The organism is Amycolatopsis sp. NBC_00348, from assembly GCF_036114655.1.
Lineage (GTDB): Bacteria > Actinomycetota > Actinomycetes > Mycobacteriales > Pseudonocardiaceae > Amycolatopsis.
Genome location: NZ_CP107994.1, coordinates 6,410,434 through 6,468,104, shown reverse-complemented (window position 1 = coordinate 6,468,104; position 57,671 = coordinate 6,410,434). Strand labels below are relative to the sequence as shown.

At 71.2% G+C, this 57,671-nt stretch carries 48 protein-coding genes (2 of these 48 only partly in view); 27 read left to right on the top strand and 21 right to left on the bottom strand.

The window, feature by feature from the left end:
• Together OHS58_RS27920 and OHS58_RS27915 are read left to right on the top strand one after the other, a co-directional pair.
• On the top strand, positions 1-185 hold the end of the coding sequence (locus OHS58_RS27920) for a carbohydrate ABC transporter permease (protein WP_326958463.1). 700 nt of this gene lie to the left of the window's left edge; only the last 185 of its 885 coding nucleotides appear in the window; its start codon lies beyond the left edge, outside the window; its stop codon occupies positions 183-185.
• Positions 175-1,002, top strand: a complete 828-nt coding sequence (locus OHS58_RS27915; RefSeq protein WP_326958465.1) for a carbohydrate ABC transporter permease — start codon at positions 175-177, stop codon at positions 1,000-1,002. The genes OHS58_RS27920 and OHS58_RS27915 overlap by 11 nt, the downstream gene beginning before the upstream one ends.
• Here the strand turns inward: OHS58_RS27915 and OHS58_RS27910 are convergent.
• Together OHS58_RS27910 and OHS58_RS27905 are read right to left on the bottom strand one after the other, a co-directional pair.
• Positions 992-2,758, bottom strand: coding sequence for a sensor histidine kinase (locus OHS58_RS27910; RefSeq protein ID WP_326958467.1), 1,767 nt, complete (start codon positions 2,756-2,758; stop codon positions 992-994). The genes OHS58_RS27915 and OHS58_RS27910 overlap by 11 nt on opposite strands.
• On the bottom strand, positions 2,748-3,443 hold the full coding sequence (locus OHS58_RS27905; RefSeq protein WP_326958469.1) for a response regulator transcription factor: 696 nt from the start codon (positions 3,441-3,443) through the stop codon (positions 2,748-2,750). The genes OHS58_RS27910 and OHS58_RS27905 overlap by 11 nt, the downstream gene beginning before the upstream one ends.
• Before the next feature lie 167 nt (positions 3,444-3,610).
• Here OHS58_RS27905 and OHS58_RS27900 point away from each other — a divergent pair, with 167 nt between their 5' ends.
• Positions 3,611-6,763 carry a GH92 family glycosyl hydrolase gene (locus OHS58_RS27900; RefSeq protein WP_328644535.1) on the top strand — a complete coding sequence of 1,051 codons (3,153 nt, stop codon included), beginning with the start codon at positions 3,611-3,613 and terminating at the stop codon, positions 6,761-6,763.
• Between the two features lie 43 nt (positions 6,764-6,806).
• Here OHS58_RS27900 and OHS58_RS27895 read toward each other — a convergent pair whose 3' ends face one another.
• Together OHS58_RS27895 and OHS58_RS27890 are read right to left on the bottom strand one after the other, a co-directional pair.
• Positions 6,807-8,540, bottom strand: coding sequence for an AMP-binding protein (locus OHS58_RS27895; RefSeq protein ID WP_328644534.1), 1,734 nt, complete (start codon positions 8,538-8,540; stop codon positions 6,807-6,809).
• Positions 8,537-9,397, bottom strand: a complete 861-nt coding sequence (locus tag OHS58_RS27890) for an esterase/lipase family protein (protein ID WP_326943971.1) — start codon at positions 9,395-9,397, stop codon at positions 8,537-8,539. The genes OHS58_RS27895 and OHS58_RS27890 overlap by 4 nt, the downstream gene beginning before the upstream one ends.
• 116 nt (positions 9,398-9,513) lie before the next feature.
• On the opposite strand from OHS58_RS27890, the gene OHS58_RS27885 reads away from it, so the two are divergent.
• The 3 genes from OHS58_RS27885 (at position 9,514) to OHS58_RS27875 (ending at position 11,659) form a co-directional block, all read left to right on the top strand.
• Positions 9,514-10,626, top strand: coding sequence for a PucR family transcriptional regulator (locus OHS58_RS27885; RefSeq protein ID WP_328644533.1), 1,113 nt, complete (start codon positions 9,514-9,516; stop codon positions 10,624-10,626).
• A gap of 101 nt (positions 10,627-10,727) precedes the next feature.
• On the top strand, positions 10,728-11,210 hold the full coding sequence (locus tag OHS58_RS27880) for a hypothetical protein (RefSeq protein ID WP_328644532.1): 483 nt from the start codon (positions 10,728-10,730) through the stop codon (positions 11,208-11,210).
• A gap of 26 nt (positions 11,211-11,236) precedes the next feature.
• Entirely contained in the window at positions 11,237-11,659 is a 423-nt protein-coding gene (locus OHS58_RS27875; RefSeq protein ID WP_326943968.1) for a hypothetical protein, read from the top strand.
• Here OHS58_RS27875 and OHS58_RS27870 read toward each other — a convergent pair whose 3' ends face one another.
• Together OHS58_RS27870 and OHS58_RS27865 are read right to left on the bottom strand one after the other, a co-directional pair.
• The gene (locus OHS58_RS27870) at positions 11,660-13,264 is read right to left on the bottom strand and encodes a DUF885 domain-containing protein (protein ID WP_328644531.1); all 1,605 of its coding nucleotides are present in this window, start codon (positions 13,262-13,264) and stop codon (positions 11,660-11,662) included.
• A 64-nt stretch (positions 13,265-13,328) separates the two neighbouring features.
• A complete protein-coding gene (locus tag OHS58_RS27865; protein ID WP_326951639.1) occupies positions 13,329-15,923 on the bottom strand; it encodes a glycoside hydrolase family 3 protein in 2,595 nt (864 codons plus the stop codon).
• 279 nt (positions 15,924-16,202) lie between these two features.
• Between OHS58_RS27865 and OHS58_RS27860 the strand changes: the two genes are divergently transcribed.
• Complete coding sequence (locus OHS58_RS27860; protein ID WP_328644530.1) at positions 16,203-16,613, top strand: GNAT family N-acetyltransferase; 411 nt, start codon at positions 16,203-16,205, stop codon at positions 16,611-16,613.
• A 186-nt stretch (positions 16,614-16,799) separates the two neighbouring features.
• Here OHS58_RS27860 and OHS58_RS27855 read toward each other — a convergent pair whose 3' ends face one another.
• Positions 16,800-17,333 (bottom strand): Lrp/AsnC family transcriptional regulator, encoded by a 534-nt coding sequence (locus tag OHS58_RS27855; RefSeq protein WP_326943965.1) that lies wholly within the window; start codon positions 17,331-17,333, stop codon positions 16,800-16,802.
• A 77-nt stretch (positions 17,334-17,410) separates the two neighbouring features.
• Between OHS58_RS27855 and pdhA the strand changes: the two genes are divergently transcribed.
• The 5 genes from pdhA to OHS58_RS27830 are packed head-to-tail and all read left to right on the top strand — an operon-like array spanning position 17,411 to position 22,296.
• Positions 17,411-18,487 carry a pyruvate dehydrogenase (acetyl-transferring) E1 component subunit alpha gene (gene pdhA, locus OHS58_RS27850; RefSeq protein ID WP_328644529.1) on the top strand — a complete coding sequence of 359 codons (1,077 nt, stop codon included), beginning with the start codon at positions 17,411-17,413 and terminating at the stop codon, positions 18,485-18,487.
• Entirely contained in the window at positions 18,487-19,482 is a 996-nt protein-coding gene (locus OHS58_RS27845) for an alpha-ketoacid dehydrogenase subunit beta (protein WP_328644528.1), read from the top strand. The genes pdhA and OHS58_RS27845 overlap by 1 nt, the downstream gene beginning before the upstream one ends.
• A complete protein-coding gene (locus OHS58_RS27840; RefSeq protein WP_328644527.1) occupies positions 19,475-20,677 on the top strand; it encodes a dihydrolipoamide acetyltransferase family protein in 1,203 nt (400 codons plus the stop codon). Before OHS58_RS27845 ends, OHS58_RS27840 begins: the two co-directional genes overlap by 8 nt.
• 54 nt (positions 20,678-20,731) lie before the next feature.
• Positions 20,732-21,301 carry a hypothetical protein gene (locus OHS58_RS27835; protein WP_328644526.1) on the top strand — a complete coding sequence of 190 codons (570 nt, stop codon included), beginning with the start codon at positions 20,732-20,734 and terminating at the stop codon, positions 21,299-21,301.
• Positions 21,298-22,296 (top strand): hypothetical protein, encoded by a 999-nt coding sequence (locus tag OHS58_RS27830; RefSeq protein ID WP_328644525.1) that lies wholly within the window; start codon positions 21,298-21,300, stop codon positions 22,294-22,296. The genes OHS58_RS27835 and OHS58_RS27830 overlap by 4 nt, the downstream gene beginning before the upstream one ends.
• Here the strand turns inward: OHS58_RS27830 and OHS58_RS27825 are convergent.
• Positions 22,293-22,511: a hypothetical protein gene (locus tag OHS58_RS27825; RefSeq protein ID WP_326943959.1), complete on the bottom strand. Its 219-nt coding sequence runs from the start codon at positions 22,509-22,511 to the stop codon at positions 22,293-22,295. The genes OHS58_RS27830 and OHS58_RS27825 overlap by 4 nt on opposite strands.
• Positions 22,512-22,619: 108 nt before the next feature.
• Here OHS58_RS27825 and OHS58_RS27820 point away from each other — a divergent pair, with 108 nt between their 5' ends.
• Complete coding sequence (locus tag OHS58_RS27820) at positions 22,620-23,591, top strand: response regulator transcription factor (protein WP_328644524.1); 972 nt, start codon at positions 22,620-22,622, stop codon at positions 23,589-23,591.
• On the opposite strand, the gene OHS58_RS27815 is transcribed toward OHS58_RS27820, so the two are convergent.
• From OHS58_RS27815 to OHS58_RS27795, 5 genes are all read right to left on the bottom strand, one after another.
• Complete coding sequence (locus tag OHS58_RS27815) at positions 23,545-24,690, bottom strand: NAD(P)/FAD-dependent oxidoreductase (RefSeq protein ID WP_328644523.1); 1,146 nt, start codon at positions 24,688-24,690, stop codon at positions 23,545-23,547. The two genes, OHS58_RS27820 and OHS58_RS27815, sit on opposite strands and share 47 nt — an antisense overlap.
• Positions 24,687-25,007 carry a bifunctional 3-phenylpropionate/cinnamic acid dioxygenase ferredoxin subunit gene (locus OHS58_RS27810; RefSeq protein ID WP_328644522.1) on the bottom strand — a complete coding sequence of 107 codons (321 nt, stop codon included), beginning with the start codon at positions 25,005-25,007 and terminating at the stop codon, positions 24,687-24,689. The genes OHS58_RS27815 and OHS58_RS27810 overlap by 4 nt, the downstream gene beginning before the upstream one ends.
• A 184-nt stretch (positions 25,008-25,191) precedes the next feature.
• Positions 25,192-26,859: a choline dehydrogenase gene (gene betA / locus OHS58_RS27805; RefSeq protein ID WP_328644521.1), complete on the bottom strand. Its 1,668-nt coding sequence runs from the start codon at positions 26,857-26,859 to the stop codon at positions 25,192-25,194.
• Between the two features lie 9 nt (positions 26,860-26,868).
• Positions 26,869-28,437, bottom strand: coding sequence for an amino acid permease (locus OHS58_RS27800; protein WP_326943954.1), 1,569 nt, complete (start codon positions 28,435-28,437; stop codon positions 26,869-26,871).
• A gap of 33 nt (positions 28,438-28,470) precedes the next feature.
• Positions 28,471-29,937 (bottom strand): aldehyde dehydrogenase family protein, encoded by a 1,467-nt coding sequence (locus OHS58_RS27795; RefSeq protein WP_326958500.1) that lies wholly within the window; start codon positions 29,935-29,937, stop codon positions 28,471-28,473.
• Between the two features lie 159 nt (positions 29,938-30,096).
• Here OHS58_RS27795 and OHS58_RS27790 point away from each other — a divergent pair, with 159 nt between their 5' ends.
• Positions 30,097-30,687, top strand: coding sequence for a TetR/AcrR family transcriptional regulator (locus OHS58_RS27790; protein ID WP_326943952.1), 591 nt, complete (start codon positions 30,097-30,099; stop codon positions 30,685-30,687).
• A 252-nt stretch (positions 30,688-30,939) separates the two neighbouring features.
• Positions 30,940-32,058, top strand: a complete 1,119-nt coding sequence (locus tag OHS58_RS27785) for an aromatic ring-hydroxylating oxygenase subunit alpha (RefSeq protein ID WP_328644520.1) — start codon at positions 30,940-30,942, stop codon at positions 32,056-32,058.
• Positions 32,059-32,100: 42 nt separating this feature from the next.
• Here the strand turns inward: OHS58_RS27785 and OHS58_RS27780 are convergent, their stop codons facing one another.
• Complete coding sequence (locus tag OHS58_RS27780; protein WP_326943950.1) at positions 32,101-32,748, bottom strand: GntR family transcriptional regulator; 648 nt, start codon at positions 32,746-32,748, stop codon at positions 32,101-32,103.
• A 55-nt stretch (positions 32,749-32,803) separates the two neighbouring features.
• Between OHS58_RS27780 and OHS58_RS27775 the strand changes: the two genes are divergently transcribed.
• Genes OHS58_RS27775 through OHS58_RS27750 form a run of 6 tightly spaced genes read left to right on the top strand, consistent with a single transcriptional unit; the run spans position 32,804 to position 40,643 of the window.
• On the top strand, positions 32,804-34,033 hold the full coding sequence (locus OHS58_RS27775; protein ID WP_328644519.1) for a sarcosine oxidase subunit beta family protein: 1,230 nt from the start codon (positions 32,804-32,806) through the stop codon (positions 34,031-34,033).
• A 10-nt stretch (positions 34,034-34,043) separates the two neighbouring features.
• Positions 34,044-34,322: a sarcosine oxidase subunit delta gene (locus OHS58_RS27770; RefSeq protein WP_328644518.1), complete on the top strand. Its 279-nt coding sequence runs from the start codon at positions 34,044-34,046 to the stop codon at positions 34,320-34,322.
• Complete coding sequence (locus tag OHS58_RS27765; RefSeq protein ID WP_328644517.1) at positions 34,319-36,856, top strand: 2Fe-2S iron-sulfur cluster-binding protein; 2,538 nt, start codon at positions 34,319-34,321, stop codon at positions 36,854-36,856. Before OHS58_RS27770 ends, OHS58_RS27765 begins: the two co-directional genes overlap by 4 nt.
• Positions 36,846-37,325, top strand: coding sequence for a sarcosine oxidase subunit gamma (locus OHS58_RS27760; protein ID WP_328644516.1), 480 nt, complete (start codon positions 36,846-36,848; stop codon positions 37,323-37,325). The genes OHS58_RS27765 and OHS58_RS27760 overlap by 11 nt, the downstream gene beginning before the upstream one ends.
• Complete coding sequence (purU, locus tag OHS58_RS27755) at positions 37,322-38,164, top strand: formyltetrahydrofolate deformylase (protein WP_328644515.1); 843 nt, start codon at positions 37,322-37,324, stop codon at positions 38,162-38,164. The genes OHS58_RS27760 and purU overlap by 4 nt, the downstream gene beginning before the upstream one ends.
• Positions 38,165-38,177: 13 nt before the next feature.
• Entirely contained in the window at positions 38,178-40,643 is a 2,466-nt protein-coding gene (locus OHS58_RS27750; RefSeq protein ID WP_328644514.1) for a GcvT family protein, read from the top strand.
• 12 nt (positions 40,644-40,655) lie between these two features.
• On the opposite strand, the gene OHS58_RS27745 is transcribed toward OHS58_RS27750, so the two are convergent.
• Positions 40,656-41,051: a hypothetical protein gene (locus OHS58_RS27745; protein ID WP_328644513.1), complete on the bottom strand. Its 396-nt coding sequence runs from the start codon at positions 41,049-41,051 to the stop codon at positions 40,656-40,658.
• 150 nt (positions 41,052-41,201) lie between these two features.
• Between OHS58_RS27745 and OHS58_RS27740 the strand changes: the two genes are divergently transcribed.
• A complete protein-coding gene (locus OHS58_RS27740; protein WP_328644512.1) occupies positions 41,202-42,707 on the top strand; it encodes a S1C family serine protease in 1,506 nt (501 codons plus the stop codon).
• Between the two features lie 3 nt (positions 42,708-42,710).
• Here the strand turns inward: OHS58_RS27740 and OHS58_RS27735 are convergent, their stop codons facing one another.
• Positions 42,711-43,124, bottom strand: coding sequence for a MarR family winged helix-turn-helix transcriptional regulator (locus tag OHS58_RS27735; RefSeq protein ID WP_442875471.1), 414 nt, complete (start codon positions 43,122-43,124; stop codon positions 42,711-42,713).
• A 77-nt stretch (positions 43,125-43,201) separates the two neighbouring features.
• On the opposite strand from OHS58_RS27735, the gene OHS58_RS27730 reads away from it, so the two are divergent.
• Positions 43,202-44,659, top strand: coding sequence for an MFS transporter (locus OHS58_RS27730; RefSeq protein ID WP_328644510.1), 1,458 nt, complete (start codon positions 43,202-43,204; stop codon positions 44,657-44,659).
• Positions 44,660-44,718: 59 nt separating this feature from the next.
• Here OHS58_RS27730 and OHS58_RS27725 read toward each other — a convergent pair whose 3' ends face one another.
• A complete protein-coding gene (locus OHS58_RS27725) occupies positions 44,719-45,168 on the bottom strand; it encodes a carboxymuconolactone decarboxylase family protein (protein WP_328644509.1) in 450 nt (149 codons plus the stop codon).
• 47 nt (positions 45,169-45,215) lie between these two features.
• Between OHS58_RS27725 and pdxR the strand changes: the two genes are divergently transcribed.
• The gene (gene pdxR, locus OHS58_RS27720; protein ID WP_328644508.1) at positions 45,216-46,622 is read left to right on the top strand and encodes a MocR-like pyridoxine biosynthesis transcription factor PdxR; all 1,407 of its coding nucleotides are present in this window, start codon (positions 45,216-45,218) and stop codon (positions 46,620-46,622) included.
• 17 nt (positions 46,623-46,639) lie between these two features.
• Here the strand turns inward: pdxR and OHS58_RS27715 are convergent, their stop codons facing one another.
• A complete protein-coding gene (locus OHS58_RS27715) occupies positions 46,640-47,440 on the bottom strand; it encodes a hypothetical protein (protein ID WP_326943937.1) in 801 nt (266 codons plus the stop codon).
• Between the two features lie 259 nt (positions 47,441-47,699).
• Here OHS58_RS27715 and OHS58_RS27710 point away from each other — a divergent pair, with 259 nt between their 5' ends.
• Complete coding sequence (locus OHS58_RS27710) at positions 47,700-49,280, top strand: substrate-binding and VWA domain-containing protein (RefSeq protein ID WP_328644507.1); 1,581 nt, start codon at positions 47,700-47,702, stop codon at positions 49,278-49,280.
• A gap of 7 nt (positions 49,281-49,287) precedes the next feature.
• Positions 49,288-51,045 carry a hypothetical protein gene (locus OHS58_RS27705; protein ID WP_328644506.1) on the top strand — a complete coding sequence of 586 codons (1,758 nt, stop codon included), beginning with the start codon at positions 49,288-49,290 and terminating at the stop codon, positions 51,043-51,045.
• Positions 51,046-51,080: 35 nt separating this feature from the next.
• Here the strand turns inward: OHS58_RS27705 and OHS58_RS27700 are convergent, their stop codons facing one another.
• The gene (locus OHS58_RS27700; protein WP_328644505.1) at positions 51,081-51,755 is read right to left on the bottom strand and encodes a class I SAM-dependent methyltransferase; all 675 of its coding nucleotides are present in this window, start codon (positions 51,753-51,755) and stop codon (positions 51,081-51,083) included.
• Positions 51,756-51,874: 119 nt separating this feature from the next.
• On the opposite strand from OHS58_RS27700, the gene OHS58_RS27695 reads away from it, so the two are divergent.
• Positions 51,875-55,900: an alpha-(1->3)-arabinofuranosyltransferase gene (locus OHS58_RS27695; protein ID WP_328644504.1), complete on the top strand. Its 4,026-nt coding sequence runs from the start codon at positions 51,875-51,877 to the stop codon at positions 55,898-55,900.
• Between the two features lie 128 nt (positions 55,901-56,028).
• On the opposite strand, the gene OHS58_RS27690 is transcribed toward OHS58_RS27695, so the two are convergent.
• Both OHS58_RS27690 and OHS58_RS27685 read right to left on the bottom strand, forming a co-directional pair.
• The gene (locus OHS58_RS27690; RefSeq protein WP_328644503.1) at positions 56,029-56,592 is read right to left on the bottom strand and encodes a hypothetical protein; all 564 of its coding nucleotides are present in this window, start codon (positions 56,590-56,592) and stop codon (positions 56,029-56,031) included.
• A 245-nt stretch (positions 56,593-56,837) separates the two neighbouring features.
• Positions 56,838-57,671 carry the 3' portion of a lipopolysaccharide biosynthesis protein gene (locus tag OHS58_RS27685; protein WP_328644502.1) on the bottom strand. Its footprint extends 369 nt past the window's final position, so 834 of the gene's 1,203 nt are visible here — the last part of the coding sequence; its start codon lies off the right edge, out of view; its stop codon occupies positions 56,838-56,840.

The following is a 57,671-nucleotide window of genomic DNA, read 5'->3' as shown; positions in this document are numbered from 1 at the left end:
TGCTGACCCTCGGCGGGCCCGCGGACAGCACCAACGTCCTCGTCTTCTACTTCTACCAGCAGGCCTTCGCCAACCACGACCTCGGCTACGGCGCCGCGCTCGCCGTCGTGCTGTTCCTGGTGATCCTGGTGCTGACGCTGCTGCAGTGGCGGATGCGGAGGCGGTGGGTGTTCCATGAGTCGTAGGGCGAAGATCACCTGCTACGTGGTGATGGTCGTGCTGGCGGTGCCGTTCGTCTTCCCCACCTGGTGGATGATCACGGCGTCGCTGCTGCCGGCCAACGAAGTGCTCGCGTACCCGCCGAAGCTCTTCCCGAAGCAGCCGCAGTGGGAGAACTACAAGGCCGCGTTCACCGACTTCCCGTTGGCGCAGCAGTACTTCAACAGCCTGTACATCGCGGTGCTGGTCACGCTGGGCACGATGTTCTTCTCCTCGCTGGCCGGCTACGCGTTCGCGCGCATCCGGTTCCGCGGTGAGAAGTTCTTCGGGCTGATCCTCGTCGGGCTGATGGTGCCGAGCGAGGTCACGATCATCCCGCTGTTCCGGCTGGTCGACGACCTCGGGCTGACGAACACGCACTGGCCGCTGATCATCGTGCCGATCTTCGGTGCGCCCAGCGTGCTCGCGACGTTCGTGATGCGGCAGTTCTTCATCACGATCCCGGGCGAGCTGGAGGAGGCGGGCCGGCTCGACGGCCTATCGCGCTTCGGGCTCTACCGGCGTGTCGCCATGCCGATCGCGAAGCCCGCGCTGGCGGCCGTCGCGATCTTCACGTTCCTCAACACGTGGAACTTCTTCCTGGAACCGCTGGTCTACCTGACCGACAAGGACATGTACACGCTGCCGGTGGCGCTGACGCAGTACGTCGACGTCTACGGCGGGCACCTCTGGAACGTCCAGCTCGCCGCCGCGACCACGACGGTCGTGCCGGTGCTGCTCGTGTTCATCGTCGCGCAGCGTCAGTTCGTCGAAGGCCTCGCCCAGAGCGGCCTCAAGGGTTAGCTTTCGGCAGCCGGACGGTGAACGTCGACCCGGCGTCCACTTCGGACTCGACGTCGATGGTGCCGTCGTGGGCCTGCACGAGGTGGCGCACGATGGCGAGGCCGAGCCCGCTGCCGCCGGTCTGGCGGCTGCGGGACTTCTCGGCCCGCCAGAACCGGTCGAACACGTGCGGCCGGTCCTCGGCGGCGATGCCGGTGCCGGTGTCCGCGACCGCGAGCACCACTTCGTCCACAGTGGACGAGACGTGGATCGTGACGCGGCCGCCGGGCGGGGTGTGCCGGATGGCGTTGGTCACCAGGTTGCCGGCGACCTGGCGCAGGCGCACCGGGTCGGCCGTCAGCCGGGCTTCGCCGGCGGCCTCGACGCTCAGCGTGACGCCGGCCGCGGCGGCCCGGTCGGCGTGCGCGGCCGCGACCTGAGCGGCCAGCTCGGCCGCGTCCACGGCCTCCGGGAACAGCCGCAGGTGCCCGGCGTCGGCCGCGGCCAGGTCCTGCAGGTCCTCGACGATGTGCTGCAGCAGCACGGTTTCCTCGAGCAGCGACGCGGACAGCGCGTGGTCGAACGGCAGGTGCCCGTCTTCGGCGGCCTCCAGCCGGCCGCGGATGACGTTCAGCGGGTTGCGCAGCTCGTGCGCGATGTCGCTGACCATCGCCTTGCGCTGCTCCTCGATGCGCTCGCGGCGTGCGGTGAGGTCGTTGAACGCGGTCGCGAGGTAGCCCACCTCGTCGCGGGACTTCACCGGCGCCGGCCGGTCCTGCTCCGCCGCCTCGGTCAGCGCCCGCAGCGGCCGGGACAGCCGCGTCGAGACCAGCACGGTGACCGCCACGGCCAGCGCCAGCACCCCGCCGGTCACCGCGAGGATCCGCGTCAGGTTCTCCCGCGACAGCGTGAACGTCGGCAGCGGCGAGTCGCCGGGCCCGAGCGTGAACAGCAGCGCGGGCGGCGCGACGTACGGGGCGAGCTGCGCCCGCCGGGCCGTGTCGACGCAGGTCTGGGTGGGGCCCTGGTCGGGGGCGCCGAGCGCCTCGAAGTCGAGGCTGAGCTTCACCTGTTCCCCGCCTTGGTGGGCGAGGCAGGCGTTCACGGCGTCGTCGAGACTGCCGAGCGCGGCCTGCTCGGTCGGCGTGGGCGCCGTGAGCTCGTAGATCCCGCACTTGGCCGCGAAGTAGCGGACGGTGACGGCGTCGGGTGAGCTGATCTGCGGCCGGCCGCTCGGCGACTGCCGCACGTCGCTGCGCAGGCCCATGTCGCCCAGGCAGGCGACGACCTTCTCGGCCATGGCGGCGACGTCGTCCCGTTCGCGGGGCGGCAGCCGGAACGGCCCGACCGCGCGCGGGTCGATGCCGCTGGTCCCGGCGCCCGGCAGCAGCACCGGGTCGACGTGCAGCGGGTCCACCGACGCGCTCGCCTTCACCGGCAGCGTGACCGGCGCGCCGCCGGAGTCGGCGAGCACCCGCCGGTCGATCGTGGTCACGACGATCCGGCGGCCGGTCTCCCCGGCCAGCGCCCGCAGTTTCGGGGCGGCCTGGTCCCAGGTGTGGTTCGCCGCGGCGAAACCGAGCAGCTCGGTGTAGATCGTCGCGTCGTCGGAGAGGGCCTGGCCCTGCTCCTGCTGGATCGCGCGGGTGGTGGTCTGCACGGCGAGCCACGCCGTCGCGGCGATCGAGCCGAGCGCGATGAGCAGCGAGACGGCCGACAGCCGCAGGACCAGGCTGCGGCGCCGCGGGAAGCGGCGCCGGCGACCTTCAGTCGCCATTCTCGGCGGCCAGCTTGTAACCGACGCCGAACACCGTCAGCAGGTACTGCGGCTTCGCCGGGTCCGGCTCGAGCTTCTTGCGCAGGTTGAGCACGTGGACGTCGATGATCCGGGTGCTGACGAACCGGTCGTCGCCGCGGGTCAGCTCCAGCAGCTGCCGCCGGGTGAACACCCGGCCCGGCTGCTTGATCAGCGTCTCCAGCAGCAGGAACTCACCCGGCGTCGTCTCCACCGGCCGGCCGGCGACCGACACCTCGTGCCGCACCGGGTCGAGCCGCAGCCCGCCCGCGCGCAACGTCGTGTCGGGCGGTTCGCGCCGGGCGGCGGTCCGCCGCAGCAGCGTGCGGACGCGCGCCATCAGCTCGCGCGGGCTGTACGGCTTGGTCAGGTAATCGTCGGCGCCGAGGTCCAGGCCGAGCAGCAGGTCGTCCTCGGTGGCCCGGGCGGTGAGCATCAGCACGGCGACGTCGGACTCGCCGCGCAGGATCCGGCAGACGTCCAGGCCGTCGACCTTGGGCATCATCACGTCGAGGACGAGCAGGTCGGGACGGTCGCGGCGGGCCTCGTCGAGAGCGGCCCGGCCGTCCGGGGCCAGCACGACGGTGTGGCCTTCGCTCTCGAGGTAGAGCCGGAGGACTTCGGCCTGCTTCTCGTCGTCCTCGGCGACCAGTACACGTGCGCACACGGCGTAGACAGTAGGCGTCCTGACACGGTGAGGACCCGATCCTGACCGGATCTTCATACCTCGGGGGAACGGGTCAAGTCTTTGTCAAAGTGTTGACCGCGCCCCCGGCGGCACGCAAAGGTCGGATGTCCAGGGCAGTTTTGTCTGAGCGGCCGCGGGAGGCATCGGTGCGAGTCAGATTCATGGCGGCGATCGTCGCGACGGCGGTGATCGGGATTCCGGCTGTCGCTTCGGCGACGCCGACAACGATGTCACCAGGAACTCCGCTGGTCAGCGACCCGTCGGTGTACGTCGACCCGCTGATCGGGACGGGTAGCGGCGGCAGTTCGGTGGGGGAGATCAACAACTTCCCCGGCCCGGCGACGCCGTTCGGGATGATGCAGTTCTCGCCGGACACCCAAGGCGCGTACGCCGGCTACCAGTACCACAGTGATCAGATCCGAGGTTTCAGCCTCGACCACGCCTCGGTCGGCTGCAACGCGTTCGGCGACGTGCCGATCCTGCCGATCACCGGCGACGTCGGCAGCGCGCCCTGGGACCGCACGGAGCACTTCACCCACGACGACGAGAAGGCCGAGCCGGGCTACTACGCCGTGACGCTCGCCGACTCGAAGGTCCGGGCCGAGCTGACCGCGACCACGCGCACCGGGCTCGCCGCGTTCACCTTCCCGGCCGGCGCGAACGCGCAGGTGCTCGTCAAGGGCGGCGCCAGCCTCGCCGGGAACTCGCACGCCGACCTGAAGATCACCGGCGACCGCGAGGTCAGCGGCTCGGCCACCACCGGCAACTTCTGCGGCAAGCCGAACAAGTACACGGTCTACTACGACATCACCTTCGACCAGCCGTTCACCGCGCACGGCACCTGGGACGGCTCGAGCGTCAAGCCGGACACCGACAGCGTCGACTCGCCGAAGGCGGGCGCGTACCTGACCTTCGGTGCCCAGAGTCTGGTGCACGCCAAGGTGTCGATGTCCTACGTGGGCGTCGACGGCGCGAAGGCCAACGCGGCCGCGGAAGTCCCGGGCTTCGACTTCGCCGCCGTCCGCAAGGCCACGAGGGACAAGTGGACGCAGGCGCTGGGCAAGATCCGGGTGGCGGGTCGCGATGCGGCTCAGCTCAAGACGTTCTACACCTTCCTGTACCACTCGCTGATGCACCCGAACACGTTCGACGACGCCGACGGGCGCTACATCGGCTTCGACGACCAGATCCGGACGTTGCCGAAGGGGCGGCACCAGTACGCGAACTTCTCCGACTGGGACACCTACCGCTCGCTCGCGCCGCTGCAGGCGATGCTGTTCCCGAAGGAAGCCAGCGACATGGCGCAGTCGCTGACCAACGACGCCGTGCAGGGCGGCTGGTGGCCGCGCTGGCCGATGGCGAACGACTACACCGGCCAGATGACCGGCGACAGCTCGGTCGCGCTGATCTCCAACCTCTACGCGTTCGGCGCGCGGGACTTCGACGTCAAGACGGCGCTGAAGTACCTGGTCAAGGGCGCGACGTCGGTCGACGACACGCCTGGCGCGTACCAGGAACGCAAGGGCATCGCGGACTACGTCGCCCGCGGGTACATGCCGAACAACGACGCCTCGCGCGGCGACCACGCCCGCGTCGGCGCGTCGATCACCCTGGAGTGGGCGATCGACGACTTCGCCATCGCGCAGTTCGCGCAGGGCATCGGCGACCGGGACGTCGCGCGCGAGTTCACCCAGCGCGGCCAGAACTGGCAGAACATCTTCAACCCGCTCACCGGCTACCTGCAGCCGCGCGGTCAGGACGGCCGGTTCCCGGACGGCCCGGCCTACGTCCCGCCGCCGCCCGGCAAGTTCGGCCAGGACGGCTTCGACGAGGGCAACGCCGCGCAGTACACCTGGCTGGTGCCGCAGGACCCGGCCGGCCTGGTGACGGCGATGGGCGGGCCGGCCGCGGTATCAACGCGGCTGGACACATTCTTCCAGAAGCTGAACGTCGGCCCGAACGAGCCGAACATGTGGGCCGGCAACGAACCCGACTTCGGCGTGCCGTGGCTGTACAACCACGTCGGGCAGCCGTGGAAGACGCAGCAGGTGGTCCGCGAGATCGCCACGACGCTGTTCAGCGCGACGCCGGACGGCGAGCCGGGCAACGACGACCTCGGCGCGCAGTCGTCGTGGTACGTCTGGGCCGCGCTCGGCATCTACCCGGCCACGCCGGGCACGCCGGACCTGGTCGTGCACAGCCCGCTGTTCGAGCGCGCGGTGCTGTCCCTCCCGAATGGACGGACGATCGACATCCGCGCCCCGAAGGCGTCTTCGGGCACCCCGTACGTCCACGACCTGTCGTTGAACGGCCGCGACTGGGACCGCACGTACCTGCCCGCGAACACCGTGCGCGACGGCGCCCGGCTGGACTTCTCCCTGCAGTCCACTCCGGACAAGCGGTGGGCGGCGAACTCGGCGCCACCGTCCTACCAGGACAACGAGAAGCCGTTCCTGGCGTCGGCGACCAACCAGGTCGTCGTCGAACCGGGCAGCACGGGCGAGGCCACGGTCAGCGCGCAACGGCTCGGCGGGCACGACCGCACGCTGGACGTCACGACGAAGGCGCCGGCCGGCCTGAAGGTCACGGGGCCGCGGCAGGTCCGGCTCGACGACCGGACCGGCGGCGGCACCGCGAAGCTGACGGTTTCGGTGGCCGCCGGGACACCCGAGGGCTACTACCAGGTCCCGGTGACCGTCCGGGGCGGCTCGACGTCGGTGCCCGGCTCGGTGATCGTGCTGGTCGCGCCGAAGGGCGGGCTCACGGCGGCGTATTCGAACGTCGGCATCTCGGACGACGGCGACGTCGGCTCGGCGGACATCGACGGCGCCGGGAACAGCCTTTCCCGGGAGGCGCTGGCCGCGGCGGGCCTGGTCGGCGGCAAGACGTCGCAGGCCGTGGGCACGTCGTTCGTGTGGCCGGCCGCACCGGCCGGACGTCCGGACAACGTCGTCCCGGCCGGGCAGACGGTCCGGCTGTCGGGGACGCGGCTGTCGTTCATCGGCACGGCGTCGAACGGCGACCACCAGGCCAAGGCCACGGTCACCTTCACCGACGGCACCACCGGGCAGGCCGACCTGTCCTTCGGTGACTGGGTGTTCCCGGGCGGCGGCACCGATCCGGTGTTCGGCAACACGCTCGTCGCGCGTGCCGACCACCGCAACCAGCCGGGCGGCCCGGGCGGCGGCGCGTCGGTCTACGCGACGGCGCCGTTCGACGCCCCGGCGGGCAAGCAGATCGCCTCGGTCACGCTGCCGACCGACCCGAACCTGCACGTTTTCGCCATCGGCCTCGGCTAAGGACGTCGTGAGTGTTTAGGGCGGTTAGAACCGCCCTAAACACTCACGACCCCCAGCGCCAGCGGAAGGCGTAGGCGTCCAGGGCCGTGGCGAGCGGCGCCGAGGGTGGCGCGGCGATGACCACCACGGGCTCGTCGCGGTCCAGCTCGACTGTCACCTTGGAGTCGAGGTCCAGGGCGGCGATCTCGGCCTCGGCCACCCGGCGCAGGGTGTCTTGGCGCAGCGCCGGTTTGTACTGCTTGCCCACTGCCGTCAGCGGGATCTCCGGGACGACGTGGACAGCCTTCGGGACGGCCGCGCGCTCGGGGACCCGCGTGGCCGCCCACTCCAGCAACTCGGCGGAGGGTGTCGGGGCGTGCAGGGTTACGTAGACCACCGGGACCTCGCCCGAGTGCCGGTCGGGGCGTCCGATGGCGGCCGCGGCCGACACCGCCGGGTGCGTCAGCAGCGCCTCCTCGATCGTCGCGGGGTCGATGTTGTGGCCGCCGCGGATGATCAGGTCCTTCGCGCGGCCGGCCAGCCGGATGAACCCCTCGGCGTCGACGCTGCCCAGGTCACCCGTGTCGAGCCAGCCGTCGACGACCTTGCCCGCCGGGTCCGGCTCGCCGTCGCGCAGGTAGCCGGGGAAGACGTTCGGGCCGCGGATCACGAGCACGCCCGTCTCGCCGGGGAGCAGGTCGGTCCAGCCGTCGCCGTCGATCCGGACGGCCTTGACCTCCTGGTACGGCATCCGCTGCCCGACCGTGCCGGGCCGCACGACGCCCAAGAAACCGCGGGCGGACGCGCAGGTGCCCTCGGTCAGGCCGTAGCCCTCGACCAACTCGACGCCGGTGCGCTCGCGCCACTGCCGTCGTACCGCCGCGGGCAAGGGCGCCGCGCCGACGATCGGGAACGTGAGACTGGAGATGTCCGCGTCGACCGGCAGGTGCGCGAGCACGGCGTAGACCGTCGGCACCGCGGACATCGCGCCGATCCGGTAGCGCTCGACGATCCGCCAGAACACCGGGTAGAGCGCCGGGTCGCGGTAACCGAGCGGGCCCGCCCAGACGACGTGCTGGCCCTTGAACAGCGGCGCCAGCCCGGTCACGAGCAGCGCGTTGACGTGGAACAGGGGGAGCGCGGCGAGCAGCACGAGGTCGTCGTCGCCGGTGGACGCGGCGAGCGTCCAGGCCATGGCGACCTCGCCGGCCTGGGTGTGCACGGCGATCTTCGGGGTGCCGGTGGAGCCGCCGGTGTGGAAGTAGCCCGCGAAGTCCGTACCCCGAGGCGGCTCGGCGTGCAGCCGGACCGGATCGGCGGCGTCGGCGCGTGCCGCCAGCTCCGCGAGCGAGAGGACCGGGCGGCCGATGTCCAGGTCCGGGTCGGCCGCGATGACCAGACGCGCGCCGGACGTCTCGAGCAGCTCCCGCACCTGGTGCGGTGCGAGGCCGGGGTTGACCGGCGCGGCGATGCCGACGGCCTGGGCCGCCAGCGTCGCCGCGAAGACGTCGCCGCTGTTGGGCGCGAGCAGCGCGACCGCGTCCCGCCGGGTGACGCCCAGGTCGGCGAGCACGTTCGCGATCCGGTGGACGCGGGCGAGCAGGTCGCCGTACGTCCAGGTCTCCGCGTGCTCCCACGCCTCACCCGAAGGCAGGAGCGTCAGCGCGGGGCGATCGGCGAACCGGCTCCCGGCCCGCCGGAGCAGCTCGTACGTGCTCTCCGGCAGGCCGCGGTCCGCCAGCGGGACGGCCTCGATCGCCGCGAGGTCCTCGGGGCCGTCGTAGCGGGGCCAGGTCATCCGGGCGAGCCCACCGCGCAGATCCGGATCGGCGCGGCGTGCGCCGGGTCGAGCGCGTTGCGGACCAGGTGCCAGACGTTGAGGTCGTAGGCCTCGCCGATGTGCCCGACCGGGTCGAACGGGCAGGAGTCCTGGACGTAGCGGTTGTGCACGCCGGGCTCGCGGATGAACGACGTCTCGGTCGGGGTGACCAGCTCGTCGTAGCGCGAGGTGATGATCGTGTAGTCGATGCCGGGCTGGGCGACCGGCCCGGTGTTGAGCGCGACGATCGCGGCGCCGCCGTCCAGCTCGTCGGCGAAGATCGGCAGGCCGATCGTCTTGACGACGTTGTCCCACGTGCTCTTGCCGAGCAGCGTGTAGGCCAGCGTCAGCAGCCCGGACGCGTTGGCGCCGTGGGTCGGCGGCGCGATCGCGACGACCTTGCCGATCTCGCTCTGGATGCCCTGCATCTTGGCCAGGTAGATCGACTGGAGGCCGCCTTCGGAGTGCCCGACGACGTCGACCTTGGCCGCGCCGGTGGCCGCGCGGACCTTCTCGACGTAGTTCTTGATCTCTGCCGACGACTCCGCGACCGGCTTGAGGCCGCCCACGAACGGGAACTGCGGGTAGGCGCCGTAGGTCAGCGAGAACGTGCAGTAGCCGCGGGCGGCCAGGTCGGCCTGCAGGAAGTTGAGGTCCTCGTAGTAGGTGGCGAAGGTGCCGTGGAGCAGCACGACCGGGTTCGGGTGCGCGGCGCTCGGGCGGCAGCCGAAGTCGTTGTTGCCGCCGCTCGCGGCCTGGGCCGGTGCCGCCAAGCCCAGTGCGAGCAGGCTCGCGATCCCGAGCCCGGCCAGCCATCGTTTTGTTCCCCGCGCCATTGCGAAGTCCCTTCAGTCTGGTTGCTCTGCACAGAATGCGGCACAAGATCAGGGCTGTCTGCTGGCAGAACGCGCAGAAAGTTGCCGTGGCCGTTTGTGCATGGTGACAATGTGGCATGGATTCCGTGGCCGAGCTGTTCCCTCGATCGGGTGAGATCGCCAGCGCGATGATCACTCGCTGCGCGGCCGAGATCCCCGAATACCGCCTGCTGCCCGCGAGCGTGCTGGCGGGTGACCTGGTCGCCAACGCGACCGCGGTGTTCGAGCTGTTCCTGACCACCGTCGCCGAAGGCCGGCGCCCGACCGACGACGAGCTGGCCCTGCCGATCGCCTGGGGCGCGGAGCGGGCTCGCGACGGCCTGCCGCTCGAAGCCGTCCTGAAGATCTACCCGCTCGCTGCGAGCGTCGCGTGGGAACGGCTGACCGGCGACCGGGCGCTGCTCGGCGCGCGGATGCTCGATTTCCTCGGCGAGGTGATGCCGCGCGTCGCCGAGGCGTACCTGCGCGAGCGCGAAGACCTCGACTGGGAACAGCGCGAGGACCGGCAGAACCTCGCGTCGAGCCTGCTCGCCGGCCGTCCGGTGCGCCACCGCGAGCTGCCGCCGGGCTACGACGTCGTCGTGTTCCACCTGCCCGCGCTGCCCGCTTCGGCCGGTTCCCGGGCGGCGACGGACCTCTTCCGCGCGGTCCGGTCCGATGTGGACAGTGCGGTCCTGGTGACCTTCAAGGGTGACGGCGGGGTGCTGCTCGTGCCGGACGGCGTCGCGGTGGACGCCGTCGCCGCGCGGGTCGACCGGATCTGCGGCCGGCCCTGCACCGCCGCCGCGGCGCGGGCGGAGACCCACGCCGGCATCCCGGCCGCGCACGCCGAAGCCGTGGAAGTGCTGGCCCTGGCGGAAAACCTGCGCCGGCCCGCGCGGCTCTACCGGCTGGCCGACCTCGCCATCGAGTACCAGCTCGCCCGCCCGGGCCCGGCGCGCGACGCCCTCGCGCGGGTGCTGGACCCGCTCGAAGACCACCCGCACCTGATCGACGCCCTGCGCGCGTTCGTCGTCTCGGGGTACAACCGAGGCGAAGCGGCGAGTGCGTTGAGCATCCACCGCAACACCCTCACCTACCGCCTCGGCCGGATCCAGCTGATCACCGGGTTCGACGCGACGCGGGCCGCCGACGCGCGGCACCTGGCCGCCGCGATGACGGCCTACGACATCACGCGGCAGAACGTCTGAATCCAACGGGATAACGCTTGGGTCGCGTTCTCCGGAAACTGTTGCAGAATTCCGCGGGCGGCCGATTCCTGGGGTGGCGAACACGGAAGAAGCTGATTTCCATGAAACCCACCGGAATTCTCGTCGGCGCCCTGCTCCTGGTCGGTGCCGCGGCCTGCGGCGTGCCCGTGGCGGGCGTGCCGGTCCCGGTCGCGGTGACCCCGCAGGCGGCGACGACCAGCGTCATTGCTGTGCCCGCACCGCAAACGGTCTACGTCCAGCAGCCGCCGGTCTACGTCGCGCCGGTGGACCCGTCGGCGGCCCAGACGGTGATCTCCTACTACGACGCGCTGAACCGCCGTGATTTCACCACGGCGTGGTCGCTCGGTGGCAGCCGCATCGCCGGGAGTGGCGGGTACACCAAGTACGTCAACGGTTTCTCGACGACGTCGTGGGACACGCTGACCGTCACCGACGTCCGCGGGAACACCGTGTACGTCGTGCTTTCCGCGATTCAGACCGACGGCAGCACCCGCGTATTTTCCGGTTCCTACACCGTTTCCGGCGGCGTTCTCACCGGCAGCCACATGACCCGGACGAAATGAGCAGGACCATGCGTATTCTCCGCGCCGTGACGGCGCTTTCCGCGGTGCTCGCCCTGGCCGCGTGCGGGCTTCCCGGGCGCACGCTCGCCGGCAGCCCGGCCCAGGCCCCGGCCGTGACGGCGACCGTCACGGCCCCCAGCACCCCGACCGTCACCGCGCCCGTGCCCCAGACGGTCGTCGTGCCGGCGCCGCAGACCGTCTACGTCCAGCCGAAGAGCCCGGGCGTCGCGGTGACGAGCCAGTGGTACGCCCAGCCGAGCTGGTACAACGCCCAGCCGTGGATCTCCATCACCAACTCGGGCAGCCAGACGCCGTGCCAGTGGCTGTATTCCCGCGGCTACACCTACGCCCAGGCCTACGCGGCGTGGGCGCAGAACGGCTACCCGGCGAGCTGGTCGGCCACCGGCGACGGCTACCCGTGCCAGAAGTCCTACGGCGCGCAGCACTGATCAGGCGGAGGCGACCCAGGCGCGGACGACGTCGTCCAGCACCTTCAGCGGCACCGGCCCGCTGCCGAGCACGACCCCGTGGAACTCCTTGATGTCGAAGGCGTCCCCGAGCGTCTCCTCGGCGAACCGGCGCAGGCGGACGATCTCCAGCCGGCCGGTCATGTAGGCCAGCGCCTGCCCGGGGCACTCGATGTACCGGTCGGTCTCGGACTGCACCTCGACCTCGCTGAGCACCGTGTGCGTGCGGAGGAAGTCAACGCACTGCTCGCGTGTCCAGCGCAGCGCGTGCAGGCCGGTGTCGACCACCAGCCGCGCGGCGCGGACGGAGTCCTCGGCCACCATGCCGAGGCGCATGACGTCGCCGGAGAACAAGCCCATCTCGTCGGCCAGCCGCTCGGTGTAGAGCCCCCAGCCCTCGCTGTAGGCGGTCACCGGCGCGATCCGGCGCAGCTGCGGGAGCCCGGTCAGCTCCTGCGCCAGCGAGACCTCGAAGTGGTGCCCCGGCACGGCTTCGTGAAACGCGACGGTCTCGGCGATGAACCGGTCCCGCGTGCGCACCTCGTGGGTGTTGGTGAAGTAGGCGCCGGGCCGCGAGCCGTCGGGCGCGCCCGGCAGGTAGTACGCGGGGGCGGCGACGGGCGCGTCCGCGTCCGGGACGGCGCGCACGACGCACTCGGCGGCCGGCATCCGCGGGAACCAGCCCGGCGCCGCGGCGGTCGCGCGGGCGACGGCGGCGCGGGCGGTGTCGAGCATCTCCTCGGCGTCGCGCCAGCGGAGGCTCTCGTCGGTCCGCAGCCGGCGGCGCACCTCGGCCGGCTCGGTCAGCCCGAAGACGCGCTCGCCGAGCTCGGCGTACTCGGCATCGAGCCCCGCCAGGACGTCCAGGCCGAGCTGGTGCAGCTCCGCGGGCGTGTGGTCGGTGGTCGTGTGCATCCGGGCCAGGGCCGCGTACGTCGCTTCGCCGTCTTCGAGCCAGCAGAGCCCGGGCCGCTCGTCGGGCCGGCCGTGCCCGGCGATCTCGGTCGTGAGCACCGCGCGGTAGCGCGTCAGCGCGGGCCGCACGACGTCGGCGACCAGCTGCTCGTGGCCCGGGAACGGCGTCTCCTGCGCGAGGAAGCGGTCGAGGAACGCGACGGCGTTGCCGACCATCCGCTCGACCGGCGTCCGGCCGGCCTCCAGGCCGTCGCGGTGCCGCTGGGCAAGGGCCTCGTAGAGCGCGGGCAGGGCGGCCAGCCGGGCCCGGAAGCCGGTCGCGTCCTGCTCGCCGGACGGCGCGAGCTGGGGCAGGAAGGCGAGGTGGCTGATCCCGACGGCGAACATCGGAGCGGCCAGGGTGAACTCCACGACCCGCGCGTCGAGCTGGGTGAGAATGGCCTCGGCCTGCTGGACGACGACGCCCAGCGTGACGCGATCGTCGTCTTCTGAGGCTCGCGCCCGGGCCAGGACGTCCGCGGCCCGTGCTCGCAGCCGTGCGTGGGCGGCTTCGCCGGGATCGGTCAGCTCGGCGTCGTGGCCTTCGATGCCGACGAAGGTCGCTTCGAGCGGCATGTAGGTGCCCAGGACGTCGAGGAGTTCGTCGGCGAGCGCGATCGCGTCGGTGGTCATCACTTCATCGTGGCGGAAAACGGGCCGGGCCGGGAGCGGATTCCGCTCCCGGCCCGGCCGGTGCTCAGGTCAAGCTCGAACAAGGTCTCGCATCGGGATCCTTTGCCCCGTTGGGGACCCACCGCACGTTCGCGAACGACGCCTGGAACGCGGCGTCGGTGTAGACCAGGAACGGGGTGTTGATGTGCTCGAAGTCGAGCCCGTTGTTGAAGCAGGACAACGGGATCTTGACCGTCGTCTTCGCGCCGCCCGCCAGGTCGGTGAACAGCTTCGTCGCGTTCACCTCGGAGAAGCACGGGTAGACGCAGTGCATGCTGATCACCGTCCGGTTGACCGGTGCCTGCTGCACGACGGTGTCGAACTCCAGCGCCCCGTCCGCGTTCAGGTAGCTGCGCAGGTCGTCCGTGCCCGCCGGGTTCTGGAGGTAGAGCTGGGCGGCACCCGTGCCGGTCCAGGTCGTCTTCAGGCCGTCGCCCTGCACGTTGACGTCCGTCGGGACGGTGTTGATCTCGCTGTGCGCGGCGGTGCCGTCCGGGCCGATCTCGGTGCCGCCCCAGTTCTCCGCCGAGCCGATGAAGCTCTTGTACGGGGCGACGTCGGTCCGGTCGAAGATCGACAGGTCCTCGGTCGCCGTCCCGCCGCCGCCGGTGGACCCGCAGGTCGCCGGGCCGGGGGTCTCGTCCAGCTGGCCGATGGTGACGCGCTGGCCGGTCTTCAGGCCGTAACCCAGCTTGAACAGCGGGTCGTAGTCCGGGGACCACGGGTTGAGCGGCGACTGGCACGCGCTCTTCGGCCACGAGTAGGACAGCGTGCCCTGGTAGCCGGTGCCGTCCTTGCCCTTGACGAGCATGTCGGCGACGCCGCCGCCCTCGGTGCCGGGCAGCCAGGCCGCGACGAACGCGTCCGAGCGGTTGATCTCGTGGTTCATGTAGAGCGGACGGCCGCCGACGTAGACGGTGACGACCGGGGTGCCTTTGCCGCTGACCTTGTCCAGCACGGCCGCGTCCTCGGGGTAGAGCTTCGAGGCCTCGAGGGTCTTGCGGGTCAGGTCGCCGACGCCCTCGGCGTACGGCGTCTCACCGATCACGGCGATGACGGCGTCGTAGCCCTTCGGGTCCACCGTGCCGGTGGCGTCGAAGGTGACGTTGGCGTCGCCGAGGTCCTGCTTGATGCCGGTGAGGATCGAGGTGGCGTTGGGGAAGTCGGCGTTGGTGTTGCCGGTGCCCTGCCAGCTCAGCGTCCAGCCGCCGGTCTGGTTCGAGATGTTGTCGGCGCTCTTGCCGACCACCAGGACCTTGGACTTCGGCTTGAGGGGCAGCACGTTGCCGTTGTTCTTCAGCAGCGTCTGCGACTCGCGGGCCGCGTCGCGGGCCAGCCAGTTGTCCTTCAGCGCCTCGTCCGAGTTGGCGTAGGAGCGGTCGGACGGCTTCTGCGACTCGAAGATGCCGTCGCGGATCTTGACGCGCAGGATGCGGGTCACGGCGTCGTCGATGCGCGACATCGGGATCTGGCCGCTCTGCACCTGGGCGACGGTGTTGGTGATGAACGCCTTCCAGTCCGCGGGCACCATCACGACGTCGATGCCGGCGTTGATGGCCTGCGGGCAGGAGGAGTTCGTGCAGCCGGGGACCTGGCCGATGGCGTTCCAGTCGGACACGACCAGGCCGTCGAAGCCGATCTTGCCCTTCAGGATCTCGTTCATCGCCTTGCTGCTGCCGGTCAGCTTGCCCTCGTTGATGCCGAGGTCCGGGTTGGTCCAGCTGTTGAACGACACCATCACGGTCTGGGAGCCGGCGGCGAGCGCGCCGTAGTAGCCCTGGCCGTGGAGGTTGATCATGTCGGCCTCGGACGACGGGTTGACGCCCTGGTCCTGGCCCTTGGCCGTGCCGCCGTCACCGATGAAGTGCTTGGCGGTGGCGATCACGCCGTTGTAGCCGATGCGGCTGGTGGCGCCGTCCTGGAGGCCGTTGATGTCCTCGTAGCCGTAGGAGCGCGTGATCCGCGGGTCCTCGGAGAAGCCCTCGTAGGTGCGGCCCCAGCGGTCGTCCTGGACGACGGCCAGCGTCGGCGAGAACGCCCAGTCCTGGCCGGTCGAGCGGACCTGGCGGGCGGTCGCGCCGGCGACGTCGCGGACGAGGCACGGGTCGTGCGCCGCGCCGAGGCCGATGTTGTGCGGGAAGACGGTGGCGCCGTAGACGTTGTTGTTGCCGTGCACGGCGTCGATGCCCCAGATGACGGGGATCTTCGTGCGGCTGGTCTTGGAGGCGTTCCAGTAGGAGTCGGCGAGGTTCAGCCAGTCCTGCTGGGTGGCGTGCTTGTTGGCGCCGGGCCACGCGCCGCCGCCGTTGAGGACGGTGCCGATGGCGTACTGGCGGACCTCGTCGGGGGTGATCGAGGTGATCTCGGGCTGCGTCATCTGCCCGACCTTCTCCTCGAGGGTCATCCCCGAGAGGATCTGGGCGATGCGGGCCTCGTCGCCGGCCTTCCCCTTGAGCTGGCTGTCGACCTTGGGCCAGTCCGCGAGGGTCGGCAGGGTCTTCTCGATCTTGGCGCAGCCGTCCTTGTCGAGGGCGGGCTTGCCGATGACGGGCTGTGCCGGTGCGGCCTGGGCCTGCAGCGGTGCCGCCTGCGCGACCCCGCCGAGCAGGCTCAGGCTCATCAGCGTGACGAGCGAACTTCGACGCGCACGCGACCACGCGCGTGATCTTCCGGCCATGGTCTGGTCCATTCTGCGAGGGCGGCGGACCGGCCGATCCTCACCGGGCAAAGGGGACGGCGTCAATAGTTTCCGGCCGGTACGCTCTTCGTTAATTCTCGCCATAAAATAAGAGTCGTCCGGTGGGCGGCACCCCATTACCGCGCAGGTCGGGCCGGGTCAAGGGTGCGCGGGGGCAGCCGTTCTGCCCGCGGAGGCTCAGCTGTTTGCCAGGATGGCCGGATGGACATCCGCCGCATCACGACGTCCGCACCGGCGCTGGCCGCCGCCGACCTCTTCGACGACCCGCCGGTTTCGGCGGCCCTTGAGCGATTCCTCGCGTCGGAGGGTCACCACCTGCTGATCGCGTACGTCGACGACGTCCCGGCGGGCATGGTGACCGGCGTCGAGATGACGCACCCGGACAAGGGGACGGAGATGTTCCTGTACGAGCTGGGCGTCTCCCCGTCGTTCCAGGGTCGCAGCCTCGGCTCGGCCTTGGTGACGGAGCTGGCCGCACTGGCCCGTTCGCGGGGGTGTTACGACATGTGGGTGGTGACGGAGGAGGACAACGCCGCGGCCCAGGCGACGTACCGCCGCGCCGGTGGAGCGGGGACGGGCCGCCAGGTGGTCCTGGAGTGGGACTTCACGTAACCGACCCTCCAGGTACGCGAGCCGACTGTCCGGGTGCGCGAGCCGACCCTCCGGGTACGCGGAGTGCGCCCCGGATCGCGTGTCTGGATCCGGATCTCGTGTGACTGGAGGCGGATCTCGCGTGATTGGGCGCGTGACTCGCGTGATTGGGGAGACGACACGCGTGATTGGGGGGACGACACGGGGTCAGGCCAGGACTGAGCCGGGGAGTTCCTCGAAGATCAGCCACGTCCTTGTCGAGCGGACGCCGTCCAGGGCCTGGAGACGCTCCAGGACCACGTCGCGCAACGTCGTGTTGTCCGGGGTTCGGACCAGCAGCAGGATGTCGAAGTCGCCGCCTACCAGGGTGACGTGGTCGACGTACGGGATCTCGTGGAGGTCCGTGGCCATCGTGCGCCAGGACGTCTGCTCCACCGTCACCATGATGTACGCCGACGTGCCCAGGCCCGCGCGGCGCGGGTCGATGCGGGCGCCGAAGCCCGTGATGACGCCCTCCGCCATGAGGCGCTCCAGCCGCGCGTACGCGTTCGTGCGCGAGATGTGCAGGCGTTCCGCCAGCGCCCGGACCGCCAGGCGGCCGTCGGCCGACAGCTCCGCCAGCATCGCGCGGTCGATGTCGTCCAGCGGCGCGACCGTCCGTCCCGGGTGAGCGCCCTGCGCCGGATCCGGAAAAGACGTTTGGTCACCGTAGGCGCCCAGAAAAGACTGTTTGTCGCTCATTTCGCGCAACCCTTGTACACAACACCGCCGAGAACCACCATCTGAGCATCATATGTCTGCGAGAGGTGGTGTGCGTCATGGCGACGGAAACCCTGCTGCCGTCCGCGTCGCCGGTGCGGTTCGTCGCCGAGGACGGGACGCGCGTCGATCAGCACGGCCCCTACGGGGAGCCGGCCGAAGCGCGGCTCAAGGAGGCCTACCGGCTGATGGTCCTGGGCCGCCGGTTCGACGTCCAGGCGACCGCGCTCACCAAGCAGGGCCGCCTCGCCGTCTACCCCTCCAGCGCCGGCCAGGAGGCCTGCCAGGTCGCCGCCGCGCTCACCCTGAGCAAGCAGGACTGGCTCTTCCCGACCTACCGCGACTCCGTCGCCCTCATCGCGCGCGGCCTGAAGCCCGACGAAGTACTGACGCTGCTTCGCGGCGACGCGCACTGCGGCTACAACCCCGCCGAGACGCGCGTCGCGCCCCAGTGCACTCCGCTCGCGACGCAGACCCTGCACGCCACCGGCCTCGCGCACGCGATGCGGCGACGCGGTGAGGACGGCGTCGCGCTCGCGCTCATCGGCGACGGCGCCACCAGTGAAGGCGACTTCCACGAGGCGCTCAACTTCGCCGCCGTCTTCAAGGCGCCCGTGGTGTTCTTCGTGCAGAACAACCGCTACGCGATCTCCGTGCCGTTCGAGAAGCAGAGCGCCGCGCCCGCGCTGGCGTACAAGGGGATCGGCTACGGCATGCGCTCGGAGCAGGTCGACGGCAACGACGCCGTCGCGGTGCTGAGCGTCCTCGACGACGCCGTCCGGCACGCCCGCGAAGGCCGCGGCCCGGTCCTCGTCGAGGCCCACACCTACCGCATCGACGCCCACACCAACGCCGACGACGCCACCCGCTACCGCGACGCCGCCGAAGTCGCGAAGTGGCGCGAAGCCGACCCGGTCACCAGGCTCGAGACCTACCTCAAGGCGCGGAACGCCCTGCAGGACAACGAGATCGAGCAGATCCGCACGGACGCCGAGGACTTCGCCCAGACCGTCCGAGACACGCTCAACGCCGAGCCCGAGCTGGACCCGCTGTCGCTGTTCGACCACGTCTACGCCGAGCCGACCCGCCACCTCGAGATGCAGCGGGCTGCCCTCAAAGCCGAGCTGGAGGCCTGATGACGACCACGATGGCGCAGGCGCTCAACGCCGCCCTGCGGGACGCGCTCAAGGACGACGACAACGTGGTCGTGTTCGGCGAGGACGTCGGCGCGCTCGGCGGCGTCTTCCGGGTCACCGACGGCATCACCGCCGACTTCGGCGAGGAGCGCTGCTTCGACACCCCGCTCGCCGAGGCCGGCATCGTCGGCTTCGCCGTCGGGATGGCCATGGGCGGCTTCCGCCCGGTCGTCGAGATGCAGTTCGACGCCTTCGCCTACCCCGCGTTCGAGCAGATCACCTCGCACGTCGCGAAGCTGCGCAACCGCACCCGCGGCGCGCTCTCGCTGCCGATGGTCATCCGCATCCCCTACGCCGGCGGGATCGGCGGCGTCGAGCACCACTGCGACTCCAGCGAGGCCTACTACACGCACACGCCGGGCCTGCGCGTCGTCACGCCGGGCACCGCGCAGGACGCCTACGACCTGCTCCGCGACGCCATCGACTCGCCGGACCCGGTCGTCTTCCTCGAGCCGAAGTGCCGCTACTGGTCGAGCGAAGAGGTGAGCTTCACGCGCAGCGGTCCCGGCATGGACAAGGCCGTGGTCCGCCGGAGCGGTAAGGACGTCACGCTCATCGCGTACGGCCCGATGGTCGCCACCGCGCTGGAGACCGCCGAAGCCGCGAAGGACGAGGGCTGGGACGTCGAGGTCGTCGACCTGCGGTCGCTGAGCCCGTTCGACGACGAGACCGTGACGGCTTCGGTGCGCCGCACCGGCCGCGCCGTCGTGGTGCACGAAGCCGCGGGCTTCGGCGGTTACGGCGCCGAGGTCGTCGCTCGCGTCACGGAGCAGTGCTTCCACCAGCTGCACGCGCCGGTGCTGCGCGTGACCGGCCTCGACATCCCGTTCCCGGCGCCGAAGCTGGAGCGTCACCAGCTGCCGGACGTCGACCGGATCCTCGACACGATCGCCCGGCTGCAGTGGGCCGACACGCCGGTGGTGGCCGGTGCCTGACTTCCTGCTGCCGGACCTCGGCGAGGGGCTGACCGAGGCGGCGATCCTGAACTGGCACGTCAAGATCGGGGACACGGTCAAGATCGACCAGATCGTCGTCGAGGTCGAGACGGCGAAGGCGGCGGTCGAGGTGCCCGTGCCGTTCGCCGGCGTGGTGTCCGCGCTGCACGGCGAACCCGGCCAGCTGCTGCCGGTCGGCGCGCCGCTGCTGAGCGTCGGCGGCTTCGCCGAGCCCGGCGTCACAGTGTCGACCACGTCATCGGGCAGCGGCAACGTCCTCATCGGCTACGGCACCGCGCCGACGACCCGCCGCAAGCGCGCCCGACGTGTGGAAGCGCCCGTCGTGAAGGCCGTCGTGAAAGCCAAGGCGCCCGGCGTGATCTCGCCGTTCGTCCGGAAGATGGCCGCGGACAACGGGATCGACCTCGCGAAAGTCACCGCCACCGGGCCGGACGGGATCATCCGCCGCGCCGACGTCGAAGCGCTGCTGGCCGAGCCGAAGCAGACCGATGGCGAGCGCCGGATCCCGCTCACCGGCGTCCGCAAGGTCGTCGCCGACAAGCTCACGGCGTCGCGGCGCGAGATCCCCGAGGCCACGGTCTGGGTGGACGTCGACGCGACCGAGCTGGTCGCCGCGCGGGTGGCCCTGAACGCCAAGACGGACCGTCCCGTCAGCCTGCTCGGGCTGATCGCGCGGTTCGCCGTGGCGGGCCTGAAGAAGTACCCGGAGCTGAACTCGCGCGTCGAGGGCGACGAGATCGTGCTGCTGCGCGGCATCCACCTCGGGTTCGCCGCGCAGACCGGGCGCGGGCTCATGGTGCCGGTCGTGCGCGACGCCGGTGAGCTGTCGACGCGGGACCTGTCGGCGGCGATCGGCGACCGCGCCCGCACCGCGCGCGACGGCAAGCTCGCGCCGGCCGACCTGACCGGCGGCACGTTCACGGTCAACAACTACGGCGTTTTCGGCGTCGACGGCTCGGCGGCGATCATCAACCACCCCGAGGCCGCGATCCTCGGCATCGGCCGGATCATCGACCGGCCGTGGGTGGTCGGCGGCGAGCTGGCCGTGCGGAAGGTCTGCGAGCTGACGCTGGCGTTCGACCACCGCGTCTGCGACGGCGGCACGGCGGGCGGGTTCCTGCGGTTCGTCGCGGACTGCGTCGAGTCGCCGGTCACGGCCCTGGGCGACCTGTGAGACTCACCGGCCGCATTGGCCGGATGTGACGGTGGTGGCACTTAAAGTGTTCGCGTGACGACTCCAGCCCAGCACGACCGGGACCAGGCGGCGGCGCGCGTGGGCCGGCTCAAGCAGGACCTGGCGGGCCGGCTCGACACGGCGCCGGAGCCCGGTGCCGAGGACGCCGAGCCGATGGACCGGCTCGTGGCGGCGGCCGTCCGGCTGCTGGACGCCGAGGCGGACCACGACGAGGCCGTCCACCGGCTGGTGGCGGCGGAACTCGGCGCCCGCCACGCGGCGACGCAGCGCGCGGTCGTGTTCTTCGCGGCCGGCCCGGTGCTCGCCGGGCTGGTCTCGGCCGCGCTCGTGCTGTTCGGCGTGCTGTCGCCCGGGTGGCTGCCGTTGCTGGTCCCGCTGTTCGCGGCCGGGATGTGGGTCGGGTTCGCGCCCGTCCGGGAGGTGCCGGCGGTGCTGCGCGAGCGGACGCGGGCGGCCTGGGCGGGCACGCTGGCCGCGGTGTTCCTGGTGGTGGCGTTGCTGCCGTGGCCGTCGAGCACGGCGAACGTCGTGAGCACGATCCTGGCGGCGCTCGGGACGGCGGGCGCGATCGCGGGCCTGGTCCGGGAAAGCCGGATCCCGTGACGCGCGGCTACGCCACCTACGGCGACGACCCCGACTTCGAGGCGGAGTACGCCGACTACGCCGAGCCGGCCGACGACACGCGCCGCGACCTCGACGAGCTGTTCGCGGCCGTCGACGGGCTGCGCACCGCCGTCCGGGACGTCGACGCCCGCGACGCCGGGCTGCGCCAGGAGTTCGCGGACCTGGCCGACCGCGTCGGTCCCGGAGCGCCCCAGGAGCACCGGATCGACCAGCTCGGCCGGCAGCTCGAACGGCTGCAGCAGCAGGTGCAGGCGCTGGAGCGCGCGGTGCGCGTGTCCGACGGCGTGCCGCAGGCGAACCTCGACGACGTCGGCGCGGAGACGCGCGCGCTGGCGGCGCAGGCCGCGCGCTGGGACGACCTGCACAAGGAACTGGTGACGAAGGAGCAGCGCGCCCGCCACGAGCAGGAGATCGCGCGGCTGGGGGACGTGCGCGAAGCGGGTGCGCGCTGCGACGCCGACTTGCTGGACGTCATCCGCCGCCTCGCCACGACGGACCGCGGGTCCCGCGCTCGCGGGGACGCCGAGTCGTCGCTGCGCGCGTTGAGCACCCGGCGCCGCACGCTGCTGGACGAGGAGATCCCCGCGGCCTTCGACGCCGCGGAGCAGGCCCGGCTCGCGTTGCGGGAGGCCGACGCGGTCGACGCGCGCGTGGTCCCGCAGCTGGAACGGGCCGAACGCGCGTGGCAGGACCTGCAGGTCCGCCTGCGGACCCGGATCACCGACGCGCTCGGCTCCAACGCCCTGCTCCCGATGTGGTTCAGCCACGCTCTCGGCGTCGCCCCGCCGTCGGGAACTTCGGGTGACGCCTGGATCCGCACGGCGGCTTCGGTGCTCGCGTACCGGGTGACGTTCGGGATCAAGGACCCGGCCCTGCCGCTGGGCCCGCCGTCGACCGACGGCGCCGACACGACCGAGCGCCGCTGGACCTGGCGAGCCCGGCTGGAGTCCGATCTGGACGAACTGTCCCGCTAAGGCGGCGCGGTGTTCCGGCGGTGTCCGCGCGGGGCGTGGTGGGTGATGTAGTCGGACAGGACCGCGTCGCTCGCCCGCGGTTTCGCCCGGCGCAGCAGCATGCGCAGGCCGATCAGGAAGACCACCCGGTCGGCGATCCGCGCGACGCCGTAGATCAGCACGGGCAGGCCGGAACCACCGGCGATCGCGGCCACGGCGGCGGGGTCCAAACTCATCACCTCCGGACGGCGGGTCTTGCCATCATCGCCGATCGGCCGTAATAATTACCATACCTTCTGACAAATTCGGACGGTTTCGGTCCGACGCAGGCGAGGAGGTGACCCGTGGCCGTCATCGGCAGGCCGGACGTCCCCGAAGGGCCGCACCGGCGGCTCGTCGACGCACTCCACGAGGTGTACCTGCGCGCCGGAGCGCCGGGCGTGCGGACGATCGCGCAGCGCGGCGGCGTCAGCCGGGACACCGCGCACCGCGTGCTGACGAATCCGGCCCTGCCGACCTGGCCGGCGCTGGAAGCCGTAGTGGCCGCGCTCGGCGGGGACATCGGACGGTTCCGTGCGCTCTGGGTCGCCGCGCGACAGCCGGACGCGGCGCCGGTCGCCGAGCCGCCCGCCGAGTCCGGCGCCGCGGCGGGACCTTCGGTGCGGGTGCTGGTCGTCGAAGACCATCCGCTCTACCGGCACGCGTTGGTACAGGCCATGGACGCGTTCGGGCACGTGGTCGTGGGCACGGCCGCGAACGGGGAAGACGCGGTGTCACTCGCCCTGGAGACCCGGCCCGAGGTGATCCTGATGGACCACTTCCTGCCCGGGCTGCTGGGCATCGACGCGACGGCGCGGATCCGGTCGGCGGATCCGGCCATCCGGGTGCTGATCATCAGCGCCGGCGCGACCGGGGAGCTGACGTTGGCCGCGTTGCGCTCGGGGGCGCACGGCGTGCTGAGCAAGGACGTCGAAGCCGACGGGATCGACCGCGCGATCCGGGCCGTGGCGCGCGGGGAGGTCCACGTGCCCGCCGGGTCCGCCGCGCCGCCCGAAGTCGCCGAGCCGCGCGAAGCCGGCGAACAGGAATTGAAGCCGCGTGAGCGTCGGGTCCTCCAGCTGGTGGCGGAGGGGTACACGGACGTGCAGATCGCCGAGCGGCTCGCGGTCTCGGTCCGCACGGTGCGGAGCTACCTCGACCGCGTCCGCGACAAGACCGGTGAGCGGCGCCGTGCGGGACTGGTGCGCGTCGCGCTCGAGAGCGGTTTGGTCAGACCGCGGCCGGGCGGCGCAACGCCTGACGCCTCAAGCGGTTGAACAGCTTCGGATTGTTCAGCGCGAACACCCCGACCGTCACGCCGTCACGCTGGTAGGTCGCCACGAACGACTCGTCCGCCGGGCCGCCCTCGACGAAGGTGAGCGCGTCGTCCGGGCGTGGGTGCCCGGCCAGCTGCAGCGTGCCCGCGTATTGGTCCGACCAGACGTACCCGCTCGGCGTGTACGTGCGTTCGGTCCGTCCGGCCAGGAGGTTGCCCACCGCGACCGGGGCCTGCTCGGACGCGTTCGTCCAGTGCTCGTGGCGCCGTCCGACGCCGTCGGCGTGGTAGCGGGCGACGTCGCCGATCGCCACCACCTGCGGCAGGTCCGTCACCAGGCCCGCGTCCGTGTGGACGCCGTTGCCGGTCGTCAGGCCGGAGCCCGCCAGCCAGTCCGTGGCCGGGGTCATGCCGACGCCCACCACGACCACGTCCGCCGGTACCAGGGAACCGTCGGCCAGGTGGACGCCGGATTCGGACAGGCTCGCGACCGCGACGCCGCAGCGCAGGTCCGTGCCGTGGTCGGCGTGCAGCCGCGCGCAGACCGCCGCCAGCTCCGGGCCCAGCACCGGGGCCAAAGGCGCGTTCAGAGCTTCCAAGACGACCACGTCGAGGCCCAGCGAACGGCACGTCGAGGCCACCTCGGCGCCGATGAAACCCGCCCCGACGATCGCCACGCGCACCCCGGGGACCAGTGTGGCTCGCAGTGCCAGCGCGTCGTCGATCGTCCGCAGCGTGTGGGCGCGCTCGAAGCCCGGCAGCGTGCGCGCGCGGCCGCCGGTGGCGATGACGACGCCGTCCGCGTGCACCGAGCTGCCGTCCGAGAGGTGCACCCGGCGGGCGGCCGGGTCCAGGGACGTTGCGCGGACGCCGAGGCGGAAGTCCAGGGCCAGCGACGCGAGGTCGCCGGCGTCGAGCAGCTCCAGCGCGGCGCGGGAGGTCGTCCCGGCCAGGAAACCCTTGGACAGCGGCGGCCGGTCGTACGGCAGGTGCGCTTCCTCGCCGATCAGCACCACGCCGCCGTCGTAGCCCTGCGCGCGCAGCTCCTGCGCGGCGCGGACCCCGGCCAGCGAAGCGCCGACGACCGCGACGCGCTTCACGCGGCGTCCTCGCGGGCCACGCCCTGGACGTGGATGACGCCGTCGTCGACCAGCACGGTGTACGTCCGCACCGGGACCTTCGCCGGCAGGCAGCTCGGCACACCCGTGCGCAGGTCGAACAGCGCCGCGTGCAGCGGGCACTCGACGAAGCAGCCTTCGAGCCAGCCGTCGGCCAGCGAGGCGTCCTGGTGGGTGCACGTGTCGTCGATGGCGTACAGCTCGCCGTCCTCGGTGTGGAACACCGCGATGGCGGGAGACCCCGGGATCCGGACGGACTCACCCGGGGGCAGCTCGTCGACGGTGCATGCGCGAATCATGACGCCTCCGCTAACTGTTGCGCATTGAGGAACATCGACTGTGATCCGCAACAAGTGTGAATTCGCCGGAGGGCGTCGTCAAGGGGGTACGCCCCGGTAGTTTCCGTTACCCGGTAACGGAGAACCCGGGCAGCACGACGCGCCCGTACCGGGGATGGCGGTACGGGCGCGTCGACGTCCGGCGCTAGTGCGCCGCGGCCTCGCCGTGGCGGTAGAACGGCTGCTTCAGCGGGGCCAGCGGGGTGTTGCCGAGGATCAGGTCCGCGGCCTTCTCCGCGGTCATCATCACCGGCGCGTAGATGTTGCCGTTGGGGATGTAGGGCATGACCGACGCGTCGACCACGCGCAGGCCCTCGGTGCCGTGCACCCGCATCGTCTGCGGGTCGACGACGGCCCCTTCGTCGACGCCCATCTTGGCCGTGCACGACGGGTGCAGCGCCGTCTCGGCGTCCTTCGCGACCCAGTCCAGGATCTCGTCGTCGGTCTCCACCGACGGTCCCGGCGAGATCTCCCCGCCGTTGTACCGGCCCATCGCGGACTGGTTGAGGATCTTCCGCGCCACCCGCACGGCTTCGATCCACTCCTTGCGGTCGTTCTCGGTCGACAGGTAGTTGAACTTGATCGCCGGGTGCTGCCGCGGGTCGGTCGAGGTGAGCTTCACCGAGCCGCGGGTGTCGGCGTACATCGGGCCGACGTGCACCTGGTAGCCGTGGCCTTCCGTGGGCGCCGACCCGTCGTAGCGGATCGCCACCGGCAGGAAGTGGAACATCAGGTTCGGGTACTTCACCTCGTCGTTCGACCGGACGAACCCGCCGCCCTCGAAGTGGTTCGTCGCGGCCGGGCCGTTCCGCAGGAACAGCCACTGCGCGCCGATGTAGGGCCGCTTCCACTTGGCCAGCGACGGCTGCATCGACACCGGTTCCTTGCAGGCGTACTGGATGTACACCTCCAGGTGATCCTGCAGGTTCTCGCCGACGCCCGGCAGGTCCTTCACGACGTCGATGCCGAGCTTCTCCAGGTCGGCCGCGTGGCCGACGCCGGAGAGCTGCAGCAGCTGCGGGCTGTTGATCGCGCCGCCGCAGAGGATGATCTCCTTGCCGTACACCTCGGCCGGCACGCCCCGGCCTTCGCTGTACTCGACGCCGATCGCGCGGGTGCCGTCGAAGAGGATCTGCGAGACGAACGCGTGCGTCTTCACCGTGAGGTTGGCCCGGTGCTCGACCGGGTGCAGGTAGGCGCCGGCCGCGGAGAGCCGTCGTCCTTTCCGGACGTTGCGGTCGAACGCCGCGAAGCCCTCCTGCCGGTAGCCGTTGACGTCGTCGGTGCGCGGGTAACCCGCTTCCTCGGCGGCGTCGAAGAAGGCCTGGAACAACGGGTTGGTCGCCGGGCCGCGTTCGAGTTCGAGCGGCCCGTCGTGGCCGCGCCACTGCCCGTCCGGCGCGTCGGCGAGGCAGTTCTCCATGCGCTGGAAGTACGGCAGGCAGTGCGCGTAGTCCCATGTGGACATGCCCGGGTCGCCGGCCCAGCGCTCGTAGTCCAGCGGGTTGCCGCGCTGGAAGATCATCCCGTTGATGCTCGACGAGCCGCCGAGCACCTTGCCGCGGGCGTGGTAGATGCGGCGCCGGTTCATGTGCGGCTCGGGCTCGCTGCGGTAGCCCCAGTCGTAGAACTTCGACCCGATCGGGAACGTCAGCGCGGCCGGCATGTGGATGAAGACGTCCCACTTGTAGTCGGTCCGGCCGGCTTCCAGGACGAGGACCTTGTTCGACGGGTTCGCCGACAGCCGGTTCGCCAGCGCGCAGCCCGCCGAGCCACCGCCGACGATGACGAAGTCGTAGGTATCGGAACTCATGGGGCCTCCTCAGCCGGGTAGCGTGTCCGGGGCATTGTCGGGCATGTGCTCGGGGCTCGTGTGCGACGAACCCCAGGTACCGCGCCGGATGTAGAGCATGATCGCACCGACGAGGACGATCAGCCCGGTGACGATCACCGCGCCCCACTGGAAGTACCAGTGGTCGTCGCCGTAGACCTCGGCGCGCGGCCAGATCAGGTTGACCGTCATCGCGGCGCCGTAGACGACCGCGACCAGGTTCACCAGCGTGCCCCAGCGGCCGAGCTTGAAGTACGGCCCGTGGCCCGGGCGCGGCCAGCCACCGCGCAGGCGGCGGATCAGCATCGGGCCGGTGACCATCAGGTAGGGGATGTAGAACAGGATGATCGCCGTCGAGGTCAGGATGAAGAACGCCCGCTGGTTGCCCAGGTTGATCAGCAGCACCACGATCGTGAGGCCGCCGGTGAGCAGCGCGGGCACGACCGGCGTCTTCGAGCGCGGCGACACCTTGGCCATCGCCTTGCTGAACGGCAGCCGGCCGTCGCGGGACATCGCCCACGTCATCCGGATCGCCGCGGTCTGCACGGCCAGGCAGCACACCGTGATCGCGATCGCCGAGCAGATCAGGAAGGCGTCGCCGAGGCCCTCGCCGAGGGTGCTCTTCAGCAGGTACGGCATGCCGGACGTGCTCAGCTCCTTGGCGTTGAGGTCGCCGACGGCCATCATGCCCACGAGCATCATCAGCCCGCCGACGATGAACGCGGCGGTGATCGCCCGCAGGATCGCGCGGGGTGCGTGCCGCCGCGGCTGCGTCGTCTCCTCGGCCAGCGAACCGGCGGTGTCGAAGCCGTAGAAGACGTACGCGCTCATGAGCGACGCGACCAGGAAGGCGCCGAGGTACCCGAACGTGTGACCCTCACCGGTGCCGTGGGTGTCGAAGACGATGCCCGGGCCGCGCTTGATGTGGATGGCGAGCGCGATCACGAGCAGCACGCTCGCGCCGAGCTCCACCGCGACGCCGAAGTTGTTGATCTTCGCCATCAGCCTGACGCCGATGAGGTTCACGACCGTGGCGAACACGACCAGGATGAGCGCCAGGATGATGGCGTTCTGCGCACCACCCGGTGTCGACGTCAGGCCGGCGTCGTCGTCGCTGCCGACGATCTGGAACGCGGTCGACACCTGCGGCAGGATGATCTGGTAGGCCACCGCGACGGCCGCGGCCGTGACGATCGCGCCGATGATCATGATCCAGCCGGCCAGCCAGGACGTCGCGGGCTTCGCGATCTGCTTCGCCCACTGGTACACCGAGCCGGCGAGCGGGAACTGCCCGGCCAGCTCGGCGAAGCAGAGGGCGACGGCGGCCTGGCCGATGAAGACCAGCGGCCACGTCCAGATGAAGGCCGGTCCGCCCGAGCCGAAGCCGAAGAAGAACAGCTGGAACACGCCGGTCAGGATGGAGATGTAGCTGAACCCGGCGGCGAAGCTGGAGAACGAGCCGAGCGAGCGCTCGAGTTCCTGGCGGTAGCCGAACTTCTCGAGCTCGGAGCTGTCGTCCGGGGCAGGCCCCCCGCCCGCCTTCTGCGAATCGATGGTCATCGTCGGTCCTCACGTGGTGGGGTGGGGGAGTGATCAGCCCTTGAACCAGTGCTGCGGAACGGGATCGATGTTCTGGTAGACGTGCTTGCTCTCCTGGTACTCCGCCAGCCCGGACGGTCCGAGCTCGCGGCCGATGCCGGACCGGCCGAACCCGCCCCACTCCGCCTGCGGCAGGTAGGGGTGGTAGTCGTTGATCCACACGGTGCCGTGGCGCAGGGCCCCGGCGACCCGCTGGGCGCGGGACGCGTCCGACGTCCACACGGCTCCGGCGAGCCCGTACTCGGTGTCGTTGGCCAGCGCGATCGCGTCGGCCTCTTCTCGGAAGCGTTCGACGGTGACGACCGGGCCGAAGACCTCTTCCCGGACCACCGCCATGTCCCTGGTGCAGCCGGAGAACACCGTCGGGCGCAGGAAGAAACCGCTTTCGTACTGGGCGCCTTCGGGTCGCTTGCCGCCGGCTCGCAGTGTCGCGCCTTCCCGGAGAGCGCTTTCGATGTAGCCCTCGACCTTGGCGCGGTGCTGCGCCGAGACGAGCGGGCCCGTCTCGGTGGCGGGATCGAGGCCGTCGCCGACCCGGATCGCGTCGGCGCGCGCGGCGAGGTCCGCCACGAACCGGTCATGGATGCCATCCTGGACGATCAAGCGCGCGCCCGCCGAGCACACCTGTCCCGAATGGACGAACGCGGCCATCAGCGCGTAGTCGAGGGCGGTGTCGTACGCGGCGTCGTCGAACACCACGTTCGGGTTCTTGCCGCCGAGCTCCAGGGCGACCCGGCGGACGCCCTTCGCGGCGGCCGTCATGATCTTCTCGCCGGTCGCGTAGCCGCCGGTGAACGAGACGAGGTCCACGGCCGGGTGCTCGACCATCGCGGCGCCGACGGGACCGGGGCCGAGCAGGAGGTTGACGACGCCCGGCGGGACGCCGGCCTCGTCGAGCAGCGCGACCAGCTTGATCGTGGTCAGCGGCGTCACCTCGCTCGGCTTGAGCACCATCGTGTTGCCCGCGGCCAGCGCCGGGGCGACCTTCCAGGACATCTGCAGCAGCGGGTAGTTCCACGGCGCGATCAGCGCGCAGACGCCGACGGGCTCGTGCACGATCCGGCTGACGACGGTCGCGCTGCCGGCGTCGACCATCCGGCCGGCGTCCTTGCCGGCGAGGTCGGCGTAGTAGCGGAAGACGTTCGTCACGTCGTCGATGTCGATCCCGCCCTCGCCCAGCGTCTTGCCGGTGTCGAGGCTCTCGGTGCGGGCCAGGTCCTCGCGGTCGCGGACCAGCAGGCCGGCGACGCGGCGGAGGAGTTCACCGCGCTCGGTGGCGGTGGTCGTGCGCCACGGACCGGCGTCGAAGGCCCGCCGCGCGGCTTCGACGGCGGCGTCGACCTCCGCGGGCCCGGCCTCGGCGACCTTCTCGATCACCTGGCCGGTGGCGGGGTTGAGCACGTCGGAGGCGGTGCCGCCGGCGGCGTCCGTCCAACCTCCGTCGATGTACAGGTCCTTCATGCGGCCCCTTCCGATTCGGTAGTGGCTGCCTGGTCGCGCTTGAGTGCGTACATTTGTACGCGAGACGTGTACAGATGTCCACAAGTAGGGTCCGTCAGGTCGGCGTGCGACGATCTGTCCGTCGCGCCGGAGACGCACGAAGGGGGCTGCTCGACACCGATGTCGAAGACCGAATCCACCACGGCGTCCACGGCCGGCCGGCGGCGCGGCCCCAACGACCCCGACCGGCGCGCGCGGATCGCCAAGGCGGCGATCGAGGTCGTCGCCCAGCGGGGCATCGACGGCCTCACCCACCGCGCGGTCGCCGCCGCCGCGGGCGTGCCGCTGGGCTCGACGACCTACCACTTCGCGACCCTGGACGACCTGCTCGAGGTGGCGCTGCACGAGGCCGCCGAGAAGAACGTCCACGCGCTGAAGGAGTGGGAAGCGGCGCTGCCGCCGGACGCCGACTTCGCCGCGGCGCTGGCCGACCTGGTCATGGGCTACATCAACGAGCAGTACCGCGACACCGTCGTCGAGTACGACCTGTACGTCGCGGCCCTGCACCGCCCCCGCCTCCGCGCGGCGAGCGCGGCCTGGGACGACGCCCTCACCGAGCTGTACGGCATCCGCACCGACCCGCTCACCGGCCGGCTCCTGGCCGGCCTGTTCTGCGGCCTCCTCATGCAGGCCGCCCTGGCCGACCCCCGCCCGACCCGCGAGGAGATCGAAACCCTCTTCCGCCGGGCCATCCACGGCCCGGCCCTGTGATCAGAACGCCGGCACGCGTGATTGAGGGGTCGACACGGCGGGCTGGGGTGCGTTGGGCCGTGTTGACCCTCCAATCACGCGAGTTGACCCTGTAATCACGCGTGTCGACTGAAACGTGCCGGAAATCTTGGGCGGGCGTTGAAAACTCGGGTTGACAGCGGTCGTCGGCGGCAGTCACTCTGTTCCGGAGTGAGCAACAAGACGCGTTCTGCGCAACTACTCCCGTACTGACCGCGGAGAGGACCCCCGACGGTGACCACTACCGATCTCCCGCCGAGCCTGCTCGCCACGCTGCCCGGCTCCTACTACACCGATCCGGCGATCTTCGCGCTGGAGCAGGCGAAGATCTTCGAGGCCGACTGGTTCTGCGCCGTGCGCAGCGCGGACCTCGCCGGGCCCGGGGCGTTCGAGACGGTCCGGATCGGCAAGGAGAGCGTCCTGGTCTCGCGGGGGCGCGACGGGAAGCTGAACGCGTTCCTCAACGTCTGCCGCCACCGCGGCGCGCGGCTGTGCACCGCCGAGTCCGGCACCGTGAAGCGCGCGTTCCAGTGCCCGTACCACGCCTGGACGTACGGCCTCGACGGCAAGCTGATCGCCGCGCCGAACCTCACCGGCATGCCGGACGTCGACCGCACGACGTTCGGGCTCACCCGCGTCCACCTGCGCGAATGGCTCGGCTACGCGTGGGTCTGCCTGGCCGCCGAGCCGCCGCCGTTCGAGGGCAGCGTGGTCGCCGCGGTCACCGAACGGCTCGGCGGCGAGCGCGCGATCGAGGCGTACGGCGTCGACGGCCTCGCGCTCGGCAAGCGCATCGAGTACGACGTGAAGGCGAACTGGAAACAGATCATCGAGAACTTCATGGAGTGCTACCACTGCGCGACGATCCACCCGGAGCTCACCGAGGTGCTGCCGGAGTTCGCCGACGGCTACGCGGCGCAGTACTACGTCGGCCACGGCGCGGAGTTCGGCGGCGAGGTCCAGGGCTTCACCGTCGACGGCAGCGCGGGCGTCGAGCGGCTGCCCGGCGTCACCGAGGACCAGGACCGCAAGTACTACGCCGTCACCATCCGGCCGCAGGTGTTCGTCAACCTGGTGCCCGACCACGTGATCCTGCACCGGATGTTCCCGCTGGCCCCGGACCGCACGCTGGTGCGCTGCGACTGGCTCTACCTGCCCGGCGTCGTCGAGTCCGGGCGTGACCTGACGCGCTCGGTCGAGCTGTTCCACCGCGTCAACCTGCAGGACTTCGAGGCGTGCGAACGCTGCCAGGTCGCGATGGACTCGCGCGCCTACGCCGGCGGCGGGGTGCTCGTGCCCAGCGAGCACCACATCGGCGAGTTCCACGACTGGGTCCGTGGTCGCCTCTCGTGAGTGTTTAGGGCGGTTCTAACCGCCCTAAACACTCACGAGGCTTCAGATGAGCGCGCGGATGGCGGCCTCGAAGCCGGCGACGTGCTCCAGCGTGAGTGCGGCGGCCTTCTCGGCGTCGCCTTCGATGATCGCGGTGAGGAGCGGGACGTGTTCGTCGACGTGGCCGGCCATCCCGGGCAGCCGGGGGACGAACACGCACCAGATCCGCGTCGCGAGGTTGTCGTACCGGATGAGCGTGTCCTCGAGGAACGGGTTGTGCACGCACCGGTAGATCGCCCGGTGCAGTGCGAGGTCGGTGCGCAGCAGCTCGGCGTTGTCCCCGGCCGGGACGCCGGCGTCGAGCCGCCCGCGCAGCTCGGTGAGCGTGGCCCGGTCGGCCTCGGTCGCGCGCCCGGCCGCGGCGGCGGTGGCCATCGGCTCCAGCGTGCGCCGGACCTCGGAGATGTGCGCGAGGTCGGAGATGTTGACGTCGGTGGCGAACGTGCCCCGCCGCGGGTAGGCGACGACCAGCCGCTCGGACTCGAGGCGTTTGAGCGCCTCGCGGATCGGCGTGCGGCCCATGCCGAGGGTGGTGCCGAGCCACTCCTCGTTGATCGGGTCGCCCGGCCGGATGTCGAGCATGACCAGGCGATCACGGACGAAGAGGTACGCCTGCTCCGCCAGCGATGGGGGATTGACCTGTGGGTTCACGCCGCTTAGCCTACATCGACAATTGATATATCAGAAGTCGACCAGGAGGATACGGATGCCTCGCACCCCCGGCGCGGACCTGCCGGACCACCCTGACTTCCTCTGGAACGACCCCGACCCGAAGCCGGCCTACGACGTCGTCGTGGTGGGCGGCGGCGGGCACGGCCTCGCCACCGCCTACTACCTGGCGAAGGTGCACGGCATCACGAACGTCGCCGTGCTGGAGAAGGGCTGGCTCGCGGGCGGCAACATGGCCCGCAACACCACGATCATCCGCTCCAACTACCTCTGGGACGAGAGTTCCGGCATCTACGAGCACTCCCTCAAGCTGTGGGAAGGCCTCGAAGAGGACCTCGGTTACCCGATCCTGTTCAGCCAGCGCGGGGTGCTCAACCTCGCGCACAGCCTGCAGGACGTCCGTGACAGCGTCCGCCGCGTCGAAGCCAACAAGCTCAACGGCATCGACGCCGAGTGGGTGGACGCCGGCGGCGTCAAAGAGCTGTGCCCGATCGTCAACACCTCGCCGGACGTCCGCTACCCGGTGCTCGGCGCGACCTACCAGCCGCGCGCGGGCATCGCGAAGCACGACTACGTGGCCTGGGGCTTCGCCCGCGCGGCGCACGCGATGGGTGTCGACCTCATCCAGAACTGCGAGGTCACCGGCATCTCCACGGTGAACGGCCGGGTCACCGCGGTCGAGACGTCGCGGGGCCGGATTGCCGCGGGGAAGGTCGCGCTGTGCGCCGCCGGGCACTCGTCGGTGCTGGCGAAGATGGTCGGCCTCGACCTGCCGCTGGTGTCGCACCCGTTGCAGGCCCTGGTGTCCGAGCTGCTGGAGCCGATCCACCCGACGGTCGTCATGTCGAACGCCGTGCACGTCTACGTTTCCCAGGCGCACAAGGGCGAACTCGTCATGGGTGCCGGCATCGACAGCTACAACGGCTACGGCCAGCGCGGCTCGTTCCACGTCATCGAGCAGCAGATGGCCGCCGCGCTGGAGCTGTTCCCGGTGTTCGCGCGGGCGCACCTGCTGCGAACGTGGGCGGGCATCGTCGACGTCAGCCCGGACGCGTCGCCGATCGTCGGGCTCACGCCGGTCGAGAACCTGTTCCTCAACTGCGGCTGGGGCACCGGCGGTTTCAAGGCCACGCCGGGCGTCGGCGACGTCTTCGCGGCGACCATCGCGCGCGGCAAGCCGCACGAGTACGCCGAACCGTTCACCTTGGACCGGTTCACCACCGGTGCCCTCGTCGACGAGCACGGCGCCGCCGCCGTCGCGCATTAGGAGTCTTTTGATGCAGCTCATTCCCTGCCCGTGGTGCGGGCCACGCGAGGAAGCCGAGTTCCACTACGGCGGCCAGGCCCACGTCGCCTACCCCGAGGACCCGGCCGCACTGTCCGATGAGGACTGGGCGAAGTTCGTGTTCTTCCGCGCCAACCCGAGCGGCCCGTTCGCCGAGCGCTGGAGCCACTCCGCGGGCTGCCGCCGGTGGTTCAACGCCGTCCGCGACACCCGCACCCACGACCTCCTGGCGGTCTACCGCCTCGACGAGACCAAGCCGGTGATCTCATGACCCGGCTGTCCGGCGTCCCGCTGAAGTTCACCTTCGACGGCCGCGAGCTGACCGGTTTCCTCGGCGACACCTTGGCTTCCGCGTTGCTGGCCAACGGTATCCACCAGGTCGCGACGAGCATCAAGTACGGCCGGCCGCGCGGCATCGTCGCGGCGGGTGTCGAGGACTCGAACGCCCTGGTGCAGATCGAAGCGCCGTTCCCGGAGCCGATGCTGTCGGCCACCACCGTCGAGTTGTACGACGGCCTGGTCGCGCGCGGCCTGTCCGGGCAAGGTCGCCTGGCCGCCGAGCCCGACCCGGCCCGGTACGACGCCAAGCACGTCCACTGTGACGTCCTGGTCGTCGGCGCCGGAACCGCCGGCCTCGCCGCCGCGGCTGAAGCCGAAGGCCGGGTGCTGCTGGTCGACGACCAGCCCGACGGCGAAGCTCCCGAGGGAGTCCAGTTCCTCTCGCGCACCACGGCGTTCGGCATCTACGACGACGGGTTCGTGCTGGCTCTGGAACGCCGAGGCGAGCCCGCCGCGCCCGAACGGATCTCGCGGCAGCGAGTGTGGCGGATCCGGGCGAAGCGGATCGTCATCGCCACCGGTGCCCACGAGCGGCCGGTCGTGTTCCCGGACAACGACCGCCCGGGCATCATGCTCGCCGGCGCCGCGCGCACCTACCTGAACCGCTACGGCGTCCTGGCCGGGCAGCGCATAGTTGTGTTCACCACCAACGATTCCGCGTACGACGCCGCCTCCGAACTGGCGGAGGCCGGGGCCGAGATCGTGCGGATCGTCGACGCTCGCGAGGGCTACGGCGTCATCGGCACCGACGGCGACGCCCACATCACCGCCGCCCACGTGGCGAAACTGGGCGAGATGCGGGGGGAGCGGGTCGAGTGCGACCTGCTGCTCGTGTCCGGCGGCTGGAACCCGGCCGTGCACCTCTACAGCCAGGCCCGCGGTGCCCTGCGCTACGACCCCCGGCTGGGCGCGTACGTCCCGGCCGGCGACCTCCCGAACGTGAGCGTCGTGGGTGCCGCGGCGGGAGAAGGGCTGCCGGAGGCCATGACGCTCTGGCAGGTGCCGGCGCCGGAGTCCGAAGTGGACACCCGGTTCGTGGACCAGCAGCGGGACGCGACCGTCTCGGACGTCCTGCGCGCCACCGGCGCCGGGCTCCGCTCGCTGGAGCACATCAAGCGCTACACCACCATCGGCACCGCGCACGACCAGGGCAAGACGTCCGGCCTGCTCGCCGCGGGCATCACGGCGGAAGCGCTCGGTGTCGACCTGTCGACGCAGCGGCCGACGACGTTCCGGCCGCCGTACACGCCCGTGTCGTTCGCCGCGCTGGCCGGCCGGTACCGCGGTGACCTGCACGATCCCGTGCGCGTCACCATGATCCACCCGTGGCACGTCGAGCACGGCGCCGAGTTCGAGAACGTCGGCCAGTGGAAACGGCCGTGGTACTACCCGCGACCCGGCGAGACGATGCACGACGCCGTCCAGCGCGAATGCCGCGCGGCGCGCACCGACGTCGCCGTCATGGACGGGTCCACCCTGGGCAAGATCGACGTCCAGGGCCCGGACGCCGCCGCGTTCCTCGACCTGCTTTACACGAACATGATGAGCAACCTGCGCGTCGGCCGCATCCGCTACGGCGTGATGTGCGGCGTCGACGGCATGGTCATCGACGACGGCACGGTCATCCGCGTCGCCGAGGACCGGTTCCTCGTCACCACCACGACCGGCAACGCGGCCATGGTCCTCGAATGGATGGAGGAGTGGCTGCAGACGGAATGGCCGCACCTCAACGTCTTCGCGACGTCCGTCACCGAACATTGGGCCACGCTCCCACTGGTCGGCCCCCGCTCCCGGGAAGTGCTGGGCCGGTTGGCGCCGGACCTCGACGTCTCCAACGACGCCTTCGGGTTCATGACCTGGCAGGACGCCGAGGTCGCCGGGCTCAAGGCGCGGGTCTGCCGGATCAGCTTCTCCGGCGAACTGGCCTACGAGATCAACGTCCCGTCCTGGTACGGCCGCGCGCTGTGGGAGTCCATAGTGGACGAAGGCGCCACGTCGTACGGCACCGAGACCATGCACGTCCTGCGCGCCGAGAAGGGTTACCCGATCATCGGCCAGGACACCGACGGCACGGTCACCCCGCAGGACCTCGGCATGGCCTGGGCGGTCTCCAAGAAGAAGGTCGACTTCCTCGGCAGGCGTTCGTTCGCCCGCGCGGAGAACAACCGACCCGATCGCAAGCAACTCGTCGGGCTGCTGCCCGTCGATCCGTCGGTGCTGCTGCCGGAGGGTTCGCAGATCATCGAAAGCGAAGTCGTCCCGCAACCACCGGTGCGGATGCTCGGTCACGTCACCTCCAGCTACCACAGCGCCGCGCTCGAACGGACCTTCGCGCTGGCCCTGGTGCGCTCCGGGCGCGAGCGCGTCGGCGAAACGCTGTACGTCCCGGTCGGCGACCAGGTGGTGCCGGTGACCGTGACCGAGTCCGTGCTCTTCGACAAGGAAGGAGCCCGCCGTGACGGCTGAAGCGGTCGAAGAACCGTTCCGCACGCAGCTCACCGTGCGCCTGCGGGACGGACACACCCTGCTCGGCGTCGACCTGCCCGGGCCGTGCACCTTCACCAGCGGCAACGGCGTCGACGTCCTCTGGATGGGCCCCGACGAGTACCTCGTGCTCGCCGAACCCGGCCGCCAGGCCGAGCTGGAAGCGGCACTTTCACGTGAAAGTGCCGTCTTGGCGGTGGTCGACGTTTCCGCGCAGCGCGTGACCGTGCGGCTCACCGGGGCGCACGCGCGGGACGTGCTCGCCCACGGCTGCTCGATCGACCTCGATCCGTCCGTGTCGCCGCCGGGGACCTGCGTGCAGACGTTGTTGGCGCGCACCGGGATCGTGCTCATGGTCCGGGAAGACGGCTTCACGATCCTCGTGCGGCAGTCGTTCGCGAACTACTTCACGACCTGGCTGGCCGACGCGAGTCCGGAGTACGTCTCGTGACCTTCATCTTGACCCTCAACTGCCCCGAACGGTCGGGCATCGTGCACGCCGTCACGACGTTCCTCGTCGGGCAGGGCTGCGACATCGTCGAGCACCAGCAGTTCGACGACGACGTCCGCGGCTCGCTGTTCCTGCGCACGTCGTTCACCGCACCCGAGCCGACCACAGTGGACGATCTGCGACGCGACTTCGCCGTGGTGGCCGGGGACTTCGGAATGGAGTTCGGCCTCTCCGACGGGACACCGCCGCGAATCCTGGTGATGGTGTCGAAGTTCGGGCACTGCCTCAACGACCTGCTGTTCCGCTGGCGTGCCGGCGCCCTCGGCGCGGACATCGCCGTGGTCGTGTCCAACCACGAGGACCTGCGGCCGATGGCCGAGGCGGCCGGCGTGCCGTTCGAGCACGTGCCGGTGACGCCGGAGACCAAACCCGAGGCCGAGCAGCGGCTGCTCGACCTGGTCGGCGAGTACCAGGCCGATCTCGTCGTGCTCGCGAGGTACATGCAGGTGCTGTCCAACGACCTGTGCCTCAAACTCGAGGGCCGCGCGATCAACATCCACCACTCGTTCCTGCCCGGGTTCAAGGGCGCCAAGCCCTACCACCAGGCCTACGACCGCGGCGTCAAGTACGTCGGCGCGACCGCGCACTACGTCACGCCCGACCTCGACGAAGGCCCGATCATCGAGCAGGAGGTCGCGCGCGTCGACCACACCTACTCGCCGCGCGAGCTGGTGACCGTCGGGCGCGACGCCGAAGCGCTCGCCCTGTCCCGCGCGGTGCGTTGGCACTGCGAACGCCGCGTCCTGCTCAACGGCAACAGCACCGTCGTCTTCCGCTAGAAGGAGTTCCGCCATGACCGCACCGAAAGTCGTGATCATCGGCGCCGGCATCGTCGGCGCGAACCTGGCCGACGAGCTGACCGCCCGCGGCTGGGCCGACATCACCGTGCTCGACCAAGGTCCGCTGCCGCGCACCGGCGGGTCGACGTCGCACGCGCCCGGCCTGGTGTTCCAGACCAACGCGTCCAAGACGATGACGGAGTTCGCGAAGTACACCGTCTCGAAGTTCCTGGAGCTGGACTGTTTCCTCCAGGTCGGCGGCATGGAGGTCGCGACCACCCCGGCGCGCTGGGAGGACCTCAAGCGCAAGCACGGCTGGGCGACGTCGTGGGGCGTGTCGGGCTCTCTCATCGACGCCGACGAGTGCGTCCGCCGCTGGCCGCTGCTGGACGGCTCGCAGATCTTCGGCGCGCTGTACGTGCCGACCGACGGGCTGGCGCGGGCCGCGAAAGCCGTGGAAGTCCTCGCCGAGCGGGCCACCGCGGGGGGCGCCCGGTTCATCGGCTCGACGCGCGTCACCGATGTCCTGCAGGAAGGCGGACGCGTCACCGGCGTCCGGACCGACCAGGGCGACTTCCCGGCGGACGTCGTCGTGTCGTGCGCCGGATTCTGGGGCCGCGAGGTCGGCGCGATGGTCGGGATGGACGTCCCGCTGCTGCCGCTGGCGCACCAGTACGTCAAGACCGGCCGCATCGACGAGTTGGTCGGGCGCAACAGTGCTGATGCGTTCTCGGCGGGAAAGAGTGCCTCGAACGGCGAAGAGGTCGAAGCGAGCATGCCGATCCTGCGTCACCAGGACCAGGACCTGTACTTCCGCGAGCACGTCGACCGCATCGGCATCGGCTCCTACGCGCACCGCCCGATGCCGGTCGAGGAGTCCACATTGGACCCGTCGGTGACCGACAGCGCCATGCCGTCGATGCTGCCCTTCACCGAGGACGACTTCGCGCCGTCGTGGGAGCAGAGCCAATTGCTGCTGCCCGCGCTGCGGCAGGCGAAGGTCGAGGAGGGCTTCAACGGCATCTTCTCCTTCACCCCGGACGGCCAGTCGCTGGTCGGCGAATCGGCGGGCGTCCGCGGCTTCTGGCTCGCCGAAGCCGTCTGGGTGACGCACTCCGCGGGCATCGCCAAAGCCGTCGCGGAGCTGCTGGTCGACGGCCGCTCGGAGACCGACCTGCACGAGGTCGACGTCCACCGCTTCGAGGAGGTGCAGCTCGCGCCGTCGTACGTGCACGAGACGGCGCAGCAGAACTTCGTCGAGGTCTACGACATCCTGCACCCGTTGCAGCCCAAGCTGTCCCCGCGCGACCTGCGCGTGACGCCGTTCCACGTGCGGCAGCGCGAGCTGGGCGCGGTGTTCCTGGAAGCGGGCGGCTGGGAGCGGCCGCACTGGTTCGAGGCCAACGCGCCGCTGCTGAAGAAGCTGCCGCACGACGCGTTGCCGCCCGCGCGTGACGGCTGGTCCGCGCAGTTCCACTCACCGATCGCGGCGGCCGAAGCCTGGCAGACGCGCAACGCCGTGGCGATGTACGACATGACGCCGTTGAAGCGCGTCGAGATCAGCGGGCCCGGCGCGCTGCAGTTCCTGCAGTCGCTGACGACCAACCAGCTCGACAAGTCCGTCGGCTCGGTCACCTACACGCTGATGCTGGACGAAGCGGGTGGCGTGCGCAGTGACGTCACGGTCGCGCGGCTCGGACCCGAGGAGTTCCAGGCCGGGATCAACGGCAACATCGACGTCGACCACTTCGTCAAGCACAAGCCGGCCGGTGTGCAGGTCCGCGACACCACCGGCGGCACGTGCTGCATCGGCGTCTGGGGTCCGCTCGCCCGCGACCTCGTGCAGCCGCTGAGCCCGGACGACTTCTCGCACGCCGGGCTGAAGTACTTCCGGGCGCGCAAAGCCCGGATCGCCGGGGTGCCGGTCGTCGCGATGCGGCTGTCCTACGTGGGTGAACTCGGCTGGGAGATCTACACGAGCGCGGACAACGGCCTGCGGCTGTGGGACGCGCTGTGGGCGGCCGGACAGCCCCTGGGCGTCATCGCCGGCGGGCGGGCCGCGTTCAACAGCCTGCGGCTGGAGAAGGGCTACCGGCTGTGGGGCACCGACATGACCACCGAACACGACCCGTACGAGGCCGGCGTCGGCTTCGCGGTGCGCCCGGCCAAAGGTGAGTTCCTCGGGCGTGCCGCCCTCGAGAACCGGACGCCGTCACGGCGGCTGCGGTGCCTGACGATCGACGACGGCCGGACTGTCGTGCTGGGCAAGGAACCGGTGTTCGTCGACGGCGTCCCGGCGGGGTACGTCACGAGCGCCGCCTACGGCTACACGATCGGGAAGCCGATCGCCTACGCGTGGCTGCCGGAATCGGCGGACGTCGGGAGCGGCGTGGAGATCGAGTACTTCGGCCGCCGCGTGCCGGCGACGGTGGCGGCGGAACCCCTGTTCGACCCCGCGATGGAGCGGATCCGGCGGTGACCCGCGCGGCGCTCAGTCGCTGAAGTCGCCGTTCATCGACTGGGTGCCGGCGCCGTCCCCGCCACCGCTGCTGCTGGTCTGGAGCAGGCCGTCGACCTTCGCCGTCGCGTTCACCGAGCCGTCCGCGTACTGCATGACGACCTGGTACTCGTGCTTGCCGGTGTGCGGCGGGAAGCTGAACGTGCGGCTCCAGGGCAGCTTCACGTTCTTCTCTTCCGTCGGCTTGCCGTCGATCGTGCAGGTCAGGGTGGTGACGACGGCCGAGCCCGAGACGTCGAACACCAGCCGGTGCGGCTCGCCGGCCGCGGCGGAGGTCCCCTGCGGCGCGGGTGACGGTGTCCCGGCGGTCGTGCCGCTGCATCCGGCGAGCAGGAAGGCGGCCGCGAGCAGGACGGCGGTGCGCTTCATACCCGGAAGGGTAACGTCGATCACACGGGACCGGTCCCGGCGTTCGGGTGGGTACATCCACAGCAACTCCATGGAACCGGACAAGGAAATTCTCAGGAACGCGGCGTTTGCTGGAACGGCGAAGGCGTGCCGAGGGCTGGGAGCAAGGGCATGAGCGAGTACGACCAACGGCCACAGGGCGGCGGCGACTACCCCCACGGCCAGGATCCGTATGGCCAGGATTCGTACGGCCAAGGCCAGGGTGAGTACTCGCAGGGCTACTACCAGTCCGGTTACTACCAGCCCCAGCAGCAGCCGCGTGACCAGTGGGGCCGCCCGTACCCGCCGCAGCCCTACCCCCAGCAGTCCTATGGCCGTGAGGGGCACCCTCAGGGCTTTTACGGCCATGAGGGTGCCCCTCAGGACTTCTACGGTCGTGAAGGTGCCCCTCACGGCTCTTATGGCCGTGAAGGTGCCCTTCACGGCTTTTACGGCCAGGAAGGCGGCAGCTACGGCTATCCGCCACCGCCGCCGGCGTACCAGCCGTCGCCCGCGTACCAGCCGCCGCCGCGCAAACGGCATCCGCTGCGGACGCTGACCGTCACCGTTGTCGCGGTGGCGCTGGCCGTGGTGGCCGGGCTCGGCATCGGGCACCTGATCTCGGCGAACAGCCCCACCGCCTCCGGCAACCAGGACTTCGGCTTCTCCGGGCAGCCCAGCGCGTCGGCCACGGTGCTCGACGCCGACGCCGTGGCCGCGAAGGTCAACCCGGCGATCGTCAACGTCAACACCGAGCTGGGCCTGCAGGGCGCGGCCGCCGCGGGCACCGGCATCGTGCTGACCCCGGACGGCGAGGTGCTGACGAACAACCACGTCGTCGCCGGCGCGACCAGCATCAAGGTCACCAGCATCGGCACCGGCGACACGTTCACCGCGCACGTCGTGGGCTACGACCGCAGCGAGGACATCGCGGTGATCCAGCTCGAAGACGCGTCCGGGTTGCCGACGGCGGCCATCGGCGACTCCTCGACGGTCAAGGTCGGTGACCAGATCCTCGGCCTCGGCAACGCGGGCGGCCGCGGCGGCGACCCGGTGCCGGCACCGGGCACGGTCACCGCGCTGGACCAGTCGATCACCGCGTCGGACGAGTCCAGCGGGTCGTCCGAGCAGCTCACCGGGCTGATCCAGGTCCAGGCCGACATCGAGTCGGGCGACTCCGGCGGTCCGCTGGTCAACGCGAACGCGCAGGTCATCGGCGTCGACACCGCGGCGTCCACCGGTTACCAGCTCAACGGCCGCCGCAGCGGCGCTGGCGGCCAGGGCTTCGCGATCCCGATCAACCAGGCCGTCGACATCGCGCACCGGATCGTCGCGGGCACCGCGACCGACAAGATCCACATCGGCAAGACGGCGTTCATCGGCGTCTCGGTGTCGGACGGCCAGGGCGGCGGCGCCCAGGTCCGCGACGTCGTCGCGCGCGGCCCGGCCCAGCAGGCGGGCCTCGCGGCGGGCGACGTCATCACGGCCATCGACGGCAAGGCGATCGACTCGGCGACGACGTTGACGAACGTGATGGACACCCACCACCCGGGCGACCAGCTGACGCTGACCGTGTCGGACGCGTCCGGGGCGCAGCAGCAGATTCAGGTCAAGGCCATCGAAGGCCCAGTCGGCTAACGGTCAGCCGAGGATTTCGGTCAGCACCTCGCGGTGCGTCCGCTTCGCCGCGAGGTACTTCTCCCGGCCGGCGTCGGTGATCGTCACGAAGATGCCCCGGCGGTCCACGTCGCAGAGGGCGCGTTCCACCAGGCCTTCCTTCTCCAGCCGGGCGACCAGTCGGGACGTCGCGCTCTGGCTCAGGTGGATCGCGCCGGTGAGGTCGGCCGAGCGGCACTTGAAGTCGCAGGTGGCGAGCCGTTCGAGGGCTTCGAACTCGTTCGCGCCGATCCCGTGGTTCTCCTGCAGGCGGCATTCGAGCGTGCCGAACACGGCCGAGTAGCGGGCCAGCAGCTCGTGCCACTCCTGCACCAGGCCGTCTTCGACCAGACTCTGCTCGTTCACAGCGTGCTCAGCGACGTCGCTCACGGCGACCAACTTAGCATGCGTCGGCATTTGATGCAAACACATAAGATGCTTAGACATTAGATGCGCGTGCATGTACTGTCGCCGTCATGAGTTCTTCCGCGGACCTGTCCACCACCTCGACCCGGTGGGACGCGCGCCTCTGGGGTGTCCTGCTCACGGTGTCCATCGTCATCGGCCTCGACGCGCTCGACGTGTCGATGGTCGGTGTCGCCCTCCCCGCCATCCAGGCCGACCTGGGCCTGTCCACCGCCGCGCTGCAATGGGTCGTCAGCGGCTACGTGCTGGGTTACGGCGGGCTGCTGCTGCTCGGCGGGCGCACCGCCGACCTGCTCGGCCGCCGCCGCGTCTTCCTCGTCGCGGTCGCGGTGTTCGCGCTGGCCTCGCTGCTCGGCGGCCTGGTCGACGACGGCGCGCTGCTCATCGCGAGCCGCTTCATCAAGGGCCTGGCCGCCGCGTTCACGGCGCCGGCCGCGCTGTCCATCATCACCACGACGTTCCGGGAAGGCCCCGCCCGCAACAAGGCGATCAGCATCTTCGCCGTTTTCGGCGCCAGCGGGTACTCCGCCGGGCTGGTCTTCTCCGGGCTGCTGACCGAGGTCGGCTGGCGCTGGACGTTCCTGCTGCCCGCGCCGATCGCCGTCTTCGCGTTCGTCGCCGCCTGGAAGCTGATCCCGTCCTACCGTCGCGAAGAGGGCCGGGGGTACGACTTCCCGGGCGCGATCACCGGCGCCGTCGGGTCACTGCTGCTGGTGTTCGGCGTCGTCGAGGCGCCGCAGGCCGGCTGGGCCTCGCCGCGCACGCTGGTCACGTTCGCCGTCGCCGTCGCGCTGCTGGCGGCGTTCGTCCTCATCGAGAAGCGCAGCGCCCACCCGTTGCTGCGCCTGGGCATCCTGAAGTCCGGGCCACTGGCCCGCGCCAACCTCGGCGGCGCGTTGTTCTTCGGCGCGTACATCGGGTTCCAGTTCGTGGTGATGCTCTACCTGCAGCGGGTGCTGGGCTGGTCCGCGCTGCAGACCGCGCTCGGCTTCCTGCCGGCGGCGCTGATCGTCGCGTTCGGTTCGCCGCGCATCGAGCCGCTGATCGACCGCGTCGGCACGCCGCGCACGATCTTCGCGGGCGTCGTCGCGCACGTCATCGGGTACGCGCTGTTCCTGCGGGTCGACGAGCACTCGGGCTACGCGGCCTACGTCCTGCCCAGCATGGTCCTGCTCGGCATCGGCTTCATGCTGGCGTTCTCCTCGCTCAACATCCAGGGCACGAACGGCATCTCCGACGACGAACAGGGCCTGGCCGGCGGCCTGCTCAACACGTCGCTCCAGGTCGGCGGCGCGATCGGGCTCGCGGTGGTGACGGCGGTGCTGACCGCCAACGGCGGCGGTGAGGCGTCGCCCGCCGCCCTGCTCACCGGGCTGACGCCGGCGCTGAGCGTGGTCACCGGCATCGCGGTGCTGGGCCTGCTGGTCGCGATCAGCGGTCTGGTGGCCCGGAAGCGTGTCGTCGAGGAACCGGTCGTCGAAGAGGATCTGCTCGCTCTCGCGGACTGAGAGCCGACAGCGGAAGGACCACCATCGCCGGGGGATGGTGGTCCTTCCGCGTTCCCGGATCAGGCCCGCTCGTCCGTGCCGGGCACCTTCGCCGTGGTGATGGCGATGCGGTTCCACGTGTTGCTGGTGAAGATCAGTGCGAGCAGCTGAGCCAGCTCCTCTTCGCCGAACTGGCCGGCGGCCCGGGCGTAGACGTCGTCGGGGACGCCGCCGGCCGAGATCAGCGTGACGGCGTCGGTCAGCGCCAGCGCCGCCTGCTCCTGCTCGCTGAAGAAGCTCGCGGCCTCCTGCCAGACGGCGATCAGGCTGAGCCGCTCCTCGCTTTCGCCCGCCTTCCGGGCGTCGGAGGTGTGGATGTGCAGGCAGTAGGCGCAGCGGTTGAGCTGCGCGGTCCGGATCTGGACCAGCTCGACCAGCGCGGGGTCGAGCCCGGCGCGGGCGGCGGCGTCGAAGCCGATCAGGGCCTTGAAGGCCTTCGGGGCGGACTTGGCGAAGTTGGTGCGCGTCATGACCAGAAATCTAGGGCCAGAATGACCGCCGTGTAGGGTGCATTTCCGTGCCGGAATCATGGGTCAATCTGGCCGAGCGGCTGGGCGCCGACCTGCACCTGGAGCTGTCCGGCACCGGCGGCAAGCGGGCCGCGCTCATCACCGCGCTGCGTGACGCCGTCCGCACCGGGCGGCTCGCCCCGGGCACCCGGCTGCCGCCGTACCGCTCGCTGGCCGCCGACCTGGGCATCGCCCGCAACACCGTCGCCGACGCCTACGCCGAGCTGGTCGCCGAAGGCCGGCTCACCGCCGTCCAGGGCTCCGGGACGCGGGTCGCCGACCGCGCGGAACTCCTCGCGCCGGTGCGGACGCCGAAGAAGGCGCCGGGCACCCCGGCACCGCGGTACAACCTCCGCCAAGGTCAGCCGGACGCGGCGTCGTTCCCGCGTACCGAGTGGCTCGCCGCCGCGCGCCGCGCGCTGGCCGTGGCCCCGCACGACGCGTTCGGCCCCGGCGACCCGCGCGGCCGCCCGGAGCTGCGGGAGGCGCTGGCCGGGTACCTCGCGCGCGCCCGCGGGGTGCGCACCTCGCCGGACCGGATCGTCGTCTGCTCCGGGTTCGCGCACGCGCTGCGCCTGCTGTTCCCCGCGGTGCTGCCCGGCCCGCTCGCCGTGGAGTCCTACGGCCTGGCGTTCCACCGCTCGATCTTCACCGCGGCTTCGGTGGCGACGATTCCCTTGTCCCTCGACGAAAACGGCGCCCGCGTCGACGAGCTGACCGCGGCCGTCCGCACGGTCCTGCTCACCCCGGCGCACCAGTTCCCGACGGGCGGCCCGCTGCACCACGACCGCCGCACCGCTGTCGTCGACCACGCCCGCGCGACCGGCGGGCTGGTGATCGAGGACGACTACGACGGCGAGTTCCGCTACGACCGCAAGCCGATCGGCGCGGTGCAGGGCCTCGACCCGGAACGCGTGATCTACGCCGGCTCGGTGAGCAAGAGCCTGTCACCCGCGCTGCGGCTCGGGTGGCTGGTGCTGCCGGAGCACCTCGTCGACGCCGTCCTGGCGGTGAAGGGCGAGCGCGAGGCCTGGGCGGGTGTGCTGGATCAGCTCACCCTGGCCGAATTCGTCGAATCCGGCGCGTACGACAAGCACATCCGGCGGATGCGGCAGCGGTACCGCCGCCGGCGCGACCTGCTGGCCGGCGCCCTCGCCGCGCAGGCGCCGCACGTCGCGCCCGCCGGCGTCGCCGCCGGTCTGCACGCCGTGCTGCGCCTGCCGTCAGGTACCGAGGCGTCGGTGCTGAAGGCCGCGACGTGGCAGGGGATCGCGCTCGACGGCCTGGCCGCGTTCCGGCACCCGGCCGCCACCATGTCCACAATGGACGGACTGGTCGTCGGGTACGCGACGCCGCCCGAACACGCCTACGCCGCGGCCGTCGACGCGTTGTGCCGCGCCCTGCCGCCCGCGTGAGCCGTTACTCCACTGCGTCAGCCGACGATGTCGATCTCGAACGGGTCAGCGGAGCTGTAGTTGATGTCGGCCCAGACCGCGCCCGGCAGCTCGTACCGCCGGTGCGACGTCAGCTTCGAGTTGTAGCCACCGACCTGCGCCGGGTTGTGCCCGACGCCGTTGTGGTCGTTGCCCCACGCGAAGATGTCGCCGATCCACATCGGCTTCGAGAAGCCGTCACCGCCCAGCCGCGGGCGGACGACCACGGCCGAGCCCGGGCTGCCGGAAAGGAAGACCCGCACCGTGTTCTGCTCGGCGTTCGGCGGGGTGACGGTGATGCGTTCCATGATCTCCACTCCAGTCGAGGCGGATCCGTTGCCGTCCACTCCGGGCCAGAAGTCGACGACGGACGAGACGTCGTAACCCGGGGCGACGTCGCCGCGGTACTGCTTGGCGACGGCGCCGTCCGGGATGGTGGGATCGCCGTTGTAGTGGGCGATCCAGTAGTGCGGTTCGGCGACGCCGGCGGACGAGAACGCCGAGCGCACCGACGACCAGGTCGAGAGGTTGCAGTAGATCGTCGGGTCCGCGCCGGCCGCGCGGCGCATCCGGGCCCAGCCCGGCGCCTCGGCCGGGGTGGCGTCACCGGGTTCGACGTCGAGGACGTGCCCGTCGTTCGTGCTCGCCTTCTTGACGATCGTGACCTTGACCGCGTTGGGGAAGCGGGCCCAGTCGGCGGCCGACCAGGGTTCCAGCTTGATCTTGTCGATGTAGCCGGCTACGAGTTGCCCGCCGGCCGGGATGTTCGCGGCCGTGACCGCGTCGTACATCGTGCGCACGGGATTGCGTCTCCGTTCGGTGTATCGCCGGTTCCGGGGACGGCGAAGTCGTCTCCGCGATCCGCCATCGTGCTGTTACCCATGTGGGACGGGCGTCAAGCGCAAATGTTACGCAGTTCCTTTCTGTCACCGAGACGGCCGCGGCAAACGATTCCTTCACCACGGGATCACGCGGCGACGGTGACTTTCCGCTATCGGCACTGGCTTCCCGGTCACCCGGCTGGCAAGCTGCGAGGTCTTCACGACGGAAGGTACGTGCATGGCCGCACACCCGGCGCGATCCCGGCGTCTCGACGCGCGGGTCGTCGTCCTGAGCGTGCTGCTCGTCGTGGCCTTGCTTGCCTGGTTCGGCGTGGACTACGTGAAGAACCGCCTGGCGAGCGGGGGTTGTGACACCACGACCCCGGTCCGCATCACCGCCGCCCCGGACGTCGCGCCGGTGCTCTCGGCGCTCGCGCGGTCGGTGCCGGAAGCCGAGTGTTACACCGTGGACGTCACGGCGAGCGCGTCGACGGCCACCGCGACGGCCCTCGAAGCCAACGGCGCGAACGGGCCCGACGTCTGGGTGCCGGAGTCGAGCACCTGGCTGCTGCAGGCGCGCGACGGCGGCGCGTGGAACCTGCCGGAGACCGGGCAGTCGGTGGCGAGCTCGCCCGTTGTCCTGGCGCTGACCGACGAAGTCGCGAAACAGGCGGGCTGGCCGGCGAAGTCACCGTCCTGGTCGGACGTCGTCGCCGGCAGCCCGGTCGGGCTGCCCGACCCGGGCCGCGACCCGGCCGGGATCGCCGCGCTGATCGGCCTGCAGCAGCTGACGAAGAACGCGCCCGACCCGGCCGCCGCGTTCACCGAGGAGATCCGCCGGCTGTCGGCGGTGAAGGAGCCGTACACCGCTTCACCCGCGTCGGAACAGTCCGTGCTGGCGCGCAAGCTCGTCGCCGCGTACCCGGCCGTCGGGGTGCCCAGCTTCGACTACCCGTACGTCGTGCTGCCGCGCGCGTCGGAGGCGTCACGGACGGCGTCCGAACGGTTCCTGCGGCTGTTGCTCGACCAAGCGGCCACGAAGGCGTTCGCCGACGCCGGTTTCCGGACGCCGACGGGCCAGTTCCTGGGCGACCGCGCGCCCGACACCCGCACGAGCGCGGCGCCGCGGCCGGTCGGCCCGCCCACACCCGAGGCGATGTACGGCGTGCTGCAGGCCTGGGCCGGGGCCAACCTGAGCGCCCGCGTCCAGGTGCTGCTCGACGTCTCCGGCTCGATGGCCGCCACCGTCCCGGGCACCGGCCGCAGCCGGATGGCGCTGACGCTGGAGGCCGCGACGCAGGGGCTCGGGTTGTTCAAGCCGACGACCGAACTCGGGTTGTGGCTGTTCTCCACCAAGCTCGACGGCGACCGCGACTACAAGGAACTGCTGCCCATGCGGTCCATCGCGGACCAGCTCGCCCAGGGCGGCCTGACGACGTTGCAGGCGGTGAAGCCGAAACCCGGCGGTGCCACCGGGCTGTACGACTCCATCCTCGCCGCGTACCAGAACGCCCGGCAGAGCTGGAAACTCGGCCGGATCAACGTCGTCGTCGTGCTCACCGACGGCCGCAACGAGGACAGTGACTCGATCGGGCTGCCCGGCCTGCTCGCCGAGCTCGGCAAGCTGCAGGACCCGCGCAAACCGCTGCCGGTGATCGGGATCGGCATCGGCCCGGACATCGACGCCGGTGAGCTGCGCCAGGTTTCGGCCGCGACCGGCGGCGAATCCTTTACCACGCCCGACCCGCGCAAGATCTCCGACGTCTTCTACCAGGCGCTGAGCAAGCTCATGTGCCAACCACCGGCGTGCAAGAAGTGAGGACTCCGTGCTGGACGAGCTGACCGAAGAGCCGCGGGTCCGCCCGAAGGTCTCCGCGGTGGTGGTCGCCGCGGTCGTCGCGGGCCTGGTCCCGTTCGTGCTGCACACGTGGGCGGCACTGCACGGGAATCTCGCCCAGGACGACTTCGTCGTGACGTACCGAGCGGCCGCCGCCGGGCCGTTCGACCTCGGGTTCCTGTTCCAGGACTACCACGGGCACCTGACGCCGGGCGGGTTCTTCCTCGCCGCCGTCCTGACCGCGTGGGCGCCGCTGAACTTCCCGCTGCTGGTGCTGCCGCTGCTGCTCATGCGCGCGCTCGCGACGGTGCTGTTCTGGTGCCTGCTGGTCCGCTGTTTCGGCCGCCGGTGGGCGATCCTGGTGCCGTTCACCGTGTTCACGGCGTCGACGCTGCTGCTCGTCCCGACGCTGTGGTGGGCCTACGGCGTCCAGATCGTGCCGGTCGTGCTGGCGACCGCCGGCGCGCTGTACTCCCACGTCCGGTACTTCCAGGACGGCGGCCGCTGGTGGATGGGCACCTTCGCGTGGACGCTGTTCGGCCTGGCGTTCTACGAAAAGGCCGCAGTGATCCCGGTGCTGCTGGCCGGCGTGACCGTCCTGCTCGGACAGTCCTTCCGGGACCGGTGGCGCTACTGGGCCGGGCACGTCGCGCTGCTCGCGGCGTTCGTCGTGGGCTACCTCGCGCTGACGTCGAGCCAGGTGACCCCGGGCGGCACGCCGATGTCCGCCGGCACCGTCGCCGACCTGACCGGCCGGATGCTCGGCGACACCCTGCTCCCGGGCCTCGCGGGCGGCCCGTGGTCCGGCCCGGGGCCGGGCGCGACCTGGGCGCCGTCGCCGTTCGTGGTCGTCGTCGTGGTGTTCCTGGCGGCGCTGGGCGTGCTGATCGCCGGGGTGCGCGCGGGTGGCCGCCGCGCGTGGCGGGCGTGGGCGCTGCTCGGGGTCCTGCTCGCCGTGGACGTCGCACTGCTGGCGCTGACGCGGCTGCGTGAGGTCGGCCCGGCGGCCGGTGACGATCCGCGCTACCTCGCCGAACTGGCGCTCGTGGCCGCCCTTTGTGGAGCGTTCGCTTTCCTGACCCCCGGCGAAGTTGCGCCGTCCGGCGGTAAGCGGGACCGGCCGATCGCCCTAGGCGTCTGCGTGCTTCTGCTCGCGAGCTCCACGGTGGGTTTCCTGCAGCTGTCGCCCGGGATGCGGTTCGAGCACGCCGGCCAGTACGTCGCCAACGTCCGGGCCGCGATAGCCGAGGACCCGGATCTCGTCTTCTACGACAACTTCGTCCCGTCCGACGTCGTGTTCGAATGGTTCGGCGCGGACTCCTTCGCCTCGCGCGTGGTCGGCCTGCTGCCCGGCGCGCACTTCGACCAGCCGACCAGCCGGATGCACCTGCTCGACGCGGACGGCAAGCCGCACCGGATCACCGGCGTCGAACCGGTTTCCCGCGGTGTCCCCGGCCCGGTGCCGAACTGCGGCACCACGATCGGCGAGACGCTCGTGCGGATCCCGCTCGACACCCCGGTGCTCGGCCGGTACCTGCTCAAGCTCGACTACTACACCTCGGACGGCGGCGAAGGCCTCGTCGACCTCGAAGGCAAGCGCACGCCGGTCTGGTTCCAGGACGGGCTGCACTCGATGTTCCTGCCGGTGGACGGCCTGTTCGACCACATCGGCGTGCAGCTGTCGAGCCCGGGCGCGCCGGTGTGCCTCGCCAAGGTGGAGGTCGGCAAGCCCGTCGTGAGTGGTTAGGGCGGTTCTAACCGCCCTAACCACTCACGACGGGGTCAGTAGGGGTCGTACGGGCTGTCGTGGCCGGCCAGCCGCGCCACCGGCCGCAGCCGCAGGCGCAGCAGGACCTTGATCCCGACGTTGCGGACGAACCACGGCAGCTGGGCCAGCACGCGCAGCCGGTCCGCCGGGGACGGCGGCGCGAGGCGGAACCGCGCCAGCGACGTCGCCCGGTCCACGTAGGTGTACCGGCGTCCGAAGAGGACTTTCGCGATCGTGCCGAGCGTGACGCCGATCGAGGAAAAGCAGTCGTGGACCAGGATTTCCGCACCCGGCGGCAGGTGGTCGGACCAGCGCAGGTCGTCGGTGTAGGTCCAGTAGTCGTGCTTGCCGTCGACGTAAAGCAGCTGTATGGGCCGGTCCCAGTCAGGGCGCAGTGCCGTGCTGTAACCGGCGACGAGCTCGACGACGTCGTCCAGCCCGGCCGCGCGGATGTTGCGCTCGAACAGTTGCCGCGTCGGCGATCCGCCGAACAGCCGGCCGTCGACGAACGGGTCGACCGCGATCACGGTGGCCCCGGCCGTGCGCGCGGCCGCGCCGAGCACGATCGTCGAGCGGCCCTGGTGACTGCCGATCTCGAGGATCACGTCGCCCTTCTCCAGGCGGCGCGCGGCGTCCCAGAGCGCTTCGCCCTGCGCGCGCGTCAGCCAGCCCTTGACCGGCTCGGCCATGGCCCAGGCGTCGTCGAACGCCGTGTCTTCGGAAGGGATGACGCACCTGCCCAGGAAAGTCGGGGGACCGCGGAAATCGTCGGCACATGGTAGCCAGGTTTCGGCCTAGTATCTACCGGATGGTAACCGCCACCCGCGAACGAACCCGGGACGACGCCGATCCGGTGCGCCGCGCCCGGAAGTTCTCGCCGGGGGCGTTCCTCCGCCGGCCGAGCACGTGGATCGTGCTGGCGCTGACCACGTTGTCGTTCCTGCAGATGCCGGGGAAGACGACGTTCGACACCAAGCTCGACCTGGCCGTCGACCCGCTCGCGTTCCTCGGCCGCGCGCTGCACCTGTGGAACCCGGACGCCACGGCCGGCGAGCTGCAGAACCAGGCGTACGGCTACCTGTTCCCGATGGGCCCGTTCTTCGCGCTGGGCCAGGCGGCCGGCGTGCCCGCGTGGATCACGCAACGGCTGTGGGGCGCGCTGCTGCTGTCGGCCGCGTTCGGCGGGGCGCTGCTGCTGGCGCGCGCGATGAAGCTCGGCACCGAGCGCACCCGGCTGATCGGCGCGCTCGGGTACGCGCTCGCGCCGCGCATGCTGACCGAAATCGGCGGTCTGTCCGCGGAGATGCTGCCCGCGGTGCTGCTGCCGTGGGTCCTGGTGCCGCTGGTGCGGGCCGGGGTGACCGGCTCGCCGCGGCGCGCGGCCGGGCTGTCCGCGATCGCCGTGCTGTGCATGGGCGGCGTCAACGGCGCGATGGTCGTGATGGCGCTCGTCCTGCCCGGGTTGTGGCTGGTGACGCGCAAGTGGACGCGGGAGCACGTCCGGCTGGTGGCCTGGTGGGTCGTGTTCGTCGTCGGCGCGACGTTGTGGTGGATCCTCCCGTTGCTCCTGCTCGGCGAGTACAGCCTGCCGTTCCTCGACTACATCGAGTCCGCGACGAACACGACCGCGCCGATGTCGTTGTTCGAGGTGCTGCGCGGGACGAACCAGTGGGTCGCCTACGTCGTGCAGGGCACGCCGTGGTGGCCCGGCGGCTGGTCGCTGATCGACAACCCGGTGCTGATGCTCGCCACCGGGCTCGTCGCGGGCGTCGGCCTGTTCGGGCTGACGCGGCGGGGGCTGCCGGAGCGGCGGTTCCTGGTGCTGGGCGTCGTCACCGGCCTGACGCTGCTGACGATCGGGTACGTCGGCACGCTCGACAGCCCGCTCGCGGAGCAGGTCCGGCACCTGCTCGACGGGCCGCTGGCGCCGCTGCGCAACGTCCACAAGTTCGAGCCGGTGCTGCGGCTGCCGCTGATGCTCGCGTTCGTGCACGGCGTTTCCAGCCCGGTGCACGTGAAGTCCGCGCGCCGGTTCCTGCGGCCCGCGGCGGGGCTGCTGCTGGTGCTGGTGATGGCCGCGCCCGCGTGGCTGCTGAACCTGCGCTCCGGGCCGGGCTGGGACGAGGTGCCGGGCTACTGGTACGACGCGACGAGCTGGGTCGCGAAGGCCGACCCGAACGCGCGGACGCTGCTGCTGCCGGCGACCGGCTTCGGCGAGTACGACTGGGGCCGCACGGTCGACGAACCCGCGCAGGCGATCGCGAAGAGCCCGTGGGCGGTGCGCAACCAGGTGCCGCTGGGGTCCGAAGGAAACACGCGGCTGATGGACTCCGTCGACGCCGCGCTCGCCGACGGCCGCGGCGATCCCGGGCTGGCGGCGCTGCTCGCGCGGTCCGGCTACCGGTTCCTCCTGCTGCGCAACGACATCGACCGGGTCCGGACCGACGCTCCGTCGATCGCCACCCTGCGCTCGGGGCTGGCGGGCTCCCCGGGAATCGGTAAGGCCGCGACGTTCGGGCCGCTCGAGGTCTACGAGGTGCGGCGGCCGGTGCCGCTCGTCACCGCGACGTCCACAAAGGATGTCCCGACGGTGAGCGGCGGCCCGGAGAACCTGCTCCCGCTGCTCGACTCCGGCCAGCTCGACCCGGCGACGCCGACCGTGCTCACCGGCGACGGCGGCTCGCCCAGCGGGCCGCGGCTGGTGACCGACGGGCTGCGGCGCGCCGAACGGAACGTCGGCGGCGTGCGCGACAACCTCAGCCAGACGCTCACCGCGGGCGAGGCGTTCCGGCAGGAGCGCGCGGCCGGCGACCTGCTGCCGTTCCCCGGCCAGGAGCACCAGACCGTGGCCGCCTACCGCGGCATCCGCTCGGTGACGGCGTCGACGGCGGCGTCGTTCGCCGACGCCTTCGGCGGCTCCGACCCGAGCCACCAGCCGTTCGCCGCGATCGACGGCGACCCGCGCACGGCGTGGCAGTCGTCGTCGTTCACCGGTCCGGTCGGCCAGTGGCTGGAGGTGGAGCTGGACACCCCGCGCCTGGTCACGGCCGTCGACCTGCAGATGGTCGACGACCTGCGCGTCGGCTGGCCGGCGACCCGCGTCCGGATCACCACCGACAACGGCTCGGTCGACCAGCAGGTCATCCGCGGCGCCGGGGCGCACAGCTACCCGGTCGCGGCGGGCGTCACCACGAAGGTGCGGATCACGTTGCTGTCGCTGGTGGTCGGGCGGCAGGACGGGAACGTCGGCATCGCGGAGCTGAACATCCCCGGCACCGAGCCGCAGCGCGCGCTCGAGGTGCCCGCGGACCTGCCCGCCGGCGCGGCGCCCGGGTTCGCCTTCACTCGCGGCGCGCAGCCGCGGTACGCGTGCCTCCCGACCGGCGGCGCCGTTCGGTGCGACGCGACGGCCGCCCGCGACGGCGAGGAACCCGATGGCATCCGGCGGTTGTTCGGCACCTCGGCGGACGCGACGTTCCTCGTCGGCGGCTCGGTGCTGCCGGCCGGCGGCGGCAAGAACCCCGTGTCGCTGCCCGGGGTGACGGTCGCGTCGACGTCGCAGCTCGGCGGCGACCCGGCGGCGAGCGGGTTCGCCGCGGTCGACGGCGACCCGGGCACGACGTGGCGTCCCGACGTCACCGACCTGCGGCCGACGTTGACCCTGGGCTGGACCGCGCCGAAGCGGATTTCGGGGCTGCACATCGGGGTTTCGCCGTCGAGCGGGGCGAAGGCGCCGCGGCAGGTGGAGCTGGTCGGCCGGACGGGCAACCGCACGGTGCCGCTGGACGAGAGCGGGTCGGGCACCTTCGAGCCGCTCGACACCGACCGGCTGCAGATCATCGTCCCCGGCGACGACGACGATCCGGCGGCCCGCGCGGTGGTCGGCGTCGGCAGCCTGGAGCTGTCCGGCACGGACGGCCTGCTGCCGGGCCCGGACCCGGCGTTCACGGTGCCGTGCGGCGCGGGCCCGAACATCCACCTGGACGGCCTCGACTACCGGACGTCGGTGACGGGCACGCTGTCGGACATCATCGACCACCGCCCGCTGCCGCTGACGATGTGCCGCGACTCGGAGGGCGGCATCGAACTGCCCTCCGGCGGTCACGAGCTGCGCACGGACCGGTCGGAGTCGTTCGTGGTCCAGGACCTGTGGCTGCGTCCCGCCGCGTCTCCTGCGGCGCCGGTTTCGCACCGAGCGGTGCAGATCGGCACGTGGGAGGCGACTTCGCGCTCGGTGACGGTCGCCCCGGGCGACGAGTCGGTGCTGGCGGTCCCGGAGAACGCGAACGCGGGCTGGGTGGCCACAATGGACGGCAAGCAGCTGACGCGTACCCGCGTGGACGGCTGGCAGCAGGCCTGGATCGTCCCGGCGGGTGCCGGGGGCGTGGTCTCGCTGTCGTTCACCCCGGATTCCACTTACCGCACGGGGCTCTTGATCGGAGCTTTGGCGGTGCTGCTGGTCCTGGTGGGCGTGGCCTGGCCGGCCCGCCGCCGCCGTTTCCCGGTGGTGGCGGGTGGCGCGGTCGTGGTGCCGGTGCTGCTGATCGGCCTGCTGGTCGCGCTGGGCGGGATGCTCCCGGTGGTGCTGTTGATCGCTTGCCTGCTGGCACGCCAGTTCTCGGAACGGGCACCGAGGTTCCTGGCGTTCGGCGGCATGGCGGTGGCCGCGGCGGTCTCGGTGACGGGCCGGGTACTGGGCCACGGTCAGGACTGGGCGTACGGCCCGGTCACCCAGGCCGCGCTGCTGCTGGCGGCCGCGGCCACGGTGGCGACGTGCATCGACTGGTTCGCCCGCAAGGAGAACCCCACCGAACCGACCGCCGGAGGGGCTTGACGATGGAGGATCTGGGACGTCAGGTGGCCAGAAACCTCCATCGAACTCACCGGGTGTGCACGTCCGGGCGGTGTCGGCCGCGGGCGATCCCGTAGGCCGCTCGCAACTCGGCGAGGACCTTGTGCGGTTCACTGCGGAGCCGGGCAGGCAGGGTTTGGAGCACTGCCACACCCGCTCTCAGATAACGCGTGTTCCGAGCGAGCGTCCCGGCGTGGTCGCCGGGCCCGGCGTGATGGCTGCGGGAGTCGATTTCCCAGGCGAGACCGACCTCGTCCCACCAGGGCATCCGGGGTGGCGATGTAGCGACCGCCCGCGGTGAACAGCTTGATGTTCCACCGGCACTCAGGCAGTTTCGAGCGGCCGAGCAATCGCCACGCGTCCACCTCGGCCACTGAGCGCGCGCCGCCGAGCAGAGGCGACAGCGCACGGGCGGGCAACGCTCTCCCCGCGCGCTTGCCGTCCGCGAGTTCACGCGCAAGGGCTTCCGGCGTGCAGCGGCGACGCTGGATAGCTTCGGCCATCATCGCGACCACGGCATCGTGGTTTCGCATGCGCCGCGCGGCGTCGATCACCGCCCGGTGCGTCGGTACCGTCGGGATCTCTCGAAGCACTCGGGCGGGAGGCAGCCGTGTGGTTCGTTCGACGTGGACGAACGCCATGCTGCCGACGCGGCGGTCCGCGGGCACCAGCACGTGGACATCCGTCGGTTCGGGAGCGCTGCGGAGCCCGTGCCGGAGCATCGCGTGGATCCCGGGTCAGCAGCGCGCCTTCACGGCCGTGCAGCAGCGCGGCGCGGATCCGGTGTTCGTCGGTCGCCACCCGCGGACCGCCAGGGGACAGAAGCGGCTGCCGGATCCAGTCTCCTCTTCGCACCCCTTCAGGATGAAACGATCTTCGCCGGAACGAAAGCGAAACGCACGAACGGTCCGTTCGTGCTTCAGCCCGCGCGGCGAGCCCGGATCTCCACCAGCGCCCCCGCCACCGCCAGCCCGCCCGCGCAGCACGCCGCGACCGTCACCACCTGGGTCGCCGATCCGTGCAGCCAGGCCGGGATCAGCACCGCCTCCACCGCGACCGCCGCCCACATCAGCACCGTCACGCGACGGTCACCGTCAGCCAGCCGCGCGTACAACAGGATCTGCACCAGCGCCAGCATCGACCCCGCCAGTGCGAACGGCCACAGCGGCATCGTGCTTCCGGCGTACCGGGCTCCGCCGATCAAGGGCAGCAGCCGGGACCCGAAGACGAGCGTCACCAGCACCACGACCGCGTCCAGAGAAGCGCACACGCCCAGCGCCACCGGCAGGGTCCGGCGCCGATCGGCGGTGACGGCGAACCGGGGGAGCACCAGGACGCCCACCGCCTGTGGAAGCCAGTACGCGATCTTCGTGACGATCGCCCCGAGCGCGTACTCGCCCGCCTCCGCGGCGGGGAGCGTGTGGCGGGCCAGGACCAGGTCCAGGTTCACCAGCAGCACCAGCGCCAGCATCGCCTGGGCCGTGTGGAGGACGTCGCGGCCGTGGCGGTCGGCCCAGCGGGGGCGGGGGCGGCCGCAGATCTGCCAGCTCGCCGTGACCACCGCCAGGGACCCGATCGCCGTGCCGGCCAGCGCACCCGTCGTCGAACCCGAGACGAGCAGGCCTGCCAGTGAGCCGCCGACCTTGCCAACGCCTTCGAGCGCGATCAGCCCGGCCAGCGTCGCGAAGCGGTGGCTGCCCTGCAGGAAGCCGTGGAACAGCCCCAGGAGCGTCAACGGCCCGAGTGACGCCGT

Bases quoted from the DNA above. Each gene is read 5' to 3' on its own strand.
- OHS58_RS27915 (WP_326958465.1), top strand. From the start codon at position 175: ATGAGTCGTAGGGCGAAGATCACCTGCTACGTGGTGATGGTCGTGCTG.
- OHS58_RS27910 (WP_326958467.1), bottom strand. From the start codon at position 2,758: ATGGCGACTGAAGGTCGCCGGCGCCGCTTCCCGCGGCGCCGCAGCCTG.
- OHS58_RS27895 (WP_328644534.1), bottom strand. From the start codon at position 8,540: ATGACCTGGCCCCGCTACGACGGCCCCGAGGACCTCGCGGCGATCGAG.
- OHS58_RS27890 (WP_326943971.1), bottom strand. From the start codon at position 9,397: ATGGCGCGGGGAACAAAACGATGGCTGGCCGGGCTCGGGATCGCGAGC.
- OHS58_RS27885 (WP_328644533.1), top strand. From the start codon at position 9,514: ATGGATTCCGTGGCCGAGCTGTTCCCTCGATCGGGTGAGATCGCCAGC.
- OHS58_RS27880 (WP_328644532.1), top strand. From the start codon at position 10,728: ATGAAACCCACCGGAATTCTCGTCGGCGCCCTGCTCCTGGTCGGTGCC.
- OHS58_RS27870 (WP_328644531.1), bottom strand. From the start codon at position 13,264: ATGACCACCGACGCGATCGCGCTCGCCGACGAACTCCTCGACGTCCTG.
- OHS58_RS27865 (WP_326951639.1), bottom strand. From the start codon at position 15,923: ATGAGCCTGAGCCTGCTCGGCGGGGTCGCGCAGGCGGCACCGCTGCAG.
- OHS58_RS27860 (WP_328644530.1), top strand. From the start codon at position 16,203: ATGGACATCCGCCGCATCACGACGTCCGCACCGGCGCTGGCCGCCGCC.
- OHS58_RS27855 (WP_326943965.1), bottom strand. From the start codon at position 17,333: ATGAGCGACAAACAGTCTTTTCTGGGCGCCTACGGTGACCAAACGTCT.
- pdhA (WP_328644529.1), top strand. From the start codon at position 17,411: ATGGCGACGGAAACCCTGCTGCCGTCCGCGTCGCCGGTGCGGTTCGTC.
- OHS58_RS27845 (WP_328644528.1), top strand. From the start codon at position 18,487: ATGACGACCACGATGGCGCAGGCGCTCAACGCCGCCCTGCGGGACGCG.
- OHS58_RS27825 (WP_326943959.1), bottom strand. From the start codon at position 22,511: ATGAGTTTGGACCCCGCCGCCGTGGCCGCGATCGCCGGTGGTTCCGGC.
- OHS58_RS27810 (WP_328644522.1), bottom strand. From the start codon at position 25,007: ATGATTCGCGCATGCACCGTCGACGAGCTGCCCCCGGGTGAGTCCGTC.
- betA (WP_328644521.1), bottom strand. From the start codon at position 26,859: ATGAGTTCCGATACCTACGACTTCGTCATCGTCGGCGGTGGCTCGGCG.
- OHS58_RS27800 (WP_326943954.1), bottom strand. From the start codon at position 28,437: ATGACCATCGATTCGCAGAAGGCGGGCGGGGGGCCTGCCCCGGACGAC.
- OHS58_RS27795 (WP_326958500.1), bottom strand. From the start codon at position 29,937: ATGAAGGACCTGTACATCGACGGAGGTTGGACGGACGCCGCCGGCGGC.
- OHS58_RS27790 (WP_326943952.1), top strand. From the start codon at position 30,097: ATGTCGAAGACCGAATCCACCACGGCGTCCACGGCCGGCCGGCGGCGC.
- OHS58_RS27775 (WP_328644519.1), top strand. From the start codon at position 32,804: ATGCCTCGCACCCCCGGCGCGGACCTGCCGGACCACCCTGACTTCCTC.
- OHS58_RS27770 (WP_328644518.1), top strand. From the start codon at position 34,044: ATGCAGCTCATTCCCTGCCCGTGGTGCGGGCCACGCGAGGAAGCCGAG.
- OHS58_RS27765 (WP_328644517.1), top strand. From the start codon at position 34,319: ATGACCCGGCTGTCCGGCGTCCCGCTGAAGTTCACCTTCGACGGCCGC.
- OHS58_RS27750 (WP_328644514.1), top strand. From the start codon at position 38,178: ATGACCGCACCGAAAGTCGTGATCATCGGCGCCGGCATCGTCGGCGCG.
- OHS58_RS27745 (WP_328644513.1), bottom strand. From the start codon at position 41,051: ATGAAGCGCACCGCCGTCCTGCTCGCGGCCGCCTTCCTGCTCGCCGGA.
- OHS58_RS27740 (WP_328644512.1), top strand. From the start codon at position 41,202: ATGAGCGAGTACGACCAACGGCCACAGGGCGGCGGCGACTACCCCCAC.
- OHS58_RS27730 (WP_328644510.1), top strand. From the start codon at position 43,202: ATGAGTTCTTCCGCGGACCTGTCCACCACCTCGACCCGGTGGGACGCG.
- OHS58_RS27725 (WP_328644509.1), bottom strand. From the start codon at position 45,168: ATGACGCGCACCAACTTCGCCAAGTCCGCCCCGAAGGCCTTCAAGGCC.
- OHS58_RS27710 (WP_328644507.1), top strand. From the start codon at position 47,700: ATGGCCGCACACCCGGCGCGATCCCGGCGTCTCGACGCGCGGGTCGTC.
- OHS58_RS27700 (WP_328644505.1), bottom strand. From the start codon at position 51,755: ATGGCCGAGCCGGTCAAGGGCTGGCTGACGCGCGCGCAGGGCGAAGCG.
- OHS58_RS27695 (WP_328644504.1), top strand. From the start codon at position 51,875: ATGGTAACCGCCACCCGCGAACGAACCCGGGACGACGCCGATCCGGTG.